The organism is Pseudomonas sp. GW704-F2 (genome assembly GCF_059423025.1).
The window spans coordinates 81798-139468 of record NZ_JBWKXO010000013.1 but is presented as its reverse complement, the minus strand read 5'-3'; the positions used below and the strand labels follow the sequence as shown (position 1 = coordinate 139468).

At 63.0% G+C, this 57671-nt stretch carries 42 protein-coding genes (1 of these 42 only partly in view); 26 read left to right on the top strand and 16 right to left on the bottom strand.

What is annotated here, in order from left to right:
• The 3 genes in view from AC07W0_RS13750 to AC07W0_RS13740 are tightly spaced (at most 28 nt apart) and all read right to left on the bottom strand, a layout consistent with a single transcriptional unit that may run on beyond the window.
• Nucleotides 1-572, bottom strand: partial view of an MmgE/PrpD family protein gene (locus AC07W0_RS13750; protein WP_102617557.1) — the beginning only. The gene continues 778 nt to the left of window position 1, outside the view; the window shows 572 of its 1350 coding nt (coding positions 1-572); the start codon lies at nt 570-572; its stop codon lies beyond the left edge, outside the window.
• 10 nt (nt 573-582) lie between these two features.
• Entirely contained in the window at nt 583-1746 is a 1164-nt protein-coding gene (locus tag AC07W0_RS13745; RefSeq protein WP_102617558.1) for an acyl-CoA dehydrogenase family protein, read from the bottom strand.
• 28 nt (nt 1747-1774) lie between these two features.
• Nucleotides 1775-2593: an HTD2 family dehydratase gene (locus AC07W0_RS13740; protein WP_046490981.1), complete on the bottom strand. Its 819-nt coding sequence runs from the start codon at nt 2591-2593 to the stop codon at nt 1775-1777.
• 229 nt (nt 2594-2822) lie between these two features.
• Between AC07W0_RS13740 and AC07W0_RS13735 the strand changes: the two genes are divergently transcribed.
• The 3 genes from AC07W0_RS13735 to AC07W0_RS13725 all read left to right on the top strand — a co-directional run bounded on the left by AC07W0_RS13735 (nt 2823) and on the right by AC07W0_RS13725 (nt 6153).
• Nucleotides 2823-3713: a LysR family transcriptional regulator gene (locus tag AC07W0_RS13735; RefSeq protein ID WP_102617559.1), complete on the top strand. Its 891-nt coding sequence runs from the start codon at nt 2823-2825 to the stop codon at nt 3711-3713.
• Nucleotides 3714-3746: 33 nt separating this feature from the next.
• Nucleotides 3747-4235: a GFA family protein gene (locus AC07W0_RS13730; RefSeq protein WP_102617560.1), complete on the top strand. Its 489-nt coding sequence runs from the start codon at nt 3747-3749 to the stop codon at nt 4233-4235.
• Between the two features lie 94 nt (nt 4236-4329).
• Entirely contained in the window at nt 4330-6153 is a 1824-nt protein-coding gene (locus tag AC07W0_RS13725; protein ID WP_102617561.1) for a serine hydrolase domain-containing protein, read from the top strand.
• Between the two features lie 212 nt (nt 6154-6365).
• On the opposite strand, the gene AC07W0_RS13720 is transcribed toward AC07W0_RS13725, so the two are convergent.
• The 3 genes from AC07W0_RS13720 to AC07W0_RS13710 all read right to left on the bottom strand — a co-directional run bounded on the left by AC07W0_RS13720 (nt 6366) and on the right by AC07W0_RS13710 (nt 9119).
• The gene (locus AC07W0_RS13720; protein WP_102617562.1) at nt 6366-7637 is read right to left on the bottom strand and encodes an ATP-binding protein; all 1272 of its coding nucleotides are present in this window, start codon (nt 7635-7637) and stop codon (nt 6366-6368) included.
• The gene (locus tag AC07W0_RS13715; RefSeq protein ID WP_017846464.1) at nt 7638-8345 is read right to left on the bottom strand and encodes a winged helix-turn-helix domain-containing protein; all 708 of its coding nucleotides are present in this window, start codon (nt 8343-8345) and stop codon (nt 7638-7640) included.
• A 171-nt stretch (nt 8346-8516) separates the two neighbouring features.
• Complete coding sequence (locus tag AC07W0_RS13710) at nt 8517-9119, bottom strand: MiaE family protein (RefSeq protein WP_017846465.1); 603 nt, start codon at nt 9117-9119, stop codon at nt 8517-8519.
• 149 nt (nt 9120-9268) lie between these two features.
• Between AC07W0_RS13710 and AC07W0_RS13705 the strand changes: the two genes are divergently transcribed.
• On the top strand, nt 9269-10132 hold the full coding sequence (locus AC07W0_RS13705) for a universal stress protein (protein WP_017846466.1): 864 nt from the start codon (nt 9269-9271) through the stop codon (nt 10130-10132).
• A gap of 3 nt (nt 10133-10135) precedes the next feature.
• Here the strand turns inward: AC07W0_RS13705 and AC07W0_RS13700 are convergent, their stop codons facing one another.
• Nucleotides 10136-10606, bottom strand: a complete 471-nt coding sequence (locus tag AC07W0_RS13700) for a DUF1289 domain-containing protein (protein WP_017846467.1) — start codon at nt 10604-10606, stop codon at nt 10136-10138.
• A 396-nt stretch (nt 10607-11002) separates the two neighbouring features.
• On the opposite strand from AC07W0_RS13700, the gene acnB reads away from it, so the two are divergent.
• Nucleotides 11003-13603, top strand: coding sequence for a bifunctional aconitate hydratase 2/2-methylisocitrate dehydratase (gene acnB, locus AC07W0_RS13695; protein WP_017846468.1), 2601 nt, complete (start codon nt 11003-11005; stop codon nt 13601-13603).
• A gap of 51 nt (nt 13604-13654) precedes the next feature.
• Here acnB and AC07W0_RS13690 read toward each other — a convergent pair whose 3' ends face one another.
• Nucleotides 13655-15307: a SulP family inorganic anion transporter gene (locus AC07W0_RS13690; protein ID WP_102617563.1), complete on the bottom strand. Its 1653-nt coding sequence runs from the start codon at nt 15305-15307 to the stop codon at nt 13655-13657.
• Nucleotides 15308-15450: 143 nt separating this feature from the next.
• On the bottom strand, nt 15451-16728 hold the full coding sequence (locus AC07W0_RS13685) for a serine/threonine transporter (protein WP_057004649.1): 1278 nt from the start codon (nt 16726-16728) through the stop codon (nt 15451-15453).
• A 488-nt stretch (nt 16729-17216) separates the two neighbouring features.
• On the opposite strand from AC07W0_RS13685, the gene AC07W0_RS13680 reads away from it, so the two are divergent.
• The 6 genes from AC07W0_RS13680 (at nt 17217) to AC07W0_RS13655 (ending at nt 22886) form a co-directional block, all read left to right on the top strand.
• On the top strand, nt 17217-17741 hold the full coding sequence (locus AC07W0_RS13680) for a cysteine hydrolase family protein (RefSeq protein ID WP_102617564.1): 525 nt from the start codon (nt 17217-17219) through the stop codon (nt 17739-17741).
• Nucleotides 17742-17882: 141 nt separating this feature from the next.
• Nucleotides 17883-18836: a 2-hydroxyacid dehydrogenase gene (locus tag AC07W0_RS13675; RefSeq protein ID WP_017846472.1), complete on the top strand. Its 954-nt coding sequence runs from the start codon at nt 17883-17885 to the stop codon at nt 18834-18836.
• Nucleotides 18837-18965: 129 nt separating this feature from the next.
• The gene (locus AC07W0_RS13670) at nt 18966-20033 is read left to right on the top strand and encodes a phosphotransferase family protein (RefSeq protein WP_046383649.1); all 1068 of its coding nucleotides are present in this window, start codon (nt 18966-18968) and stop codon (nt 20031-20033) included.
• A gap of 31 nt (nt 20034-20064) precedes the next feature.
• Nucleotides 20065-20832 (top strand): SDR family oxidoreductase, encoded by a 768-nt coding sequence (locus AC07W0_RS13665; RefSeq protein WP_017846474.1) that lies wholly within the window; start codon nt 20065-20067, stop codon nt 20830-20832.
• A 132-nt stretch (nt 20833-20964) separates the two neighbouring features.
• A complete protein-coding gene (gene pdxR / locus AC07W0_RS13660) occupies nt 20965-22398 on the top strand; it encodes a MocR-like pyridoxine biosynthesis transcription factor PdxR (RefSeq protein ID WP_102617565.1) in 1434 nt (477 codons plus the stop codon).
• Nucleotides 22399-22481: 83 nt separating this feature from the next.
• A complete protein-coding gene (locus AC07W0_RS13655; RefSeq protein ID WP_017846476.1) occupies nt 22482-22886 on the top strand; it encodes a cupin domain-containing protein in 405 nt (134 codons plus the stop codon).
• Between the two features lie 14 nt (nt 22887-22900).
• Here AC07W0_RS13655 and AC07W0_RS13650 read toward each other — a convergent pair whose 3' ends face one another.
• The gene (locus AC07W0_RS13650; protein ID WP_102617566.1) at nt 22901-23530 is read right to left on the bottom strand and encodes a DNA-3-methyladenine glycosylase I; all 630 of its coding nucleotides are present in this window, start codon (nt 23528-23530) and stop codon (nt 22901-22903) included.
• 216 nt (nt 23531-23746) lie between these two features.
• Here AC07W0_RS13650 and AC07W0_RS13645 point away from each other — a divergent pair, with 216 nt between their 5' ends.
• The 3 genes from AC07W0_RS13645 to AC07W0_RS13635 all read left to right on the top strand — a co-directional run bounded on the left by AC07W0_RS13645 (nt 23747) and on the right by AC07W0_RS13635 (nt 26595).
• Nucleotides 23747-25072 carry a C4-dicarboxylate transporter DctA gene (locus AC07W0_RS13645; protein ID WP_173677810.1) on the top strand — a complete coding sequence of 442 codons (1326 nt, stop codon included), beginning with the start codon at nt 23747-23749 and terminating at the stop codon, nt 25070-25072.
• A gap of 109 nt (nt 25073-25181) precedes the next feature.
• Nucleotides 25182-25883: a FadR/GntR family transcriptional regulator gene (locus AC07W0_RS13640; RefSeq protein WP_017846479.1), complete on the top strand. Its 702-nt coding sequence runs from the start codon at nt 25182-25184 to the stop codon at nt 25881-25883.
• Between the two features lie 16 nt (nt 25884-25899).
• Nucleotides 25900-26595, top strand: a complete 696-nt coding sequence (locus AC07W0_RS13635) for a GntR family transcriptional regulator (RefSeq protein ID WP_102617568.1) — start codon at nt 25900-25902, stop codon at nt 26593-26595.
• Nucleotides 26596-26722: 127 nt separating this feature from the next.
• On the opposite strand, the gene AC07W0_RS13630 is transcribed toward AC07W0_RS13635, so the two are convergent.
• A complete protein-coding gene (locus AC07W0_RS13630; RefSeq protein ID WP_102617569.1) occupies nt 26723-31591 on the bottom strand; it encodes an NAD-glutamate dehydrogenase in 4869 nt (1622 codons plus the stop codon).
• 826 nt (nt 31592-32417) lie between these two features.
• Here AC07W0_RS13630 and AC07W0_RS13625 point away from each other — a divergent pair.
• The 10 genes from AC07W0_RS13625 (at nt 32418) to AC07W0_RS13580 (ending at nt 45828) form a co-directional block, all read left to right on the top strand.
• Nucleotides 32418-32768, top strand: coding sequence for a hypothetical protein (locus AC07W0_RS13625; RefSeq protein ID WP_079444019.1), 351 nt, complete (start codon nt 32418-32420; stop codon nt 32766-32768).
• Nucleotides 32769-32916: 148 nt separating this feature from the next.
• Nucleotides 32917-33876: an AAA family ATPase gene (locus tag AC07W0_RS13620; RefSeq protein WP_003218556.1), complete on the top strand. Its 960-nt coding sequence runs from the start codon at nt 32917-32919 to the stop codon at nt 33874-33876.
• Between the two features lie 5 nt (nt 33877-33881).
• Nucleotides 33882-34814: a DUF58 domain-containing protein gene (locus AC07W0_RS13615; protein WP_017846483.1), complete on the top strand. Its 933-nt coding sequence runs from the start codon at nt 33882-33884 to the stop codon at nt 34812-34814.
• Nucleotides 34811-35305, top strand: a complete 495-nt coding sequence (locus AC07W0_RS13610; RefSeq protein WP_017846484.1) for a DUF4381 domain-containing protein — start codon at nt 34811-34813, stop codon at nt 35303-35305. The genes AC07W0_RS13615 and AC07W0_RS13610 overlap by 4 nt, the downstream gene beginning before the upstream one ends.
• Nucleotides 35298-36386: a vWA domain-containing protein gene (locus tag AC07W0_RS13605; RefSeq protein WP_017846485.1), complete on the top strand. Its 1089-nt coding sequence runs from the start codon at nt 35298-35300 to the stop codon at nt 36384-36386. Before AC07W0_RS13610 ends, AC07W0_RS13605 begins: the two co-directional genes overlap by 8 nt.
• Complete coding sequence (locus AC07W0_RS13600) at nt 36383-38122, top strand: tetratricopeptide repeat protein (protein ID WP_017846486.1); 1740 nt, start codon at nt 36383-36385, stop codon at nt 38120-38122. Before AC07W0_RS13605 ends, AC07W0_RS13600 begins: the two co-directional genes overlap by 4 nt.
• Nucleotides 38119-39759: a BatD family protein gene (locus AC07W0_RS13595; protein ID WP_017846487.1), complete on the top strand. Its 1641-nt coding sequence runs from the start codon at nt 38119-38121 to the stop codon at nt 39757-39759. The genes AC07W0_RS13600 and AC07W0_RS13595 overlap by 4 nt, the downstream gene beginning before the upstream one ends.
• Before the next feature lie 593 nt (nt 39760-40352).
• Nucleotides 40353-41594: an exonuclease SbcCD subunit D C-terminal domain-containing protein gene (locus AC07W0_RS13590; RefSeq protein WP_046490942.1), complete on the top strand. Its 1242-nt coding sequence runs from the start codon at nt 40353-40355 to the stop codon at nt 41592-41594.
• Nucleotides 41591-45229, top strand: coding sequence for an AAA family ATPase (locus AC07W0_RS13585; protein ID WP_102617570.1), 3639 nt, complete (start codon nt 41591-41593; stop codon nt 45227-45229). Before AC07W0_RS13590 ends, AC07W0_RS13585 begins: the two co-directional genes overlap by 4 nt.
• Nucleotides 45226-45828 (top strand): glutathione S-transferase, encoded by a 603-nt coding sequence (locus AC07W0_RS13580; protein ID WP_102617571.1) that lies wholly within the window; start codon nt 45226-45228, stop codon nt 45826-45828. Before AC07W0_RS13585 ends, AC07W0_RS13580 begins: the two co-directional genes overlap by 4 nt.
• 39 nt (nt 45829-45867) lie before the next feature.
• Here AC07W0_RS13580 and AC07W0_RS13575 read toward each other — a convergent pair whose 3' ends face one another.
• The 3 genes from AC07W0_RS13575 to AC07W0_RS13565 all read right to left on the bottom strand — a co-directional run bounded on the left by AC07W0_RS13575 (nt 45868) and on the right by AC07W0_RS13565 (nt 47652).
• Nucleotides 45868-46047 (bottom strand): hypothetical protein, encoded by a 180-nt coding sequence (locus AC07W0_RS13575; RefSeq protein ID WP_046490937.1) that lies wholly within the window; start codon nt 46045-46047, stop codon nt 45868-45870.
• A 155-nt stretch (nt 46048-46202) separates the two neighbouring features.
• A complete protein-coding gene (locus AC07W0_RS13570) occupies nt 46203-47378 on the bottom strand; it encodes a lactonase family protein (protein ID WP_102617572.1) in 1176 nt (391 codons plus the stop codon).
• Nucleotides 47365-47652, bottom strand: a complete 288-nt coding sequence (locus AC07W0_RS13565) for a DUF5629 family protein (protein ID WP_079444024.1) — start codon at nt 47650-47652, stop codon at nt 47365-47367. The genes AC07W0_RS13570 and AC07W0_RS13565 overlap by 14 nt, the downstream gene beginning before the upstream one ends.
• A gap of 141 nt (nt 47653-47793) precedes the next feature.
• Between AC07W0_RS13565 and AC07W0_RS13560 the strand changes: the two genes are divergently transcribed.
• Nucleotides 47794-52692 (top strand): DUF6543 domain-containing protein, encoded by a 4899-nt coding sequence (locus AC07W0_RS13560; RefSeq protein WP_102617573.1) that lies wholly within the window; start codon nt 47794-47796, stop codon nt 52690-52692.
• Between the two features lie 49 nt (nt 52693-52741).
• Here AC07W0_RS13560 and AC07W0_RS13555 read toward each other — a convergent pair whose 3' ends face one another.
• Together AC07W0_RS13555 and AC07W0_RS13550 are read right to left on the bottom strand one after the other, a co-directional pair.
• Nucleotides 52742-55117, bottom strand: a complete 2376-nt coding sequence (locus AC07W0_RS13555; protein ID WP_017846495.1) for an efflux RND transporter permease subunit — start codon at nt 55115-55117, stop codon at nt 52742-52744.
• 15 nt (nt 55118-55132) lie between these two features.
• Nucleotides 55133-56173 carry a WD40/YVTN/BNR-like repeat-containing protein gene (locus AC07W0_RS13550; RefSeq protein ID WP_169850576.1) on the bottom strand — a complete coding sequence of 347 codons (1041 nt, stop codon included), beginning with the start codon at nt 56171-56173 and terminating at the stop codon, nt 55133-55135.
• A 310-nt stretch (nt 56174-56483) separates the two neighbouring features.
• Between AC07W0_RS13550 and AC07W0_RS13545 the strand changes: the two genes are divergently transcribed.
• Nucleotides 56484-57599 carry a Gfo/Idh/MocA family protein gene (locus AC07W0_RS13545; protein ID WP_102617574.1) on the top strand — a complete coding sequence of 372 codons (1116 nt, stop codon included), beginning with the start codon at nt 56484-56486 and terminating at the stop codon, nt 57597-57599.
• The last annotated feature ends 72 nt before the right edge of the window (nt 57600-57671 follow it).

Below are 57671 nucleotides of genomic sequence, written 5' to 3'. Positions count from 1 at the left end.
CACAGCCCGGCAGCCTGGGTGCCGGCGCTGCCGAGCAGGTTGATGAATTGCTCCTGATCGAACCCCAGCAATTTGCCCACGGCCACCGCCGCCGCCAAGGTGCCGACGGTCGCGGTGGTGTGGAAGATGCGGTAGTGGGAACGGCCCATGAATTCGCCGATGCGAATTCCGGCTTCATAACCGGCCACCGCGGCCAGCAGCAGTTCACGGCCGGATTTGCCGAGGTCCTGGGCCGCCGCCAGGGCTGCGGGAAAGACCACCGTCGCCGGGTGCAACACCGAGCTGTTGTGCAGGTCATCCTGCTCCACCAGGTGCGACGAGGCGCCGTTGACCAACGCGGCGAAATACGCGCTGCTGCTGCGGCCATTGACGATCACCTGCGCCGGGCCGCTGCTCGGCCCCATTTTCTGCGCGTAGCGTTCAAACAGCGGGATCGGGTGCGCGCCCTGGCTGGCCAGCGCCGACGCCAGCCAATCGAGAAAAAGGTCTTCGGTGCGCGCCAGCACCGGTTCGGGCAACTGCGCATAGGTCAATTCGGCGAGGAACCGACACAGGGCTTGGGTATGGCTCATGTTCAGGCCCTCAGAAACTGCGTGGCAGCTCGAGCAAGTGCTCGGCCACGTAGGACAGGATCAGGTTGGTGGAGATCGGCGCCACCTGGTACAGGCGGGTCTCGCGGAATTTGCGTTCCACGTCGTACTCGCAGGCAAAACCAAAACCGCCGTGGGTTTGCAGGCACGCATTGGCCGCCTCCCAGGACGCCTTGGCCGCCAGGTACTTGGCCATGTTCGCGCTGGCCCCGGCAGGCGCGCCACGGTCGTATTCCTCGCAGGCACGCCAGCGCATCAGGTCGGCCGCTTCGATTTCGATATGCGCTTCGGCAATCGGAAATTGCACGCCCTGGTTCTGCCCGATGGGCCGGCCGAACACCACGCGGTCGCGGGCATAGGCACTGGCCTTTTCGATAAACCAGCGGCCATCGCCGATGCACTCGGCGGCGATCAGGGTACGCTCGGCATTCAGGCCGTCGAGGATGTACTTGAAGCCCTTGCCCTCTTCGCCGATCAGGCTGTCCAGAGGCAGTTCGAGGTTGTCGAAGAACAGCTCGTTGGTTTCGTGGTTGACCATGTTGGCGATGGGTCGCACGGTCAGGCCGTTGCCGATCGCCTCGCGCAGGTCCACGAGGAAGATCGACATGCCTTCGGACTTTTTCTTCACGTCGGCCAGCGGCGTGGTGCGCGCCAGCAGGATCATCAGGTCGGAATGCTGCACCCGCGAGATCCAGACTTTCTGGCCGTTGATCACGTACTTATCGCCGCGCTTGATCGCGGTGGTCTTGATCCTGGTGGTGTCGGTGCCGGTGCTGGGCTCGGTGACGCCCATCGATTGCAGTCGCAATTCGCCACTGGCCAGCTTGGGCAGGTAGAAGCGTTTTTGCGCGGCGCTGCCGTGGCGCAGCAGGGTGAACATGTTGTACATCTGGCCGTGGACGGTGCCGGAGTTGCCGCCGCAACGGTTGACCTCTTCAAGGATCACCGACGCTTCAGCCAGGCCGAGGCCGGAGCCGCCGTACTCTTCCGGGATCATCGCCGACAGCCAGCCGGCGGCGGTCAAGGCCTTGACGAAGGCATCGGGGAACGCTTTTTCTTCGTCGATCCGACGCCAGTACGTCGCATCGAATTCGGCGCACAAAGCGCGCACGCCTGCGCGGATGGCATTGAGTGCTTCATTGTCATTCGGGTTCATTAACGGCTCTCCGCCTGTTGTTCTGGTGTTATTCGAAATGCACACGGGCCTGCTGGGCCAAGCCATCGTGATTACCGGCCCACAGCTCTGCCACGCCGGCTTGGCTGATACGTCCGGCGACTTCAAACGGTTGCGCAGCGATCAGCGGGCGCACGCCGCGATAGTCGAAACGGCGCACCGTGGCGCGGGGATGAGCCCGACAAAAGGCGCGCAGGCTCAACGTGGCGATCAACGGCCCATGCACCACCAGGCCCGAATAGCCTTCCGTGCCGGTGACGTAGGGATAGTCGTAGTGAATGCGGTGGCCGTTGAAAGTCACGGCGCTGTAGCGGAACAGCAGGGTCGGCGTCGGCTCGATCGCTTCGCACCACTCACCCGCCGCCAGCGCAGCGCCGTTGCCCGGCTTGGGTGGGGTCGGTTCGCGGTAGACGATGTCCTGTTCTTCGCGGATCGCCAGGCGGCCGTCCTGGGTGTAGTCATGGCGCACGGTGACAAACAGCAACGCACCGGTGCGGCCGGTTTTTTCTTCGACCTGGGTGATGGTCGACACACGGCTGGCCGCCTCGCCGGCGCGCAGCGGATGCAGGAACTCGAGACGCCCACCGGCCCACATGCGATTGCGGTTATCCGCCGGCGGCAGGAAGCCGCCACGGGCCGGGTGGCCGTCGGTGCCCAGGGCCGATTCCGGCAGCGGGTCCTGGAAGAAACACCATTGCCACAACGGCGGCACCGCCGCGCCGTGTTCGGGCACGGGCTCGCCGAATGTCGCGGCGATGCGTGTGAGCAGGTTGTGGCTCAGGTGGTCGTGGGCAGTTTCGCTTCGGCCGATCCAATCAGTGGCGCTCATCGGGTGCAGGTCCTCGGGCTGTGAATGTGTGCCCCGGATCATGCAAGCGCCCGACCGTTCTGAGAATTTGCATTTCAATAAGCCAGCGTTCGGCTATGCTGAACGCCACGCATTGATGGGCAACGGGCTTGCTTCGGTTGGTTGGCATTTTCATCGCCGGCACACTGTCAGCGCAGGCAAGCCCCGCACCGCCGTTGCACCGAACAGCCCTGTCCACCCCGGAGCCGCCATGCACTTCGATCTCGCCGACCTGCGCCTGTTTATCCATATCGCCGAATCACCCAGCCTGACCCAGGGTGCCAAGCGCGCCTTCCTCTCGCCGGCGGCTGCGAGTGCGCGCATCAAGGCCCTGGAAGGCCAGTTGGAAACACGTCTGTTGTACCGCGACAGCCGCGGCGTGGAGATCACCCCGGCAGGCGAGCGGCTGTTGCACCATGCGCGGCTGATCATGCGCCAGGTGGACTACCTGAAAAGTGAGTTCACCCAATACGGCGTCGACTCTGCCGGGCATATCCGCATCTTCGCCAACACCACGGCGGTCACTGAGTTTCTTCCCGAAGTGTTGGCCGGTTTCCTCTCCCTGCGGCCCGGTGTCACTGTCGACCTGCAGGAGCGCCTGTCCCGCGATATCGTGCGCGGCGTGCTCGATGGCACCAGCGACATGGGCATCATCGCCGGCCCTGTGGAGGCCGCGGGCCTGCAGGTGCTGCACTTCAGCACCGATAAACTGGTATTGATGGTGCCCGTGGGCCACCCCTTGGCGGACCAACCCTCGGTGACGCTGGAACAGACCCTCGCCTACCAGCATATAGGCCTGCACGAAGGCAGCACCTTGCTGAGCTTCCTGCGCGAGCACGTCGAGCGGGTCGGCAAGCAGTTGTCGCTGCGCATCCAAATGTCGAGTTTCGAGGCGATCTGCCGGATGGTCGAGGCGGGCGTGGGCATTGGCATCATCCCGGAATCCGCCGCCGTGCGGCACAGCCGGACCATGCAGTTGGTGGCGGTGAAACTGAATGAGCCATGGGCGATTCGCGAGCGCAGTATCCTGGTGCGCGAGCTGGAAGCGCTGCCGGGGACCATTCGTGCCCTGATCGCGACCTTGATGCCGCAAAGCGCCTAGACTCCAGAGTCACCTTGCCAGAGGAGACTGCCCATGCAACTCGAAGGTTCCTGCCATTGCGGTGCTGTGACGTTCAGCCTGACCAGCGCCCACCCCTACCCTTACCAGCGCTGCTATTGCTCGATTTGCCGCAAGACCCAGGGTGGCGGCGGTTACGCGATCAACCTCGCGGGCGACAGCAACAGCCTGAAAGTGCGCGGGCGCAAGCTGATCTCGATCTACCACGCCAGGCTCAAGCCCGAAGGCGCCAGCCGCGCCCATGCCAGCAGCGCCGAGCGGCATTTCTGTTCACAATGCGGCAGCGCGCTATGGCTGTTCAGCCCGCAGTGGCCGGAGCTGATCCATCCGTTTGCCTCGGCCATCGACACACCGTTGCCGGTGCCGCCACAGCACACGCACCTGATGCTCGGTTCCAAGGCGCCCTGGGTCGAAGTCAGCGTGCGCAAGGGCGACCTGCAGTTCGATAAATACCCGGAAGAATCGATCGCGCAGTGGCATGAGCGGTTGGGGTTGGCGCGTTAACAGTCTTTGACAGTTTTCCGACAAAGCTTGCAAAGATTGTCGGACAGCCCTTCCCTAGCATTCGAGCATCCAAACAGCCATCCGGGTGCTCTTCATGTTTCGCACATTGCGCGGTATTCCCCTGCTGGGCTGCCTGCTCGGCAGTATCGGTTGCCATGGTCAACTGCCTGCCCCGCCGCCGATCCCCAAGGGCGACTACAACGCGATCATTCGCTATCTACAAACCCGCATTCCGTGGGAGATGGCTCGGGAGCAGGTGCCCGGGCTGTCCATCGCCCTGGTCAATGGCCAAGAGTTGATCTGGGCCAATGGTTTCGGCGTGGCCGACAAGGCCCGGGGCGTACCGGTGACGCCGAATACGGCATTTCGCGCCGGCGCGATCTCCAAGCTCCTCACCGCCACCGCCGCGCTGCAACTGGTGGAACAACAGCAACTGGCCCTTGACGCACCGATCCAGCAAACCTTGCGCGAGTTCTATGTGCGCTCGCGCTTCCATGACGACCAGGCCGACGCCGACCGCGCCATCACCCTGCGCCGCTTGCTCAGTCATCAGTCGGGCTTGCCCAGCGAACACCTGCGCGGCCTGCGCAACACCTTCGCCATGGGCCAGATGCCAATGCGTATGTCGGGCGTGTGGCTGAGCACCCCGCCGGGTTCGCAGGTGGCGTACTCGAATCTCGGCTATGCGCTGGTGGGCGCGGCTATCGAACGCAGCAGCGGCAAGGCATTCGAGACCCAGTTGCAAAACAGCCTGTTCAAGCCGTTGAAGATGAACCAATCGAGTTTTGTCGGCGTCAGCGCGCACGTGCCCCACCGCGCGCTCGGCTATCAGGACGGCAGCGCGAGCACCGATGCCCAGGTGCGCGACCTCGCCGCCAGCGGCTTGTGGACCAGCCCCAAGGACCTCAGCCGCTACGTACAGATGCTGTTCGCCCAAGGCCTCTACAACGACACCCGCGTAATGGACCGCGCTTCCATCGAGCAGATGTTTACCCAACAAAATATCGGCAACGTGCTGGACTTCGATTGCCAGATGGGCCTGGGCTGGTTTCTCTCGCCCTGTGGCGACAAGCCGGTCAGCCCAGGCATACGCACGTTCCAGCACAGCGGCGGGGGCGACGATTTTGCCGCGCAGGTGACGGTGCTGCCGGACCAGCAGTTGGCAGTGATCATCATGGCCAACGACAGCAACGCCGAAGACATGGTGGTCGCGCTGAGCACCGACACCCTGCGCCTGATGCTCCAGGCGCAAACCGGCGCGCCGGTATGCGCCGACGACTGCCAGGCGCCCAAGCACGGGGGCAAGTTGCGCCAGGTGCCCGCCGCCATCGACCGTAAGCGCCTGGCCGGGTTCTACGCCACGGCCTGGGGCGTATTCCGGATCAGGGATACCCCTACGCGATTGTCCGGCGAGTTGGCCGGATACACCTTCGAACTGCTGCGCGATGAAGACGGCTGGTTGCGCGCGCAGCAAAAAGTCCTGGGGTTCTGGCTCAAGGATCTCGACGGGCTGGGCCGCGTGCAACTGGACGTGGTGACGGTGCAAGGCCGGCAGATACTCACCGCGCGCAGTCACGGCCAGCGGGTGGCCGTGGGCGAACGCATCGACCCGCCGCCCCTGCCACTGGCCTGGGCCGACACCGTCGGCACCTATCAAGTGCTCAGCACCCACGAACCCGACGCGCCACTCAGCGGCATCAGCGTGCGTCTGGAAGAAGGCTTCCTGGTGATTCGCGGCCAACTGCACGACAAGCCGCTGACCGATTACATCCTGCTGCCCGTGGACCACGCCCATGCCGTGCTTGCCGGCAACGGCTATGGCCTGGGCGACACCGTCAGCCGCCAGGTCAACGGCCTCAGCGCCTCGGGCTACGCCTTCAAACGCACGCAGTCGCCCCATAAGCCCTTGATTTTCTAACCATGGATGCACCTGCTTATGCGTTCGAAACACCTTTGCCTGTCCATCAGCTCAGTGTGCCTGTCGAGGGCGCCGACAAGGCCCTGGGAAAAATCAAATCGCGCACGCAATTGGGCGTGAGTGCCAGCTATGACTTGGGCGGTGTGACTGTCGGCACAGCAGTCTGCGGCTTTTTGCAATCGCCCCCCCGTACCTGCCCCCCCCCCAAAACCTTATTCGGTATACGCCCAACTCATCCGAAACGACGCCCCGCCCCACTCCGAATCGACTACCTGGACCTGCCCGCCATGCCATTGGCAAACCCGCTGCACCAGCGCCAGGCCGAGGCCGCCGGTGCGGCGGTCGCGGCTGGCGTCGAGGCGGATGAACGGCTGGAAGATCTTCGCCCGGCCTTCCTCGGGGATGCCGGGGCCGTCATCGCAGACCCGCACTTCATAACCACTGCCGAACTTGACCAGCGACACTTCCACGCGGCGGTCGGCGTAACGAATGGCGTTGCGCAGCAGGTTGATCACCGCACGCGCCATGAAGCGCGGTTCGATCTGGATAACGTCGACTTCACAGGTACGCAAGGACAACTGCACGCCTTCCGCCTCGGCCTCCAGGGCCACGCTGCCGATCACACTGTCGAGCCAGCTGTGGGCCTCGATATTTTCCTGCGTGACCTGGGTGGCGCCGCGCTCCAGGCTGGCGTAGGTCAACAATTCAGAGACCATTTCCTCCAACTCGCCAAGGTCGGCATACATGTCGGTGATCAGTGCGAGGCTCTGCCGGGGATCGGCCTGTTGTTTGAGCTGGTCGAGCTCGAACGACAGGCGCGCGATGGGCGTGCGCAGTTCGTGGGAGACCGCGTTGGTCAACTCACGCTGGTTGGCGATCAGGCTCTCGATGCGTTCGGCCATCTGGTTGAAGTGCCCGGCCAGTTCGCGCACGGTGGAGCGACGCGGCAACAGGATGCGTGAGCCGAGGTCGTTATCGCCGAAGCGCTGGGCGGCCAGGCGGATATGTTCCAGGTCGCGCCAATGCGGGCGCACCCAAAAATACAGCACGATAGCCAGGCACAGTCCGAGAAAGCCGTAGACCCACATGTACATCCATTTGGGTTCTTCCGGCAGTTTGATTTCCAGCAACTGCATGCCACTGTCGATGCGGGAGAGGAACTCCTTGAAGTCCCCGCGCACCACCAGCAAGCCGTCGTCCAGCAGCTTTTTTTCACGCTCGGACAGCCCCAGGGCTTCGCTTTCAACCAGCTTCAGGTGCAGCCCGTAATGGGGTTGCAATTCGGCCAAGCGGGCTTGCCGCGCTTCGCCGACATGCGGTCGCAGTTGTTCGACCAGGCCATAGGCCGGGCCGCGCACGGCCTCGCGGCTATAGGTTTCGTCGGTTTCGGGCAGCAACTCGTCGAACGTGTAGTTGACCAGCCAGATCGCTCCCGCCAGGCCCAGGGCCAGAATCACATACAGGCGTAGAAACAGGCGCAGCATCTAGACCTCCCACGCAAACGGATTGAACAGATAACCCTTGCCCCAGATGGTCTTGATGCACACCGGCTCACGGGGGTTATCGTTGAGCTTGCCGCGCAGTTTGCTGATGTACACGTCGACGCTGCGGTTCAGGCCATCAAAGGCGATGCCGCGCATGCGGTTGAGGATGTCATCGCGCGAGAGGATCTTGCCGGCGCTGCTGGCCAGCAACCACAACAGTTCGAACTCCATGGTGGTGAGGTCGATCTTCTCGCCGCCCAGGCTGACCACCCGGCAACTGCGGTCAATGACCAGGCGCCCGAACTCGATGGCGCCGCGCACCGTCGGCTCCGGCGCCTGGCGCCGTTGCAACGCTCGCAGGCGGGCCAGCAGCACCGGCGGTTTGATCGGTTTGATCACATAGTCGTCGGCGCCGGACTCCAGGCCGAGAATGTGGTCCAGGTCGTCTTCCTTGGCGGTGAGGATCACGATCGGCGTGTCGGACACCGCGCGAATCGCGCGACACACATGCAAGCCGCTCTGGCCCGGCAGCATCAGGTCGAGCACGACAATCTTGGGCTTGAAGTCAAGAAAGGCCGCCAAGGCCGCATCACCGCGATGCACCGCCCGTACCTCAAAACCGTGCTGTGCCAGAAAGTGCGCGATCAGCCCTGCCAGCTTCTCATCGTCCTCAACGAGCAATACCTTGCCCAGCCCCAGGTTTTCCATAAGTTCTCAGTGCACAACGCGGATTGAAGTGCGCGCATTATAGGTGGCAAGTTGCCCGCCGGCAGCGCTTGGCCGGCCACACGCGATGAAGCTTCATGCTTTTAAGAGTTTTTAACAAATAGCCTGCAATTTTTAACGCCGTCACCGAGCGTTGTATGCGCAGCCGTCGCCTCAGGCTGGCACGCCACTGTGAAAGCGGAACTCGACGTCAGGGGACTCGATCAGTTCCTGCTCGGCCGCCCTCACCCGCTCGATCACCTGGGCAATATCCTTGGCCTCGCCATACTGATAAGCCAGTTTCAAGTAACCCTGGTAGTGCCGCGCCTCGCTTTTGAGCAGGCCGAAGTAGAACTTGCCGAGTTCTTCGTCCAAATGTGGCACCAGCGCCTCGAAACGCTCGCAACTGCGCGCCTCGATAAAGGCGCCGACCACCAGGGTGTCCACCAGCTTGACCGGCTCGTGGCTGCGCACCACCTTGCGCAAGCCCGAGGCATAACGCCCGGCGTGCAACTGACGCAGCGCGACCTTGCGCTTCTTCATCAGGCGCATGACCTGTTCGTGATGGACCAGCTCTTCCCGGGCCAGGCGCGACATCATATTGATCAAGTCGACATGGCTGTGATACTTAGCGATCAGGCTCAAGGCAGTGCTGGCGGCCTTGAATTCGCAGTTCTTGTGGTCGATCAGCAGGGTTTCCTGATCGGCCAACGCGGCCTGGACCCAGGCGTCAGGGGTGGGGCAACCGAGGAATTCGTGGATTTCGGGCAGGTTCATCGGGCTCACGGGCAAAGGATCACAAAAGGTCGCCGATTATACCGACCGCGCCGCAGACCACCAGCCGCTGGCCTTGATGTGCATCAACATGACGTCTGGCGGGCAGCAACTATAGTTGTTCAACGCCCCCTTTCTGGAGAGTCCCGACCATGCAAGCCATCCGCAGCATTCTGGTGGTCCTTGAGCCCGAGCATTCGGAAAGCCTGGCCCTCAAACGCGCCAAACTGATCGCCGGGACTACCGGCGCGCGCCTGCACCTGCTGGTGTGCGACAAGAAACATGAGCATTCGGCGCTGTTGAGCCTGCTCAAGTCCGGCCTGACCGAAGACGGCTACAGCGTCACCACCGAACAGGCGTGGAATACCAGCCTGCATGAAACCATCATCGAGGTGCAGCAGGCCGAAGGCTGTGGCCTGGTGATCAAGCAGCACTACCCCGACAGCCCGCTGAAAAAGGCGCTGCTGACCCCGGCCGACTGGAAGCTGTTGCGCTACTGCCCGGTGCCGGTGCTGCTGGTCAAGACAGCAACGCCATGGAACGACGGCGTCATTCTCGCCGCCATCGATGTAGGCAATACCGACACCGAGCATCGCGCGCTGCACCACATGATCATCGACTACGGCTTCGACATCGCCAGCCTGGCCAAGGCGTCACTGCATGTCATCAGCGCCCATCCATCGCCAATGCTCTCGGCCGGCGACCCGGTGTTTCAGCTCAAGGAAACCATCGAGGCGCGTTATCGCGAGCAGTGCAAGGCATTCCAGGCCACGTTCGATATCGACGACGCCCACCTGCATATCGAAGAAGGCCCGGCGGATGTGCTGATTCCCCATGCCGCCTACACCTTGAAAGCCGCAGTGACGATCATCGGCACCGTGGCGCGCACCGGGCTGACCGGCGCGCTGATCGGCAATACGGCGGAAGTGGTGCTCGATGCGCTGGAAAGCGACGTGCTGGTGCTCAAGCCCCAGGCACTGACGGATCAACTGGAAAAGCTGGCCAACAAAGCCTGATCGTCAGGCGCCCAACACATCCTTGAGAAACCCCGGCGCGATATAGCGCTGGTAGTGCGCCTCGGACAGGATGAAAAACTCACGGTCGATGGCATCGCGCAGCTGCGGCAGGTTCCACTCGCGGAACTCCGGCAGCAGCACCATGCCATAGGCCTCCAGGTTGGAAATCACCCGTGCCCCGCGGGCGATCAACTGGTAGGCCCAGCAGTACTCGGACTGGTGCGGCACAAAGCGGATCTTGCGTTGCTCCAGCTGGCTGCGCAGAGTCTTGGGGTCGAAAACCTCCAGCTTGCCGGCCATGACCTGCACCAACAGTTGCTCGAGCCGCAGCCACACCGCACGTTTTTCTTCTTCGTTATAGCCGTTCCACTGGATCACTTCGTGGTGGAAACGCTTGCAGCCGCGACACACGAGGTCACCGTAAACCGTGGAGCACAGGCCTACGCAGGGGGTCTTGATGGCTTGGTTGGACATGGGCGGCAACACGCAAATCAGCGAAACAGGGCGCCATGTTAGCCCTTTGTCTAAGGTTGATCACCCAGCAAACTTGGCTTGGCAACTTACGTTTAGAATTTTTTTGCCGTAGAATCATCCGGCCTTATAAGGCGCCAATAATCCGCTGGAAGCTGTTTTCAAAGCGTCACGAGCACAGTCGTTCCTTCAGAACGGTGTTGGCGATGGTCAATGACCCGGCAGGTCAAGCCAGCGCCAACCCTCATCAGCTCCGTTCTGCAGGCGTAAAACTTTGAAAGCAGCTTCTGTGAGGAATGTCGGCAGCGCTGGCTTTGCGGCCCAAAAAGCCCCCGAGCGCATGCGTGCCGTTCATTTCTGGATGAGCGTCCCGTGGGACCACTGATGAGGGTAATAACTGTGCTTGAAGCCTACCGCAAACATATCGAAGAGCGTGCAGCCCTGGGTATTGTTCCCCAGCCGCTTAATGCCGAACAAACCGCAGGCCTGGTCGAGCTGCTGAAAAATCCCCCGGCTGGCGAAGAAGAATTCCTCGTTGACCTGATCACCAACCGCATTCCACCAGGCGTTGACGAAGCTGCCTACGTCAAAGCCGGTTTCCTGTCTGCCCTGGCCAAGGGCGAAGCCACTTCTCCCCTGATCGACAAGAAACGCGCCGTTGAACTGCTTGGCACCATGCAAGGCGGCTACAACATCGTGACCCTGGTCGAGCTGCTCGACAACGCCGAACTGGCGCCTGTTGCCGCCGCTCAACTCAAGCACACCCTGCTGATGTTCGATGCGTTCCACGACGTGGCTGAAAAAGCCAAGGCCGGCAACGCACACGCCAAGGCCGTGATCCAGTCCTGGGCCGACGGCGAGTGGTTCAAGAACCGTCCGACCCTGGCCGACAAGATCAGCCTGCGCGTGTTCAAGGTCTCCGGCGAAACCAACACCGACGACCTGTCGCCTGCGCCGGACGCCTGGTCCCGCCCTGACATCCCGCTGCACGCCCTGGCCATGCTGAAAATGGCTCGCGACGGCATCGTGCCGGACGAGCAAGGCAAGACCGGCCCGATGAAGCAGATCGAAGAAATGCGCGGTCAAGGCTTCCCGATCGCCTACGTCGGTGACGTGGTCGGTACCGGTTCGTCGCGTAAGTCGGCAACCAACTCCGTACTGTGGTTCTTCGGCGACGACGTTCCTTACGTGCCGAACAAGCGTGCTGGCGGTTTCTGCTTCGGCAGCAAGATCGCTCCGATCTTCTACAACACCATGGAAGATGCTGGCGCACTGCCGATCGAATTCGACGTCACCAACATGAACATGGGCGACGTGATCGACCTGTACCCGCATGCTGGCAAAGTCTGCAAGCACGGTACCGATGAAGTCCTGACCACCTTCGAAATGAAGACCCCGGTGCTGTTGGACGAAGTCCGTGCCGGCGGCCGTATCCCGCTGATCATCGGCCGTGGCCTGACCGAGAAGGCGCGTGCCGAACTGGGTCTGCCACCGTCCGACCTGTTCAAGAAGCCGGAAGCTCCGGCCGAAAGCACCAAGGGTTTCACCCTGGCGCAGAAGATGGTCGGCAAGGCATGCGGCGTGACTGGCGTTCGTCCAGGCACCTACTGCGAGCCTAAGATGACCACCGTGGGTTCCCAGGACACCACCGGTCCTATGACCCGTGACGAACTGAAAGACCTGGCGTGCCTGGGCTTCTCGACCGATCTGGTGATGCAGTCTTTCTGCCACACCGCGGCGTATCCTAAGCCGATCGACGTGACCACCCACCACACCCTGCCTGACTTCATCATGACTCGTGGCGGCGTGTCGCTGCGCCCAGGCGACGGCATCATCCACAGCTGGCTGAACCGCATGCTGCTGCCGGACACCGTCGGCACCGGTGGTGACTCCCACACCCGTTTCCCAATGGGCATTTCGTTCCCGGCCGGTTCCGGCCTGGTAGCGTTCGCCGCAGCCACTGGCGTGATGCCACTGGACATGCCGGAATCGATCCTGGTGCGCTTCAAAGGCAAAATGCAACCTGGCATCACCCTGCGTGACCTGGTTCATGCCATTCCTTACTACGCGATCCAGGCTGGCCTGCTGACCGTAGAGAAGAAAGGCAAGAAGAACGCCTTCTCCGGCCGCATCCTGGAAATCGAAGGCCTGGACAACCTGAGCATCGAACAAGCCTTCGAGCTGTCCGACGCCTCGGCTGAACGTTCGGCTGCCGGTTGCACCATCAAGCTGTCGAAAGAGTCGATCACCGAGTACCTGAACTCCAACATCACCCTGCTGCGCTGGATGATCGGCGAAGGCTACGGCGATGCACGTACCCTGGAACGTCGCGCCCAAGCGATGGAAGCCTGGGTTGCCAACCCGGAGCTGATGGTGGCCGATGCCGACGCGGAATACGCCGAAATCATCGAGATCGACCTGGCCGACATCAAGGAGCCTGTGCTCTGCGCGCCAAACGACCCGGACGACGCCCGTCTGCTGTCCAGCGTTGCTGGCGAGAAGATCGACGAAGTGTTCATCGGTTCGTGCATGACCAACATCGGTCACTTCCGCGCTGCCGGTAAACTGCTGGATCAAGTCAAGGGTCAGCTGCCAACCCGTCTGTGGCTGTCGCCGCCGACCAAGATGGACGCTCACCAACTGACCGAAGAAGGCTACTACGGCATCTACGGCAAGGCTGGCGCGCGCATGGAAATGCCGGGCTGCTCGCTGTGCATGGGTAACCAGGCACGTGTAGAACCGAATTCGACCGTCGTGTCGACTTCGACCCGTAACTTCCCGAACCGTCTGGGCGATGGCGCCAACGTCTACCTGGCTTCGGCCGAGCTGGCGTCGGTGGCTTCGATCCTGGGTCGCCTGCCGACCGTCGAGGAGTACATGGAATACGCCGCGAAGATCAACACCATGGCCAGCGATGTGTATCGCTACCTGAGTTTCGATCAGATCGCCGAGTTCCGTGAAAGCGCTGCAAACGCCAACATCCCGGTGCTGCAAGCCTAAGGGTGTGTTGATGTAAAGGACGCCGCGTATCGCAAGATACGCGGCGTTTTTTTATGCCTGGGGATGGCTGTGCAACGCCAGTTGCACCGCACCATCAACGCTCAAGCCGCTGAGCAACACCTCGGGCGCCTGGGCCTCGGGCAGCGCCTGCAAGACTTCATGGGCGTCATGGCGCACCCGTGCCAGCACCAGTTGCTTGCCCTCCCCGCGCACCTGGGCAAAAAAAGCGGCCAGCGCTTCGACGCTGGTGCCGTCGAGGTCGGGGGACTCTTCCAGGCTCAACACCACCGTCTGCGCGGATGACTGACGCATCAGGCGCAGAGCGGCGCCGAGGATGCGCTCGGCATTCGCAAAAAACAGCGCCTCGCTTGGCCGTATGATCAACACGCCGGGAACGGTCAGTGCATCGGCATGGTGTTGACGGTCCACGAAGTCATGAGTGTCGCCCAGGCGCCCAAGCACCTGGATATCCGCCGCCGACATCTGGCGCAACATCAACACCACGCTGATCCCGACCGACAACAACAAGCCATCCAGCACGCCGAGCACCAGCACCGCCGCCACCGCACACACCACCAGCAAACGGTCGCGTCGCCACAGGAAGTAACGCCCCAGGGGCTGCAGGCTCAAACCCCGGCCCAGGGCATAGATGACCACCGCCGCCAACACCGGCTCCGGCGTGAGCGCAACATACGGCAGCACCGTCAACACAATCGCCAGGATCACCAGCGCCGCGACGATCCCCGCCAAACGCGAATAGGCGCCAGCCGCCTCATTCGCCGAGGTCGCCGAATACCCGGCGCCCGTCGGCATGCCGTGGAACAACCCAGACACCAGGTTGGCCGCGCCCAGCGCCAGCAAGTCGCGGTTGGACGACACCCGGTCGCCGTGCTTGAGAGCGAACGAACTGATGGAACCGTAGGACTCTGCGTACAAAATCATGACCAACGCAAACGCCAACTCGCCCAGGCGCAACCAATCGGCAAACGGCAGTACCGGCAAATGCCCCAGCTCCAGGCGCAGGTCGATCAGGCCGATCAGCGCGACGCCGTGGGCCTGCAGGTTCAGGCCCTGGCCGGCAATAACGCCGAGCACGATCACCACCAGCCCGCCGGGCAGGCGCGGAACGCGGGCGCATAACCACAACACCAGCAAGGCCACCGCAGCCACCAGCGCGGCGGGCCAGTTCCAGTTCGGCAACTGCTCCAGCAACTGCGGCAGGAAGCGGATCAGGTTGTTATCGGTCAGGTGGACGCCCACCACACTGGCCAGTTGCTTGAGGATGATGGTCAACGCCAGGCCGAAGGCAAACCCACGCAACACTGGCTTGGCGATAAACGAAGTGACGCCACCGAGTTTAAACAGCCCGGCCAGCAGAAAAAACACGCCAATGATCAGCACCAGCCCGAAGGCCAGGGACAGCCTCAGCGCCGGGTCATCCCCCGCCAGGCTGGCCGTTGCCGCCGCCAACACCGCTGCCGACGACGAAGTCGCCGAGACGATCGCGAAACGGCTGGTGCCGAACAGGCCGTAGCACACCAGCCCGGCAAACAAGGCAATCACACCGGCCTGGGGCGGGAGCGCGGCAATGCTGGAATAGGCCACCGCCTCCGGCAACAGCAAACCGGCAATCGATAAGCCGGCAATTATGTCCTGGGTTCGCTTCGACGCAGCGACAACGGGCGTATCGGTTTCAGTGTTCAATCGGCCCCATCCATCCTGGCTAAAAATGTGTTCCAGCTTAGCGCCCATTGCCGTGCGGCGGTTGCGCCGTGTCAGGTTTTCCGAGCGAAAAAAAGGCCGACTCGCCACGCGTGCGAATCGGCCCTGTTCGGTGCAGCGTGCGGTCAGGAGAGCAGCGAGTAAATCAGCGCAGTAATCGCCACCAGGCCGACCGCCGTGACAAACACGTTGGACGCCTGCCCGCGGTACTTGGCCATCGCCGGCACCTTGCGGATCGCGTACATCGGCATCAGGAACAGGATCGACGCAATGATCGGCCCGCCCAATGTCTCGATCATGCGAAGGATGCTCGGATTGAGCGTGGCGACGATCCAGCACACCACCAACATGAAGGCGGCGGTCATGCGGTCCAGGGTCTTCGGTGCCGGACGCCGGCCGGTTTTCGCGACCAGACCCTTGAGGCCTTCACTGGCGCCGATGTAATGGCCCAGGAACGACTTGGCAATCGCCACGAACGCAATCAGCGGCGCGGCGAAGGCGATGGTCCGGTTGTCGAAGTGGTTGGCCAGGTACGACAGGATCGACAGGTTCTGTGCTTTCGCTTCAGCCAGTTGCGCCGGCGACAGGGTCAGCACGCAACTGAACACGAAGAACAGCACCATCGCCACCATCAACAGGTGCGCGCGCGACAGGATCTGCGAACTGCGCTCATCGGCATGCGCGCCATACTGACGCTTCTGGTCCACCGCAAAGGCCGAGATGATCGGCGAATGGTTGAACGAGAACACCATCACCGGAATCGCCAGCCACAAGGTGTTGAGCAACGCCGAAGGCGCCGGGACCACGTTGGCGGTGCTGAGAATGCCGCCGTTCCAGTGCGGGATCAGGTACACCGCCAGGAACAGCAAGGCGACGATGAACGGGTACACCATCAGGCTCATGGCCTTGACGATCGCCTGCTCACCGCAACGCACCACGGCCAGCAGGCCGAGGATCAGCACAAACGCCAGGATCGCCCGTGGCGGCGGCATGATGTGCAACTGGTGCTCCATGAAGCTGCCGACGGTATTGGTCAGCGCCACGCTGTAGATCAGCAGGATCGGGAAAATCGCCAGGAAGTACAGCAAGGTGATCAGCGCGCCGGCCTTGACGCCGAAATGCTCTTCGACCACGTCGGTGATGTCGGAACCTTCACGGCCGGACAGCACGAAACGCGTCAGGCCACGGTGGGCAAAGAACGTCATCGGGAAGGCCAGCAGCGCCAGGATCACCAGCGGCCAGAAGCCGCCGAGGCCGGCGTTGATAGGTAGAAACAAAGTGCCGGCACCAATCGCCGTGCCAAACAAGCCAAGCATCCAGGTGGTGTCCTGACGGCTCCAGCTTGTAAGGATTACAGGTGTCGTGACATAGCGTTCGTCGACGCTATTGGCCTGATCATTCATCCAGTCGGATCTCCGCATTTCCACAGCCGGCACGAGTCAGAAAAACCTGACAGGCAGCGCCCCGGCTATAACAGGGGCGCGATTGTCCGGGATTCTTTTAAATAAGCAAAGGCTTAGCTGAGGAATGGTTAAGCGGTGCAGAGGCTCAAGGACGAGGTTGTCGGCTATTTTTTTGCGCGCTTGGCGTGAAGAGCCCCCTGGGTAGTCACGTGTCAGACGAGTCCCTTGTGGATGCCCGAAATATCGTCACGCCTTATAAGAAGTTGCCTGCGACGCTTGACAGCCAAACTTATGCCCCAGCATGATCGGCCATGAACCTTTTTCAGCAGCACCTCACCCGCACCACCACCACGACCGCTTCCGGCGGGTCGTGCGGTTGCTGTGGGTGCTTGAACTAGACACCTCACGGATTCAACCCAAGGCCCCGCCAGCAATGGACGGGGCCTTTTTTATTGCGCCGCCATCCGGCACGCGAAAGGAGCAACACCATGGCTGACGCCCTGCTGATCATCGATATGCAAACCGGCCTGTACGATGGCCCGGAGCACCCCTTCGAACGCGAACGGGTGCTGCAGACCATCAACCAACTGATCGGGCGCGCGCGCCACGCCGGCGCACCGATCTTCGTCGCTCGCCACACAGGCCCGGCGGGCTCCGCGATTGCCGCGGGCAGCCCGTATTGGCAGGTGTGGCATGAGCTGGATGTCGATGAAGCGCGTGACCAGTTCTTCAATAAAACCCGGCCCAGTTGTTTCCTCGGCACCGATCTGGCGCAGCGACTGCGCGCGATGCAGCTCAATAAGCTGGTGATTGTCGGGATGAAAACCCAGTTCTGCATCGATACCACTTGCCGCGTCGCAGTCGAACTGGGGTTCTCGGTGATACTGCCCGAAGACGGCCACACCTGCATGGACACTGCAACGCTGTCGGCGGCGGCGATCATCGAACATCACAATGCCACGTTGGCCGGGGCGTTTGTGCAACGCGTGAGCGCCGCCGCGATCAGTTTCTGACAACGCAATACCGTAGGGGGCACGCGTCGCCCCCAACACCTGCAAGCTCGGCCCTACGACGATTTTTCTGCCACGGCAAAGCGATTTTGCTGACAAATCCCGCATACTCTTGCTCTCAAAACCTTCAGGAAGAGCCGTCCGATGACAACCACTGTTCTGGTCCTGGTCGAAACCATCAACGAATACCTGCCCATCATCGAAAGCAATGACTTTCATGTGATCCTGGCACCGACGCCCGCCGAACGCGCCCAGGCCATCAAGGCCCACGGCGGGCAGATCAAGGCCGTACTGACGCGTGGCCCGCTGGGCCTGTATGCCGAAGAAATCGCCGCGCTGCCGTTGCTGGAGATCATCTGCGTGATCGGTGCCGGCTATGAGCATGTCGACCTGCAGGCAGCAAGCAACCGCGGGATCGTGGTGACCAACGGCGCCGGGGTGAACGCGCCTTCGGTGGCGGACCACGCCATGGCCTTGCTGCTGTCATTGGTGCGCGGCATTCCGCAAACGGACGCGGCAGTGCGCCACGGCGAGTGGCCCAAAGTGATGCGCCCTTCCCTGGGCGGCAAGCAACTGGGGATTCTCGGCCTCGGCGCGGTGGGCCTGGAGATCGCCAAGCGCGCCGCCCTCGGGTTCGGCATGCAGGTGAGTTACCACAACCGCCAGCCGCGCGATGACGTGGACTACATCTATTGCTCGACCGCCGTGGAGCTGGCACACACCTCGGACTTCCTGATCCTGGCCACGCCCGGCGGCCCGGGCACGCGCCACCTGATCGATCGGCATGCCCTGGATGCATTGGGGCCGAACGGCTACCTGGTGAATATCGGCCGTGGCAGCGTGGTGGTGACCGCCGACCTGGTCGCCGCCCTGGAACAGCGCCGTATCGGCGGCGCGGCACTGGATGTGTTCGACGACGAGCCCAAGGTGCCCGATGCCCTCAAGCGCCTGAGCAATACCGTGCTGACCTCCCATGTGGCCGGGCTGTCGCCGGAAGCCGCCCACGATACGGTGCAACGGGTGGCCGACAACCTGCTGGAGTACTTCGCCGGCCGGCCGGTGCTGACGCCGGTCGCCTTGCCCCCGCCCGAAAAATGACCGATCAGGCACGCTGATCATCATCCAACACGCGAACCTATTAAGCCGCCCCGACCTTGTGGCCGGGCGGCTGGGCGCATTAGATTAGCCAATAGTCCGAGGCCTTTAGAATAAGCAGAAGGGATAAGCATGGCGCTGAACGACCAATCGACCCAGATCCGCCCAGGCGAAGAACTTGATGCCAGCCTGATCGATCCCTACCTCAAGGCCCATATCCCGGGCCTGAGCGGCACGCTCAAGATCAGCCAATTCCCCGGCGGTGCGTCCAACCTGACCTACCTGCTGGAATACCCGGGCCAGGAATTCGTGCTGCGCCGCCCGCCGTTCGGGCACAAGGCCAAATCGGCCCATGACATGGGTCGCGAGTTCCGCATTCTCAATCAGCTGAAAGACGGCTTTCCCTACTGCCCCAAGGCCTACGTGCATTGCACCGATGAATCGGTGATCGGCGCCGAGTTCTATGTGATGGAGCGCGTCAACGGCATCATCCTGCGCTCCGACCTGCCGGCCGAACTGGGCCTGGACGCGAGCAGGACCGAAGCGCTGTGCAAAAGCTTTATCGACAAGTTCGTCGAACTGCACCAAGTGGACTACAACGCCTGCGGCCTGGCCGACCTGGGCAAGCCCGAGGGGTACGTGGAACGCCAGATCCGCGGCTGGAGCGACCGCTACGAAAAAGCCCTGACCCCCGACGCACCTCGCTGGGAGGCCGTGCGCGCCTGGCTCAACGACAAGATGCCAGCCGACCATCCCACTTCCAGCATCGTGCATAACGACTACCGCTTCGACAACGTGATCCTCGACCCGCACAACCCGATGCAGATCATCGGCGTGCTGGACTGGGAGCTGACCACCCTCGGCGACCCGCTGATGGACCTGGGCAACACCCTCGCCTACTGGATCGAAGCCGCCGACCCGGCGCCCGTGCAACTGATGCGCCGCCAGCCGAGCAACGCACCGGGCATGCTCACGCGTCGCCAGTTCGTCGACTATTACGCCGAGCGCGCCGGCCTTGAGATCGACAATTTCGACTTCTACTACACCTACGGCCTGTTCCGCCTGGCCGGCATCGTGCAGCAGATCTACTACCGTTTTTTCCATGGACAGACCCAGGACAAACGCTTTGCGCAGTTCATTCAGATGAACAAGCTGCTGGAGCAGATGAGCCTGAATGTCATCGGCAAATCCGCCCTCTGATCGACCGAGCCAAGACCCACAAGGAACCCCCATGTCCAAGACCAACCTGTTCGACCTCGACGGCAAGATCGCTTTTGTCTCCGGCGCCAGCCGTGGCATCGGTGAGGCCATCGCCAAATTGCTGGCCCAGCAAGGCGCCCACGTGATCGTGTCCAGCCGTAAGCTGGAAGGCTGCCAGCACGTAGCGGATGCGATCATCGCCGACGGCGGCAAGGCCACTGCGGTTGCCTGCCATATCGGTGAAATGGAGCAGATCAGCCAGGTCTTCGCCGGCATCCGCGAGCAGTTCGGCCGCCTGGACATCCTGGTCAACAACGCCGCGACCAACCCGCAATTCTGCAACGTGCTGGACACCGACCTGGGCGCCTTCCAGAAAACCGTGGACGTGAATATTCGCGGCTACTTCTTCATGTCGGTGGAAGCCGGCAAGCTGATGCGCGAAAACGGCGGCGGCAGCATCATCAACGTGGCCTCGATCAACGGCATCTCGCCGGGCGTGTTCCAGGGCATCTACTCGGTGACCAAGGCCGCGGTGATCAACATGACCAAGGTGTTCGCCAAGGAGTGCGCCGAATTCGGCATCCGCTGCAACGCCCTGCTGCCAGGCCTGACCGACACCAAGTTCGCCTCGGCGCTGGTGAAGAACGACGCGATCCTGAAAATGGCCCTGGCGCAGATCCCGCTCAAGCGCGTAGCGGACCCGAGTGAGATGGCCGGCGCGGTGCTGTACCTGGCCAGCGATGCATCCAGCTACACCACCGGGGTGTCGCTGAACGTGGACGGTGGTTTCCTGTCCTGACCACATAAGCAGCACAATCCGCAGGTGGGAGCAGGCCCGCTCCCACTTTTTTTATCGCGTTGTCATACAGCCCCTTTGGAGCAAACGTCGCCAGCGAGTAGTCTTGGACCGACTCAGCCCCTCAGGAAAAACATGGAACTGCACGTGATCATCAACGGCCGCAAGGACCTGGCCGAACAGCTTTACCAGCAACTGCGCGAAGCCATCGACTCCGGCCGCCTGGCCGCCGGGGCGCAACTGCCGCCCAGCCGCCTGCTGGCCGCGCAACTGGGCGTGTCACGCAAGACCGTGTCCGACACCTACGCCACCCTGACCTACGAAGGCCTGCTGGTGGGCAAGATCGGACACGGCACCTTCGTCAACAGCCGCACTCCGCCGACCGAACGCCTGCAAACCGCCACCGACCTGGCCTGCGCCGCCAACCTGGCGAAGTGGCAGGCACTGCCCTCACCCATGCATCACCCCACGCGCGACAGTGCCCTGCGCTACGAATTCCTCGGCGGCGCCACCAGCCGCCACCAATTCCCCCAGGACGAATGGCGACGCTGCACCCAGGACGCCCTGCGCCGTATTGCCCAGAACAGTGGCCTCTACAGCCAGACCGAAGGCCTGCCGGCGTTGCGCAGCGCCATCGCCGGGCACATTGCGTTTTCCCGTGGGGTCAAATGCAGCGCCGACGACATCGTGGTCACCAACGGCGCGCAGCAGGCTCTCGACCTGATCGCCCGCGTCGTGCTGGAGCCGGGCAGCATCGTCGCCATGGAAGACCCCGGCTACACCCCCGCGCGCCAGTTGTTCATGGCGATGGGGGCAAACGTCATCGGCGTGCCCGTCGACGATCAGGGCATTCAGGTCGAGCGGATCCCCGACGGTGCGCGGCTGATCTATGTGACACCGTCCCACCAGTTCCCCCTCGGCATGCCCATGAGCCAGGCACGCCGTGAAGCCCTGCTGGCCCGTGCGTTCGAGCTGGGGGCGATGGTTATCGAAGACGACTACGACAGCGAATTCCGCTACGAAGGCCGTCCCACCGACTCCCTGCAAAACATGGACACCCGAGGCGTGGTGACTTACGTCGGCACCTTCTCCAAAACCCTGCTGCCGGAGTTGCGCCTGGGCTATGCGGTACTGCCGCCAGCCCTTTATGGCGCGGTGCTCAAGGCCAAGCAATTGACCGATCAACACAGCTCCACCTTGCCGCAATGGGCGTTGGCCAAGTTCATCAGCGAAGGCTATCTGCTCAAGCATATTCGCCGCTGCCACAGCGTGTATGCCGGGCGCCGCGAGCGCATCCTGCAGCGCCTGGCGGGCGACCTGGCGCCGTGGTTCGAAGCGGTGCCCACCGTGGCCGGTTTTCATATGGCGGCCCTGTGCAAGGTGCCGGTGAATATTGCGTTGTTGATGCAGCTGGCACGCCAGGTCGACGTGGGCCTGTACCCGCTCGACGTGTTTTTTCACGACACGCCAGTACGCCCGGGCCTGATCATCGGTTTCGGCGCGATCGAAACCCTGGACATCGACCCGGCCCTGGACAAGGTGCGCGACATTCTCCAGCAGATTGGCTAGAGGTTTTTCGGCTGGATTGGTCATTGGTCGGCGGGAGCACGCGGCGTAGGGTGAAGACCTCTCGAACGACTCGGAAACTCGCCATGAAACGCTCACTCGCAACCGCCCTGATACTGGCCTCGTTCAGTGCCTTCGCCCATGAACCGGTGTACAACCAGGAGTCGATCAAGGTTCTGCAAGAGCACGCCCTGAGCAACGTGCCCGGCAAGAAAACCATCATGCTGAGCGTCGATTACGCCGCGGGCCAGGCCACCGTGCCCCACAGCCATACCGGCACTGCCGTGGCTTACGTGCTGGAGGGCGCGATCACGTCGCGGGTCAACGATGAACCGGCGATCACCTACACGGCCGGCCAGTCATTCTACGAACCGGCGGGCTCGCGGCACTTCGAGTCGAGCAATGCCAGCCAGACCCGACCGGCGAAACTGCTGGTGGTGATGGTGCTGGATGACAAGGCTGAGGTGCTCACCCCTCTGGCGCACGAATAGCACCGCTGCGAGACTCAAGGGCGATTGAATCGACGGCGCAGTGCTTCGATCGGCTCGCGGCAGGCACAGCCTTCAAGATGGTCATTGACCATCCCCGTCGCCTGCATCAACGCATACATCGTGGTCGGCCCCACGTAGGTCCACCCGCGTTTCTTCAAGGCCTTCGACAAGCGCACCGAAGCCGGTGACGTCGGGTTGGCGCTCCAATACGCCAGATCCACCCGCGCCGGGCGTTCGTCTGGCGTCGGTTCGAACGACCATAGCCATTTCGCCAACGAACCGCTTTCCGCCACCAACTCGCACGCCCTGCGCGCATTGTTGAGGGTCGAGACGATCTTCGCGCGGTTGCGCACAATGCCAGGGTCAGCCATCAGGCGTTCGATATCCGCTTCGCCGTACTGCGCCACACGGCGGAAATCAAAACCGTCGAACGCCCGCCGAAAATGCTCGCGCTTGCGCAGGATGGTGATCCACGCCATCCCTGCCTGAAACCCCTCCAGGCAAATCTTCTCGTACAACTGAATGTCATCCGCCACCGGCACGCCCCATTCATGGTCGTGGTAATGCGGATATTCCGGCGCAGCGGTACGCCAACTGCAATGGGTCAGCCCTGCGTCGTTGGTGGTCAGTCCTGGTTTGTCCATCCGTCACCTCGCGTACTCAGCGGCGGATGATAAGCGAAAAAATTTGCGCCCCGTCAACCGCTCAAGCACCGCCCTCGCAGAGCAACTGGTCAGACCGCAACCGGACAAGCCGCGAAAATCACTTGTGACCTGGAAAAAACCCAGCGTAGACTGGCCACGCACTGGACTTACCGGTATGACCACAACAATTAAGCCCTGGACCCACCAGGGCACCGAATAGAGATCCCTCCCATGTTCAGATGGTGCTCGCGTTCGATTTTCCTGCAAGTCGTGATCGGTCTGATGCTCGGCATCCTCTGCGGCCTGGCCCTTCCCGAATTCTCCTCGCAACTCAAACCCCTGGGTGACGGTTTCATCAAATTGATCAAGATGTTGATTGGCCTGATCGTGTTCTGCGTGGTGGTCAGCGGTATCTCCGGCGCCGGCGACTTGAAAAAGGTCGGGCGCATCGGCCTCAAGTCGGTGATCTATTTCGAAGTGCTGACCACCGTCGCCCTGGTGATCGGCCTGCTCATGGCCTTCAGCACCGGCATCGGCAGCGGTGCGAATATCCACCTGGAGCAATTGTCCTCCGCCGGCTTGCATGAACTGGCCGACAAGGGCCAACACATCAAGGGCACCAGCCAGTTCCTGATGGACCTGATCCCCAACTCGGTGATCGGTGCGTTTGCCGACAACAACGTGCTGCAAGTGCTGCTGTTCTCGGTGCTGTTCGGCAGCGCCTTGAACCTGGTGGGTGAAGCGGCGTCGGGCATTTCGCGGCTGATCAACGAGCTGAGTCACGTGATCTTCCGCATCATGGGCATGATCGTGCGCCTGGCGCCGATCGGCGTGTTCGGCGCGATCGCCTTTACCACCAGCACCTACGGCCTGGACTCACTGCAGCACCTGGGCAGCCTGGTAGGCCTGTTCTACCTGACCTGCTTTATGTTTGTCGGGGTGATCCTCGGCCTGGTGATGCGCCTGTCCGGCCTGCGCATGCTGCCGCTGCTCAAGTACCTGCGCGAAGAGCTGCTGATCGTGATGGGCACCGCCTCATCCGACGCGGTGCTGCCACAGATCATGCGTAAACTGGAACACTTGGGCATCGGCAGTTCCACCGTGGGCCTGGTGATTCCGACAGGCTATTCGTTCAACCTCGACGGTTTCTCGATCTATCTGACCCTGGCCATCGTGTTTATCGCCAACGCTACCGGCACACCGCTGTCGATGACCGACTTGCTGACCATCCTGCTGGTATCGTTGATCACCTCCAAGGGCGCCCATGGCATTCCGGGGTCGGCGCTGGTGATTCTGGCGGCGACACTCACGGCCATCCCGGCGATTCCGGTGGTCGGCCTGGTGCTGGTATTGGCGGTGGATTGGTTCATGGGCATCGGCCGTGCATTGACCAACCTGATCGGCAACTGCGTCGCCACCGTGGCCATTGCGCGCTGGGAAAAAGACATCGATATCCAGCGCGCCAACAAGGTACTCGCCGGCCAGCAGGGCTATGCGTTCCAGGCTAAAAAGCCGGTAGTGCCCGCGCACCAGGAGTTCTGACCCATTGGCATCAGCGACACAGATCACCAGTGGGAAGGAGCTTGCTCTCTCCCACACTCAATCGTCGCCTTTGTGGCAATTGTATTCGCAACATCAAGGAGCAATCGACGTGGTCACCCCCTCAACCGTCGTCAATTCAGTCGTAGAAAAACTCCGCGCCTCCCTAGCGCGGGGCCAGTGGCGGCGCGGTGAAATGCTGCCCGGTCAGCGTGAACTGGCCGAACAGCTGGGCATCAGCCGCCCCAGCCTGCGTGAAGCCGTGATCGTGCTGGAAACCCTCGGCCTGGTGCGCTCGATGCCCGGCAAAGGCGTGGTGGTGCTCGAAACCCACGTCAACGAGGCGCAATCGAGCGACGCCGTGGCCGACGCCAGCCTCGAAGATATCCTGCAACTGCGCTACACCCTCGAACCGTTTATTGTCGGCCTGGTGGCCCAATCCATCAGCAGCAAAGAGGTTGGCCAACTGCGCCTGACCCTGATGGACATGCGCGAAGCCCTCGACGCTGGCGACGCCGAAGCCGGGATGAATGCCTACATTGCCTTCCACGAAGAACTGTTCGCCCTCACCTCCAACCCGATCTTCCAGAACGTGGTGCAACAAACCAGCAACGCTCTCAAGCAGAGCGCACAGGTGCTGCGCAACTCCCCGGAACACCTGGCAGAACGCCTGCAGGAAAACGATGCCGTGGTGCGCGCCATCCGCAACAAGAACAGCGCCCTGGCCAGTGCCGAAATGCGCAAGCACATCCTCCAGGAAGGCCTGCGCATGGGCATTCGCTTGACCATCCCGGACGACCATCTGGGCAGTTGATTTTTGGAGACCGGCCATGACCGCCCACGCCTTGCCACGCGACCTGCCCATCACCGGCCTGCCCGCCATGTGCCTGGTGGCCGGTAAAAAGCCCTCGGTGAATGACATCTACCCACGGCTGTTCGACGCCATTCTCGAACAGCGCATCGCCCCGTCCACCCGGTTGACCGAGGAAAGCATGGGCCAAACCTTCGGAGTGAGCCGCAGCGTGATTCGCCGGGTGTTGGCCAAGTTGTCGCACCAGCACGTGATCATCCTGCGCCCCAACCAGCGCGCCCAGGTAGCCGCACCGGATGCCCAGCAGACGCGGCAGATTCTGGAAGCGCGGCGGTTGACGGAGATCACGGTGGTACAACTGGCCTGCGCCCAGGCCACACCGATGCAGATCCGCCAGTTGCGCGAGCTGATTGCCCGCGAGCGTGATTGTATTGAACGCGACCAGCGTGGGCCGGCGATTCGCTTGTCGGGGGAGTTTCATCTGCAATTGGCGGCGATGGCGGGGAATGCGCCGTTGGCGCAGTTTCTCAACAGCCTGGTGCCGTTGACGTCGCTGATCATTGCCCAGTACGAGGCGCAAGCCAGCAGCTATTGTGCGTGGCAGGAGCATGTGGCGATTGTCGATGCCATCGAGCAACGGGCCTCTGGCATTGCGGTGAACTTGATGACCCGGCACCTGGATCACCTGGAGACCCGACTACTCAAGCACCACTGATCCCAAGTCGATGGTGCTCACAATGAAGAAGGGGGATTGCCCCCGATAGTGGTGGATCAGTCATACAGGTGTTGACTGATCCATCGCTATCGGGGCAAGCCCCCTCCCACAGTTGTTTACCGCTCGATCAAACCGATGCCAGCACCGACTGACCGCTCAATGCCAGGTCAAGCAACTCACGGTTGGCCACCGCGTACATGGCGTAGTCCGTGCCGACCGCAGCACGGATTTCCACCATCATTGCGCGCCAGCGATCGGCCATGTCCTGGTGCTGCTCAAGCCACAGGGCCACGCGGGCTTCCATGTCTTGTGGCGCTTCGGCCATTTGCAGTACGGAAATGGTGATCGCCCGTTGCTGCCAGTCCACGTCGTCGCGGAAGGCTTCGCGAGCCTGGGCCTGCCAGTTGTTGGCGACCGGCAGATCGCTGATCTGCTGCAGGTACCATGGCAAGTCCAGGGCGCTGCCGACGGCGAAGTAGGCCTTGGCCACTTCGGCGGCGTCATGCCCGGTCACGTCGGCGGCTTCGATGATCGGCAGCAAGGTGTACAGGTGCGTCGTGCCTGCAACCATGCGTGCCAACAACTCCGGTACGCCGGCTTCGGTGTAGGCCTGGTAACGGGTCTGCCAGCCTTCGCGGGTCGGGCCTTCGAGCAGTTCGTCGAGTTTGAGACCCAGTGCGGCCAGGTGCGGACCGAAGTGCGCGGTGTCACGCCCGGCATCCTGCTCGTTGCGACGGCTGCGCAGGAACCAGCGCGTGGCACGACGGCCCAGGCGCATCAGCTCGTCCATCAGCTCCAGTTGCACGTCGGCGGAGACCTGGTGGTCCAGGGCTTCGATCTGACGGAACCAGTGCGGGAGATGGAAAATGTCGCGCACGATCACATAGGCGCCCGCCACGTTGGCCGGGCTCATGCCGGTCGACTCTTTGAGCCGCTGCACGAAGGTGATGCCCATGTGGTTGACCAGGTCGTTGGCGATCTGGGTGCTGACGATCTCGCGCTTCAGACGGTGGCGACGCATCGCCTCGCCGAACTTGGCCACCAGGCTCGGTGGGAACGCGGTCTCCATGTCACGGGTCAGGTACTCGTCATCCGGCACCTGCGACTTGAGCAGGGCTTCCTTGAGGTCGATCTTGCTGTACGAGATCAGCACCGACAGCTCCGGACGGGTCAGGCCCTTGCCGGTGGCGGCGCGTTCGGTGAGCTGCTCCTCGGTCGGCAGATACTCGATGGCGCGGTCCAGCTTGCCACGGCTTTCCAGGTCGCTCATCAGGCGTTTGTACTCGGCCGCACGCTCGTAGGCACGGCGGGCGGCCAGGGACAGGGCCTGGGTCTGCTTGTAGTTGTTGCCCAACACCAGGCTGCCGACTTCGTCGGTCATGCTCGCCAGCAACTGGTTGCGTTGCTTGTCGGTCATGTCGCCGGCCTGCACCACTTCGTTGAGCAGGATCTTGATGTTCACTTCGTGGTCGGAGCAGTCCACGCCGCCGGCGTTGTCGATGAAGTCGGTGTTCGAACCGCCGCCATTGAGGCCGAATTCCACACGCCCCAGTTGGGTCATGCCGAGGTTACCGCCCTCGCCCACCACCTTGCAGCGCAGCTCGTTGCCGTTGACGCGCAGGGCGTCGTTGGCCTTGTCGCCCACATCGGCATGGCTTTCGGTGCTGGCCTTGACGTAAGTGCCGATACCGCCGTTCCACAACAGGTCCACCGGCGCCTTGAGCAAGGCGTTCAGCAGTTCGGTCGGGGTCAGTTTGTCAGCCTGGATGTCGAAGCGTTCTTTCATCTGTGGCGAGATGGCAATGCTCTTCGCGCTGCGCGAGAAGATACCGCCGCCTTCGGACATGATGCTGGTGTCGTAGTCGCTCCACGCCGAACGCGGCAGCTCGAACATGCGCTGACGCTCGACGAAGCTGGTCGCCGGGTTCGGGTTCGGGTCGATGAAGATATGCAGGTGGTTGAAGGCCGCGACCAGTTGCAGCTTGTCGGACATCAACAGGCCGTTACCGAACACGTCGCCGGCCATGTCGCCGACGCCGACCACGGTGATGCTGTCTTCCTGCACGTTGATGCCGCGCTCACGGAAGTGACGCTGCACACCGACCCACGCGCCCTTGGCGGTGATGCCCATTTTCTTGTGGTCGTAACCGGCCGAACCGCCGGAGGCGAATGCATCGCCGAGCCAGAAGCCGTAGTCGATGGCGATACCGTTGGCGATGTCGGAGAACGTCGCGGTGCCTTTGTCGGCCGCGACCACCAGGTACGGGTCATCGCCGTCATGCCGCACGACGTTGACCGGCGGCACCAGGGCGCCATCCTTGAGGTTGTCGGTGATGTCCAACAGGCCGGAAATGAAGATGCGGTAGCAGGCGATGCCCTCGGCCGCGATCTCGTCGCGACTACCGCCCAGTGGCAAGCGGCGCGGCAGGAAGCCGCCCTTGGCGCCCACCGGCACGATCACCGAGTTCTTCACTTGCTGGGCTTTTACCAGGCCGAGCACTTCGGTGCGGAAGTCTTCTTCACGGTCGGACCAGCGCAGGCCGCCGCGCGCGACATTACCGAAGCGCAGGTGGACACCCTCGACCCGTGGCGAGTAGACGAAGATTTCAAACTTCGGTACTGGCTTGGGCAGCTCGGGAATGGCCCGCGGGTCGAACTTGAAGCTGAAGTACGCCTTGTTCTGGCCGTTGGCGTCGGTCTGGTAGAAGTTGGTGCGCAGGGTCGCTTTGATGAGGTCCAGGTAGCGACGCAGGATGCGGTCTTCGTTGAGCACCTGAACCTCGTCCAGGGCACTGAGGATCGCGTGTTCCAGGCGTTGCTGCTTGTCTTCCAGGTCGTCGGCGGTGAGCTTGCGCGCCAGGTAGAAGCGCGTCTTGAACAACCGGGTCAACTCGCGGGCGATGTCGGTGTGGTTGTTCAGGGTGCTGGCGATGTAACCCAGGTCGAAGCCCAGGCGGATCTGTTTCATGTAACGCGCGTAGGCACGCAGCAGCGCCACGTCGCGCCACGGCAGGCCAGCGGTGAGTACCAGGCGGTTGAACGCATCGTTCTCGGCATCGCCGTGGACGATATGCACGAACGCGTCCTGCAGGGTGTCGTTGAGCTGCTGGATATCCAGGTTCACGCCTTCGGCGGCGATGAACGCGAAATCATGGATCCAGAACTCACGGCCATTGGCATGACGCAGGCGGTACGGGAATTCGCCCAGCACGCGCAGGCCGAGGTTTTCCAGGATCGGCAATACGTCGGACAGCGCCAGCGGGGTGTCGGCATGGTAGAGCTTGCAATGCAGCTCACGCTGGCCGGACGCCTGGCCCAGCGGCTGATAGAAGCTCATCACCAACGGGTTGGCTTCGGTGAGGCTGAGCAAGTGCTGCATGTCGACCACCGCCGAATGCGCAGCAAAACGCTCGCGGTAGCCGGCCGGGAAACCTTTCGGGAAATCCGCCAGCACGTTGGTGCCGTGGGCTTCGCCGAAGCTTTCGACCACCAGGCTGGAATAGTCGTCCTGCCAGCTGCGGCAGGCCTGCACCACTTCTTTTTCCAGTTGCAGCGGGTCGATGTCCAGGCGGTTCTTCGGGTCGACCCGCAGAATCAGTTGCACACGGGCCAGCACGGACTCGGAGAAGAACGTCCAGAATTCGCAGTCCGAGGCTTTCAGGCGATCCATCAGCACTTGCTGGATCTTCTGGCGCACTTCGGTGGAATAGATATCTCGCGGCACGTAGGCCAGGCAGTAGCAGAAACGCCCGTAGGGGTCTTTGCGCAGGAACACGCGGATCTTGTTGCGTTCCTGGATCTGCACGATCGACATCACGGTGCTGAACAGCTCGTCGACCGGGGTCTGGAACAGGTCGTCACGCGGCAGTACTTCGACCACCTGCGCCAGTTCCTTGCCCAGGTGCGCCTTGGCCTGGAAGCCCGAGCGGCGTTCGATTTCCGCGACCTTGCGGCGGATATAAGGAATCACCCGCACGCTTTCACCGTACACCGACGAGGTGTACAGGCCCATGAAGCGGCATTCCTTGATGACCTTGCCGTCGGCGTCGATCTCGCGGATCGACACGTAGTCCGGATAAGCCGGACGATGCACGCGGCTCGGGTGTGCGGCCTTGGCGAACGACAACACGGTCGGCTCGCGCAGGTAGGACACAGCGTAGTCTTCGATGCGCAGGTCGTCGGCGGTGAGGCCAGCGCGCAGCAGCTTGGTCAGACCGAGGAAGGAGCCAGCGTCATATTCGATATGACCACCGTCCGCCTCGTCACGTACCACGAACTCTTCATAGCCGAGGAAGGTGAAGTGGTTGCCCACCAACCATTCCAGGAAGTTCTTGATCTCGGCTTGTTCTTCGCCGTCGATGCTGAACCGGCTGGCGTCGATACCGACCAGCAGTTCCTGGACCTTGGCTTTCATCGGCTCGAAATCGGCCACGGCCACGCGCACTTCGCCCAGTACCTGCTCCAGCTCTTTGCTCAGCACGTTCAGTTCGGCGGCGTTGGCGCAGCGGTCGATTTCCAGGTACATCAGCGATTCTTGCTGGATGCCTTCGCCCTGGGTGCCCTTGGCCAGAATTTCCAGCAATTCGCCCTTGCTGCCACGGCGCGTGCTGAGCACGGTGGTTTGCAGGGTGTGGATGCTGTAGCCGCGGCGGTTCAGCTCGGTACGCACCGAGTCCACCAGAAATGGCAGGTCATGGTGCAGCACTTCGACCGCGGTGTGGGTCGACTGCCAACCATGACGTTCGTAATCGGGGTTGTAGACCCGCACCTGGGGTTCGGTGTGGTCGAAGCGCTCAAGCAGGCGCCAGGCAGACAGGGTGCAACCGGCCAGGTCGGAAAGGCGACGTTGGGTCAGTTCGTCCAGGGAAATGATGCCGAAAAATTGTTCAGCGAACAGCGCCACTTGTGGCAGTGCCTGTTCACTGATGTGCTGCGCCAGTGCCGCTTGCAGTTGATGCTGGAAGTCGGCCTTGCTGGCTGCGGTGAAGAACGCCATCTGTGGTACTCCGCTTGGGCTTGTTATTGATGGAAGCGTCGCGTGTTATCCCCTTGCGGGGAGACCGTCAGCCCTGTTCGCAGGTAACGATACAAGCACCATAAACGAATCAGGGTGACAGGTGGGTGAAGCTGGACAAGACGATCAGGTCACATACAACTTCCATTGGACATACACCTTGCCAGGCGACGGTGTGACGGGCAGGTCAGGCTCCCAGCAGTGAGCACATCCGTTGCGCAGCTTAACGAGTGTAGGAAGACAGCTGCTTGCGGCGCTGCGACATATTCGGTCATCGGCTGGCAACGAAGGGTTGCACAAAGGGCAACCACACACACCGAACTACAAAAAAGCCGGTCACCGGCGCTGATTTCAAGCCAATGATAGCTAACACACGCGAAGCCCGTCGGCACATACCTACGGCACATCAAGCAAGGGACCTCAAACATCAGGGAACTTTTCCTGCGCCAACCGCCAATCAAAAAAACACAGGGAGCGTGGTTTACCGACCGCCATCTATCGCAGGCCCGTCATGATTACGCCAACAGCACCCTCGCCCATCATTTCGCAACCCACCTCGTCACCGGATAACATCAATCCGCCGATTTCGTTCGCCGACAGCGGCGTATATTCTGCGCAATGGGATAAATATAATCAGGCGGCCCCCAGGCCACAGCCGACAGGCGTACCGCCGTTTAGATAGTCAACCTATAAAAAAGGCAAAATCGTTGTGCTCAAGCCATGACGCACTGATGAAATTCACACCGACATAAATATGGCGGCAGTGGCAAAATCCCCCTTTTGCGGCCAATAAACCCATAGGACTGCCATGCAATTGATCACTACCAACCTGATCGCCAACCCATGTGACGAAGAAGAAGACAACATGGCCATGCTCTGCTGCCATAGCGCTAAGGGCGAGATGTTCATACTGGCCCGTTACCCGGATGAAGACGAGGTGGAGCTGACCTGGGACGACGAACCATCGACCCTCGAGGGCCTGAAGGTCACGCTGAGTGACAGCACGTTGCTGATTGAGCTGGCGGCAGGCGATGCCGATGCGCTGGGCGGCAAGGATCACTTGGAGATTCTGCACAGCACCGCCCCTGAGGATATGGCTGAAGTTGAAGAAACCCTGCAGAACATTCTCAGGGGCACAGGCACTTATATCCGTGCCTGAGGCTACTGACACACAAAATTCCTACACGTTTTGCGAAAAATACCCCGCGCGCCGTTAGTCGCCGCCCCCCCCGATGCATTAAAGTAAGCCCCCCAGGCCCGGCGTTTTTTCTCGACGCTCGGGCTCATCTCTCCAGGAACCGTCATCGATGGAACATCGTGAAGCGCTGCTTGCGCTGCGAACCTTTCTTTCTACGCAGATTCTCGGCCAGGAAAAACTCATCGAGCGCCTGCTGATCGCCTTGCTTGCCGACGGCCATATGCTGGTGGAAGGCGCGCCGGGCCTGGCCAAGACCAAGGCCATCAAGGAGTTGGCCGAAGGCATCGAAGCGCAGTTCCATCGTATCCAGTTCACCCCCGACCTGTTGCCCGCCGACATCACTGGCACTGAAATCTATCGCCCCGAAACCGGCAGCTTCGTGTTCCAGCAGGGGCCGATCTTCCACAACCTGGTGCTGGCGGACGAAATCAACCGCGCCCCGGCCAAGGTGCAGTCGGCCTTGCTCGAAGCCATGGCCGAGCGCCAGGTCAGTGTGGGTCGCAGTACTTACGAGCTGTCGCCGCTGTTTCTGGTGATGGCCACGCAAAACCCCATCGAGCAGGAAGGCACCTACCCACTGCCCGAAGCCCAGCTCGACCGTTTCCTGATGCACGTCAAGATCGGTTTCCCGGACGCGGCCGTCGAGCGGCGCATCCTGCAGCAGGCCCGTGGCGAGGCGCTCAACGGTGAAACCAAGCCTGAACGCCGCGTCAGCCAACAGGCGATCTTTGCCGCGCGCAAGGAAATCCTCGGGTTGTACATGGCCGATGCGGTGGAGGAATACCTGGTGCAATTGGTCATGGCCACGCGCACCCCGGCCAAATTCGACCCGGAAATGGCCGAGTGGATTGCCTATGGCGCCAGCCCCCGTGGCTCGATCGCCCTCGACCGTTGCGCCCGCGCCCACGCCTGGCTGGCCGGGCGAGACTTTGTCAGCCCGGAAGACATCCAGGCGGTGCTGTTCGACGTGCTGCGCCATCGCATCATTCTGTCGTTCGAAGCCGAAGCCGCCGGGATCGACCAGGACCGCGTGGTGCAACGCATTCTCGACGTCGTAGCCGTCGCTTGAAATCGATGAACGCCAGCGATGGAGTGCGCGTCACGCTCAGTGAATTGATTGAGATGCGCCACCGCGTGCGTGAAGTGCAGCTGTTTTCCACGCCGAGCCAGCGCAGCCCGCTGATCGGCCTGCACCACTCCAAGCTGCGCGGGCGCGGGGTCGACTTCGACCAGGTGCGCGTCTACCAGGCCGGCGACGATGTACGCACCATCGACTGGCGCGTGACCGCGCGCACCCAGGAACCGCACACCAAGCTGTTCCACGAAGAGCGCGAACGCCCGATTTTCATCATGGTGGAGCAAAGCTGCCGGCTGTTTTTCGGTTCGGGGCAGATGTTCAAGTCGGTGCTCGCGGCCCAGGCGGCCAGCCTGATCGGCTGGGCGGCGCTGGGGCATAACGACCGCGTCGGCGGGCTGGTCTTCGGCGACAACGAGCACTACGAAATCAAACCGCGGCGCAGCAAACAGAGCCTGCTGCAACTGCTCAACCGCCTGGTGCGGGTCAACCAGAGCCTGAGCACCGAGAGCGGCCCCGAAACCGACGCCCTGGGCCTGGCCCTGCGCCGTGGCCGTGAAGTGCTGCGCCCGGGCAGCCTGGTGATCGTGATCTGCGACGAGCGCGCACTGACCGAAGGTGCCGAACAACAGCTGAGCCTGTTGTCACGCCATTGCGACCTGTTGCTGTTGCCGATCTCCGACCCGCTCGACCACGCCCTGCCCGCCGCGGGGCTGCTGCGCTTTGCCGAACGCGGTGCGCAACTGGAACTGGACACGCTGAACTTCGATTTGCGCCAGGCCTACAAGGCCCAGGCCGAAGCGCGCAGCGCCCGCTGGGAACTGCTCGCGCAGAAACTGCGGGTATTGCTGATGCCCTTGAGCACCCAGAGCGAAATGGTCGAGCAACTGCGCGAATACCTCAACCCGCAACGCCCGGTTAAAAAGCAATGAGCAGCCTCGACCAACTCCAACCGCTGATCGCCCCACCGGCGATCGGTTTCTGGCCGCCTGCGCCAGGCTGGTGGCTGTTGCTGCTGGTGATCCCGCTGCTGGGCTGGGGCGTGTGGTGGCTGCGCCGTTTCCTGCCCACGCGGCGCCCCGTGTCCCGCGCCGAACAACCGCTCGACCCGCTGCGCATCGCCGCCCTGGCCGAACTGGCGCTGATGCCCAGACCCTACGACGGCGCGCCCGCCGGGGCCTGGCTGCAGCAACTCAACGGCCTGCTCAAGCGCCTGTGCCGCAACGACTACCCCTATAGCCAGAGCCACACCCTCAACGGCCGCAAATGGCTGGCGTTTCTCGATAACCGCTGCCCCGCCGCCGGCCTCACACGCTGGATGGTGCTGGTGGAAGGCGCCTATAAGCCCGAATGCAAACTCGACGACAAAGCCATCGCCGGCCTGACCCAGGCCGTCGACACCTGGATTCGCAAACATGTTTGAGTTCGCTTGGCCGTGGATCTTCGCCCTGCTGCCGTTGCCCTGGTTGATGCGCCTGGTGCTGCCGGCGGCCGACAGCGGCGAGCCCGCGCTGAAAGTCAGCTACCTCAGCGACCTCGAAGGCCTGGCGGGCCGCCGCGCACGCTCGAACCTGCCCGGCTGGCGGCAACAGGCGCCTTTCGTCGTGCTGTGGCTGCTGCTGTTGACCGCCGCCGCCCGCCCGGAATGGCTCGGCGAACCGCTGCCGATTGCCGCCAGCGGCCGCGATCTGCTGGTGGCGGTGGACGTGTCCGGCTCCATGGATTTCCCCGATATGCACTGGGAGGACGAAGACGTCAGCCGCCTGACCTTGGTCAAGCACCTGCTCGGCGACTTCCTTGAAGGGCGCGAAGGCGATCGCGTCGGCCTGATCCTGTTCGGCAGCCAAGCCTACCTGCAAGCGCCGCTGACCTTCGACCGCCACACGGTACGCACCTGGCTGGATGAAGCGCGCATCGGCATCGCCGGCAAGAACACCGCCATCGGTGACGCCATCGGCCTGGCCTTGAAGCGCCTGCGCCAGCGCCCGGCGCAAAGCCGCGTGCTGATCCTGGTGACTGACGGCGCCAACAACGGCGGCCGGATCGACCCGCTGACCGCCGCGCGCCTGGCCGCCGAAGAAGGCGTGAAGATCTATCCGATCGGTATCGGCGCCGATCCTGAACAAACCGGTTCCCTTGGCGTGCTGGGCGTCAACCCGAGCCTGGACCTAGACGAACCGGCGCTCAAGGCCATCGCCGAGGCCACCGGCGGCCGCTACTTCCGTGCCCGCGATGGCGCAGAGTTGCAAGCGGTCAAGGAAACCCTCGACCAACTCGAACCGGTCGAACAGCAACCGACCCAGGCGCGCCCGGCCCAGGCGCTGTACAGCGGCCCCCTGGCATTGGCGCTGATCCTCAGCCTGTTGCTGGTGGTGCAGGAGCGCTGGCCGAACAACACGCTGCAACGGCTGTTCAACAAACTGTCGACCAAGGGGCATTTTCTGCAACAGCACCCAGAATGGCGCCAGCGCCTCAAACGCCTGCGTTTGCGGAGGCGTCGATGATCGATCTGTGGCCGCACTGGTTCCGTCCCTGGTGGCTGTTGCTGCTGCCGCTGCTCGGCTGGTTGCTGTGGCAGCTGTGGCACCGGCAAAAGCGCGCCGGGCGCTGGCAGATGATCCTGCCGCCGGCGTTCCATGCCGTGCTGCTCAGCGGTGGCAATGGCCGTGAAAGCAAATCGCCGTGGGTGCTCCTCGGTATCGCCTGGCTGCTGGCAGTACTGGCCTTGCTCGGCCCCAGTTGGCAACGGGTGGAACAGACCAGCCAGAAGCCTTCCGACCCCTTGGTGGTGCTGCTCGAACTGACCCCGGAAATGCTCGCCACCGACAGCCCGCCCAGCCGCCTGGAGCAGGCACGGCGCAAGCTGTATGACTTACTGCAAGCGCGCAGCGACGCACAAACCGCCATCGTCGTGTATGCCGGCAGCGCCCACACCCTGGTGCCGCTGTCGGACGACCTGGCCACCAGCCGCAACCTGCTCGAAGCGCTACGCCCCTCGTTGATGCCCGAGCCCGGGCACCGCGCCGACCTGGCCGTGGAGAAAGCCCTCGGCCTGCTCAAGCAAGGCGGCCTCGGCCAGGGGCGCCTGTTGCTGATCGGCTCATCGCTGTCCAAGCAGGAACGCCAGGGCATCCGCTTGCTGCTGCAAGGCGGCCAGGCGCCAAGCCTGTCGATCCTCGGCATCGGTAGCCGCGAGGGCACGCCGGTGACCCTGGAGAGCGGCGAATTTCTCAAGGACGACCAAGGCGCCATCCTCGTGCCGCGCCTCGACAGCCCGACGCTCAAAGCCTTCGCCAGCGAAATGGGCGGCCGCTACCGTGCCGCGCGCCTGGACGACAAGGACCTGCGCCAACTGGGCATGCTCGACGCGCCGCAAGCCCTGCGCAACGACGGCCAACTGCTGCACCTCGACACCTGGGCCGACCAGGGTTACTGGCTGCTGCTGCCGTTGTTGCTGCTGGCCGCGTGCGCCGGGCGACGTGGCTGGTTGTTCTGCTTGCCGTTGCTGCTGCTTGGCGCACCGCAGCCCAGTTATGCCTTCGAACTCCAGGACCTGTGGCTGCGCCCCGACCAGCAAGGCCAGTACCTGCTGAAGAAAAAACGCCCCGCCGAAGCCGCCGAACGCTTCCAAGACCCGCAATGGCAAGGCGTGGCGCTGTACGAAGCGGGTAACTACGCCGAAGCCATCAAGCGTTTTGCCGAGGGCAGTGACGCCTACTCTCACTACAATCGCGGCAATGCACTGGCCAGGTCCGGTGAGCTGGAAGCAGCCATCGATGCCTACGAACAGGCGCTGGAAGCCCAGCCCGATCTGCTGCCGGCCCTGAAAAACAAGGCCCTGGTGGAAAGCCTGATACAACAACAGGCGCAGCCCGAGCCGGCCCCGCCCGCAAAAAACGAAGATGACGAAACCACCCAACCCGGCCAAACTGCGCAACCGGGCGCCAGCGCGCAAAGTGCCACGGGTGGCGAGCAATCGCCGCAAAACCCGGGCGAAGCCGGCACCGCCGAGACCCAGGCCGGCGCCACGCCACAAGCGGGCGGCAATGACGTGCCGGGCAGCGAGCTGGAGGACGAGCAAACCACCACCCCGCCGTTGCGCCCCAGCGGCGCCAGCCTGGACGACGAACATCGCCAGGCCCTGGAACAATGGCTACAGGAGATCCCGGACAACCCCGGCGAACTGCTGCGGCGCAAATTCTGGTACGAACAGCAACAGCATCAGGACAAGACTCGATGAGCCGCCGCACCACCCTTCTGCTTCTGCTCGCGTTGTCGGCAAGCCACGCCCAGGCGGCGAACCTGGTCGCCAGCGTCGACCGCAGCCGCCTCAATTCCGGGGAAACGGTGGAGCTGACGGTGGAATCCGGCGACGTCACGCAGTTCGGCAAACCCGACCTGTCGCCGCTGGAGGCGCAGTTCGAAGTCAGCGGCACGCGCCAGATCAACCAACTCACCACCCTCGGCGGCGATAACCACGCCACCACGCGCTGGATCATTACCCTGCTGCCCAAGCAGAACGGCACCGTGGTGATCCCGCCGCTGCAAGTGGGCGAATACACGACCCAGCCGATCAGCCTGCAAGTACTGGAAACCACCAGCCAGGACACCAACGCCGAACTCGCGCCGGTGTTCGTCGAGTCCAACCTCGACCAGAACACCGTGTACGTGCAGGCCCAGGCCCTGTTGACAGTACGCGTGTATCACTCGGTGTCGCTGTACGACGACAGCAGCCTCACACCGCTGCAGATTCCCGATGCGCGCATCGAGCAACTGGGCGAATCACGCACCTACGAGAAGGTCATCAACAGCATTCGCCACGGCGTGATCGAAACCCGCTACGCGATCTACCCGCAGCACAGCGGCAGCCTGACGATTGCCGCCCAGACCTTCAGCGCGACCCTGGTGGAATCGCGCCCGCCGCAGGAGAACACGCTGCAGGGCACCAAGCCGGGTAAGCTGATCCACGTCAGCTCCGCGCCCCTCGAGCTGACGGTCAAGCCCAAGCCCGAGCTGTACCCCGCCGAGGCGCCGTGGCTGCCGGCACGCAGCCTGACCCTGAGCGAAAACTGGAACCCCGAGCCGGACCACGTGCAGGTCGGCGATTCCCTGACCCGCAGCCTGACGGTCAAGGCCGAGGGCCTCTCCAGCGCACAACTGCCGGCACTGCCGAGCACCGAGATCAATGGCCTGCGCCGCTATCCGGACCAGCCGGTAGTCGGCAACCAGAACAACGACCGTGGCCTGATCGGCAGCCGAGAAGACCGCGAAGCCCTGGTGCCCACCCGCGCCGGCGCGCTGGACTTGCCAGCGGTGGAAGTGGTGTGGTGGAACACCCATGAGGACCACCTCGAACGCACCCGCCTGCCCGCCCGCACGCTGCAAGTAGCGAATAACCCGAGCCTGGTGGTGGACACGCCCGCGACACCGACCGTGATCACCGCCCCCGACGATAGCCGCCTGTGGCTGTGGCAACTGAGCACCCTGCTCCTTGCCTGCACCACGTTGCTGGGTTTTGGCCTGTGGTGGCGCGCACGCCGCCAGCCGGCGGTGCAACGCGCGGCACAAACCGGCCCGAGCCCGCGCACCCTGCTCGACGACCTCAAGCGCGCGACCCAGGCCAACGACCCCCAGGCCACCCGCCAGGCCCTCGACGCCTGGGCCCGGCAACAACCGGAAACCCTGGCCGACATGGCGGCGCGCTTCGTGCCGCTGTCCGACGCGCTGGATGGGTTGAACGGCGCGCTGTACAGCGAAAGCGGCCATTATTGGCTGGGCGAAGAACTGTGGCGTGCGGTAAAAGCCATTCCAATGGCCGACCGCGAGCAAGACCCGACGACCGACACCACCAGCTTGCCGCCGTTGTATCCCAAATAGCCCCCCTGATACGTCACGAATCGAAAGTCGGGACGGGTGGTGGGCCAGTCAACACCGAGCAAGCGGACCCACCACGCCGATAGCGGTGTATCAGTCAATTATGATGTCGGCTGACACGCCGCCATCGGGGGCAAGCCCCCTCCCACACTGGACCTGCGTCGTCTGGTCGACATATCCCGAACCTGTCCGACCGCGCCCTGGATTGCCTGCCAGCCAAGGCATAACGCACACCGCATACCCCTGTGGGAGGGGGCTTGCCCCCGATAGCGATGGGCCAGACAACACTGAGCAAGCGGACCACCACCATCGCAGGCAAACCACCTCCCACACTGGATCTGCGTCGTCTGATCTACATGGCCCGAACCCTGTCCTTCCGCGCCCTGGATTGCCTGCCCGCCAAGACATAACGCACACCGCATACCCCTGTGGGAGGGGGCTTGCCCCCGATGGCGATGGGCCAGACAACACTCAGCAAGCGGCCCCACCACCATCGCAGGCAAGCCGCCTCCCACACTGGATCTGCGTCGTCTGGAGCAGCGTGTGCGCAATACAGGTAAACTCCCCTCCTTTTCATCTTCTCCACGGAGCTCGCCTTGCGTCTGTTTCACACCTCCGACTGGCACCTTGGGCAAAACCTGCATGGCCAGGAGCGCGACTTCGAACACGCCTGTTTCCTCGAGTGGCTGCTGCGCCAGCTCGGCGCGCACGCGCCGGACGTGCTGTTGATCGCCGGCGATATCTTCGACACGGTCAACCCGCCGCTCAAGGCCCAGGAGCGGCTGTACGATTTCATCATCAGCGCCCACGAACAAAACCCCAACCTCACGATTGTGATGATCGCCGGCAACCACGACTCCGGCTCGCGCATCGAACTGCCCGCGCCGTTGATGCGCCGTTTGCGCACCCATGCCCTGGGCCGGGTGTTGTGGCTCGATGACGGGCAACTGGATACCGAGCGCTTGCTGATCCCGCTGCCCGGCGCCGACGGCAAGATCGCCGCCTGGTGCCTGGCGCTGCCGTTCCTGCGCCCGGCGGAAGTCACCGGGGCGCAACTGGGGGACGATTACCTGCGCGGTATCGGCCAGGTGCATGAGTGGCTGATTGCCGCAGCCAACGCCAAACGCGAGCCCGGCCAGGCACTGGTTGCCATCAGCCATGCACATATGGCCGGCGGTTCGGTGTCGGAAGACTCCGAGCGCAGCCTGATCATCGGCAACGCCGAAGCGCTGCCCGCCAGCCTGTTCGACGCCAGCGTCAGCTATGTCGCCCTCGGCCATCTGCACAAGCCGCAGCGGGTCAACGGCGAGGAGCGCATTCGCTACAGCGGTTCGCCGATTCCGTTGTCGTTTTCCGAAATCGGCTACCAACACCAGATTCTCGACGTGACGTTCGACGGCGCAACCCTGCTCAGCGTCGAACCGCGCCTGATCCCGCGCGCGGTCAACCTGCAACGCCTGGAAGCGGCGCCACTGGCCGATATCCTCAAGCAGCTCGGCGACTTGCCGGACATCGACCTGCTCGCCGAAACCCAACGCCAGCCGTGGCTGGAAGTGCGCGTGCGCCTCGACGAGCCGCAACCCGACCTGCGCCAGCAAATCGAAACCGCCCTGCAAGGCAAGGCCGTGCGCCTGGTGCGTATCGCTGCCGAGTACGCCGGCAAACGCGGCAGCGACGACACCGACAACGAGCGCTTGATCGAACTCGACCAGCTCACCCCCCAGGAGCTGTTCAGCCGCGCCTGGCAGGACAACTACGGCAGTGAAGTGGATGAACAGACCTTGAAGGACTTCGCGGTGCTGCTCCAGGAAGTGCAACAGGAGGGCGAACAGCCATGAAGATCCTCGCCATCCGCCTGAAAAACCTCGCCTCCCTCGCGGGCCCGTTTGAGATCGACTTTACCGCCGAGCCCCTGGCCAGCGCCGGGTTGTTCGCGATTACCGGGCCGACCGGCGCCGGCAAAAGTACCCTGCTCGACGCGCTGTGCCTGGCGCTGTTCGGTGCCGTGCCGCGCCTGGGCGATACCGGCCAGGCCAAGATGCCCGACGCCGACAGCGATATTTCCATCGGCGACCCGCGCACGTTGCTGCGACGCGGCACCGGCGGCGGGTATGCCGAGGTCGACTTTGTCGGCGTCAACGGCCGCCGCTACCGTGCGCGCTGGGAAGCCAACCGCGCCCGCGACAAAGCCAGCGGCAAGTTGCAGAACAGCCGGCAAAGCCTGATCGACCTGGACAGCGACCAGTTGCTGGCGAGCCAGAAAACCGAATACAAGACCCAGCTGGAGTTGGCCCTGGGCCTGAACTTCGAACAGTTCACCCGCGCGGTGCTGCTGGCGCAGAGCGAGTTCAGCGCCTTCCTCAAGGCCAACGACAACGAGCGCAGCGAACTGCTGGAAAAGCTCACCGACACCGCGCTCTACACCCAACTCGGCCGTCGCGCCTTCGACAAGGCCAAGGACGCCAAGGACGCCCACAAACAGCTGCAGGACCAGGCCACCGGCGTGGAACCCCTGGCCGAGCAAGCTCGCGCCGAACTGGACCAACAATTGGCCAACGCGCAGCAACAGCTCAAGACCGAGCAAGCCCAGCTCAAGCAACTGGAGCTGCAGCACACCTGGCTCAAGGAACTGCGCGAATGGCAGGAGCGCAAGCTCAGTGCCGTCGAACAGTTGCAGCAAGCCCAGCAGCACTGGGACAGCCAAGGCCCGCAGCGCGAGGACTTGAGCCGCTTGGAACAGTTGGCGCCGCAGCGTCATCACTTCGCGCGCCAGGCTGAGCTCGACACCTTGCTCACGCCGCTGGCCGCGCACATTCAAGCGCAGATCGAGCAGCAAACCGATCTGCATGGCCGCCAGGAGCAAGCCCTACAACAGCAGGCATCGGCCCAAACAGCGCTGGCCGCGGCCCTGCAAGCTCAGGCCGACGCCGGGCCTTTGCTGCGCCAGGCCTTCGAGGAACAGAACACCCTCGCCCACCTGACCAAGGAACTGGCCAAGCGCGACGAGGACCAGCAACAGCACGAAACGGCCTGCGCCGAAGGTCAGGCCTTGCTCAAGGGCTTGCAGGAAAAACACACCCTCGTCGCCGAGCGCCTGCAACGCCTGGCCGCCGGCCTGGAACGCAGCGCCGCCCTCGCGCCGTTGAGCGAGGCCTGGAATGCCTACCGCGACCGCCTGCAACAACTGATGCTGATCGGCAATCGCCTGAACAAAGGTCAGGCCGAACTGCCCCAGCTTGAACAGCGCGCCACCGCCGCCGCCGAGAAGTTCGCCCAACAACGCGATGCCCTCGACCTGCTGTACCAGGAGGCCGGCGCCGAACCTCACGCCGTCGCCGAGCAGATCCAGTTACTCGCCAGCCTGCTGCAAGACAATCGCAAGCAGCAACGCGCCTTCGAAGACCTGACCCGGCTGTGGGACAACCAGCAACAGCTGGACCAGCAAGCCAGCGTGTTGACGCAGAAACTCGCAGACGCGCAACAACAACGCGATCAGTTGAACCAGACCGGCCTGCACACCAAAGCCGAACTTACGCGCGCCGAACAGACCCTGACGGTGACCAAGCAACTGCTGGAGCGCCAGCGCCTGGCCCGCAGTGCCAGCGTCGAGGAGTTGCGCGGGCAATTGCAGGATGACCAGCCCTGCCCGGTGTGCGGCAGCCAAGCGCATCCGTATCACCAACCCGAAGCGTTGCTGCACAGCCTCGGTCGCCACGACGAAAACGAAGAGGCGATGGCGCAGAAAGCCGTCGACAGCCTCAAGGAAAAACTCACCGAGCTGCGCGGTGAAGTCGGCGGTTTGATCGCCCAGCAAAAGGAATTCCTGCAGCAACAGGAGCAACTGGCAATCCAACAGCAAGCCCTGGCGCCGAGCCTGGACGCGCACCCGCTGGCGGCCGCGCTGTTCAATCAGGACGCTGCCCGGCGCAGCACCTGGCTGGCCCAGCAGCTCAGTCAACTGACGCAAAACATCACCCAGGACGAGCAACGCCAAGGCGCCCTGCTCAACCTGCAACAAAACGCCGGGCGCCTGCAGCAACAGCTGCAAGCCGCGCAGGACGCCAGCCAGCAGGCCCGCCAGTTGCTGATCGACCAGCAACGCGAACTGGCCAACGACCGCGAACGCCTCGACGAAGAACTCCAGGCGTTCGCCAGCCTGTTGCCGACCGAGACACTCGAGGGCCTGCGCAGCGAACCGGCGGCGACCTTCATGCAGTTGGACCAACAGGTCGGTCAGCGCCTCGAACAGTTGGCCCATCAGCGCGATGAACTGGCCGAGCAACAAGCGCGTCAGCAGGCGATCGAGAAAGAACACACCCATCAGCAACATCGCCAGCAGCAACTCGACGCATTGCGCCAGCAGGTCAACGAACTGGCCGCCCAGCAACACGCGGCCCAGGAAAAACTCACCCGCCTGCTCGGTGAACACCCACGCGCCGAAGACTGGCAACAGCAACTCGAACAGGCCGTGGCGCAGTCTCGCCAAAGCGAAGCCGACGCCAATCAACAGCTGCAGGACATCCGCAACGCCTTGATCCAACTGGCCGCCGACCTCAAGGCCCAGCAAGACCGCCAGCACACGCTGCACGCCGAACAACACGCGCTCGCGACGCGCTTGGCCGAGTGGCGCGCCCTGCACCCCGACCTGGACGACGCCGGGCTCAAGCGCCTGCTGGCCTTGGACGAGGCCCATGCCAGCGCGCTGCGCCAGCAACTGCACAACAGCGAAAAAGCTGTCGAGCAAGCCCGGGTTCTGCTGCAAGAGCGCGAACAACGCCTGGCCGAGCACCAGGCGCTGCACAACGGCAACCTCGACGCCGAACAGCTGGACACCCAACTGGCCACGCTCAACCAGCAACTGACCGAGGGCGAAAAACACTGCGCCGAACTGCGCGCGCGGCAATCCGAAGACCAGCGCCGCCAGGACGCCAACCACGCCCTGGCCGAACAGATCACCAAGGCTTATGAAGAATGGCAACGCTGGGCGCGCCTCAACGCGCTGATCGGCTCGGCCACCGGCGACACCTTCCGCAAGATCGCCCAGGCCTACAACCTCGATTTGCTGGTACACCACGCCAACGTGCAACTGCGCCAACTGGTGCGCCGCTACCGCCTCAAACGCGGCGGCAGCATGCTCGGCCTGCTGGTGATGGACACGGAAATGGGCGACGAACTGCGCTCAGTGCATTCGTTGTCCGGCGGCGAGACGTTCCTCGTCTCCCTGGCGCTGGCGCTGGGCCTGGCGTCGATGGCCTCGAGTACCTTGAAGATCGAGTCGCTGTTTATCGACGAAGGTTTCGGCAGCCTCGACCCGGAATCCCTGCAATTGGCCATGGACGCGCTGGACGGCCTGCAAGCCCAGGGCCGCAAGGTGGCGGTGATTTCCCACGTACAGGAAATGCACGAGCGCATTCCGGTGCAGATCCAGGTCAAGCGTCAGGGCAATGGTTTGAGCACCGTGGAGGTGAAGTGAGCGAGGCGCTGCTGTACTCGTTTCGCCGTTGCCCCTACGCGATGCGCGCCCGCCTGGCCCTGCGCTATTGCGGCGTGCCGCTGCGGATTGTCGAAGTCAACCTCAAGGCCAAGCCGGCCGAGATGCTCGCGCTGTCGTCCAAAGGCACGGTGCCGGTGTTGAGCGTCGACGGTCGGGTGATCGACGAAAGCCTGGACATCATGCGCTGGGCCCTCGCGCAAAACGATCCGCAAGACTGGTTGCTGCAGGGTGATCCCGCGGTGCTGGCGCTGATTGCCGAGAATGACCTGGGCTTCAAACATCACTTGAATCACTACAAGTATGCCGAGCGCTACCCGGAGCGGCCGATGGAAGCGTATCGGGCCGACGGTGAGGTGTTTTTGCAGAAGCTGGAGGCGTTGCTGGCTGACCGTGCGTATTTGCTCGCCGAGCATCCAAGCCTTGCGGATATGGCTGTGGCGCCGTTTGTGCGGCAGTTTGCCCATGTCGATCGGGAGTGGTTTGCGCGCACCTCATATCGACGGGTGCAGGCGTGGTTGCAGTGGTTTCTGGACTCGCCGCTGTTTATCGCGGTGATGGCCAAGCCTGAATCTGCCTGAATCGATGTGGGAGCGGGCGCGCCGGCTCCCACAGGGCGCTCAGTACTGGGTTTTGTGATCCAGTGCGGCGTAGAAGTTGGCACTCTGTTGCAGGTATTTCTGGGTGTAGGCGCTGGTGCTGGATTGTTTGCCGATGATGTTCACGCTGGCCGCAGCTGGCAGTACAACAGTGGCGGAAACAGCGGAGGCGGCGATGATCGAGAAGAGATTGAAGTTCATGTCGGTAACCCTTGTGTTCGTTTGGTTGAGTGGCCGGGGAGGCCTTGGAACTCAACTTACGCCCGAGGGTTGGGCCTTAGAAATGCTTTGAAACAGTAGCTGTTATTAATCGAATTAATAAAGAGGATCAGGCCCCGACGTGCGGGGCCTGTGGCTTATTGACGCACCAGGAACTTGAGGTCGCTGGGCGCATCGATCGGTAGTTTTTGCACGGTTTTGCCGAGCAGGCCGGTGTGTGGGTCGCGTTCGACCACCACGATTTCATTGCTTTTCTGGTTGGCGATCAGCAGGAACTTGCCGCTCGGGTCCAGGCTGAACTCGCGCGGGTGGTCGCCGTCCACGGAACGGCGCTGCAGTTCCTTGAGATGCGCGGTCGCCGGATCGATGCTGAACACCAGCAACTGATTGGCCGTGCCGCGATTGCTCACGTACAGGAACTTGCCATCGCTGGAAGCATGCAGCGCCGCGCCGGCCTTGTCGGACACCGGTTGCCCGGCGGCGAAGTCCACCAGCTGGGTTTGGTTGAGCGTGCCGTCGTGGTAATCAAACACCGCGACCTGAGCGCTCATCTCGGTGGTCAGCCAGGCATGCTTGCCGTCCGCGCTGAACAGCAAATGACGCGGGCCGCTGCCCGGCGGCAAGGGCACCGACGCCGGGTTGGCCGGGGTCAGGGGCTGTTCAGGGTTGGCCTTGGGATCGTAGCGGTAGGCAAACACCTTGTCCGCGCCGAGGTCCTGCACAAACACATACTTGCCATCCGGCGACGGCACCACCGAATGCACATGGTTGGACGCCTGGCGTTGCGGGTTGACCCGGCTCGCCGGGTGCCCGCTCAACTGCACTGGCGCCGCCAGTTTGCCTTGGGCGTCCAGCGGCAGAATCGCCAGGCTGCCGCCCGGGTCTTCAAGCACCGAATAGTTGGCGACGAACAGGTAGCGGCCATCGGCGGCTACGCTGGAATGCGTCGGCTCGCTGCCCAGGCTTTGTACCTGGTTGATCAGCGTGAGCTGATGGTTCTGCGGGTCGATGCGGTAGCTGCTGACGCGACCGACCGCGTCCTGTTGGCCGGGGCCGTTTTCATTGACGACAAACAGATGCTGCTGATCCTTGGAGACGGTCAGCCAGGACGGGTTGGCCGTTTTCGCCGCCAATACCGGCTGGCCCTGGAACCGCCCGGTGCGGCTGTCGAATTGCAGGCGATAGATCCCTTCGCTGCTGCCGGCGGTGTAGCTGCCGACCAGCAGTTCATGGGTGTCGGCCGGTGCAGCCTGTACCGACATCGCCCCGACGCTGCCCGCGATCAACAAGGGCCAGAATTTACGCATCAGCATCCGCTTCATCCTCGTCATTGTTATTGCCGGTGAAGGCATTCACGCAGACCAGGCGGTGCTCGCCCACATCACCGGTCAGCGTCCAGCTTTGCAGAGTCTCATCGAAGACCGCGGCCTGCAGTTGTTCCAGACTGAAACTCCAGCGTTTTTGCGCACGGCCATCCATGGCGATGATCAGCAGCTTTTCTTCATCCAGTGCGAACTCGAAGGCATGCAGCCCGTCGATTTCAAGCATGTCGCTGGTGGCAAGGACGGCCGTCAAAGTAGTAGTCATCACAGTCTTTCATCAGGTTCAAAGGGCTAATGATAGGCCACTTTGCCGCCAGGACCTAAAACCATAACCGGCTACCGCATCGGCGCCACACCGCGGATTACCGTGCAAGGGCACGTCTTTATTCAACGTAAAGGAATACCCATGCCAGACCGCAATCCCCCCCTCGCCGCCGACCCGCTGCGGGAAGCGCTTGAAGCCCAGTTTCTCAAGCGCCCGACACTGCGCGCAGTCACCGCGCAGATGCTGGCGCGCAACCTGGCGGAGAAATATCCGCCGTTGACACACCCACTCGCCGACCTGCGACTGGCCGTACCCCGTGACGGTGGCGGGCGGGCGTTGCTGCCGTTGCTGGAGGTCGCGCTGAGCCATCTCGCCGACGGCAGCTTTCCCGATGTGTCGACGCGCCACGGCCTGGATAGCTACTTGAGCGATGCCAGCGGCACGCGGCTCGGTTATCCGGCCAATGGCGCCCACGCCTATGATCTTGACGTCATCGAAGCCGTCATTCGCGAACTGCCGTCGCTGCTGTTTATCGGCTTCCAAGACGCCATGGCCACCTATTGGGGCGAAGACAGCGACGCCGGCGGCAGCCGCTGGAAATGGCTGGCCGACGTGCTGCAAGGCACGCTGCTCGACGCCGCCGCACGCCACGCCCAACCGCTGGACATCCTCAATACGCTGGCGCGCTACCCAGACCGTGCCACCCGCGCACGCCGCCCGGCCCCCGACAACGCGATTCATGCCTATACGCTAGAGGCGCACCTGACGCGCGCAGGCAGCCTGCTCACGCTGCAAGCGAGCGACCTGCTGGTGGTGTGCCGCGAGCAGGTGTTGCTGTGCCGTCTATCCGGCGCAATCGAGACCTACCCTGACCTGGACGCCTTCGGCCAGGCCTGGGCCGACCACCTGCAACAGCGCTTCAGCGTCGACAGCATCACCTGGCAGCAGTACGAACCCGACGGCAATATTTTCGAGGTCCAGGCCGCGCTGATCCTCAACCAGCAATTGGAGGACCTGGCCGCCCTGCAACTCCCGGCCAACAGCACGGTGCAGGCCTTGGAACAACAGTTTGCCGCCATCACCCAACCGGCGCGGTTTTTCGCCCGCGCCCGCGCCAGCGGCACGGCGCTGGCCACGCTGGCATCCCTCCAGGCCGCCCTGCCCGACTGGCTGCAACGCGCCAGCGCCGCCGACCGCCTGGCTTACCGCGAATGCCTGCTTGAACAGGCCGGGATCAAGCGCCAGACCCTCGGCGATTCCGACTTCGATGGCCTGGAAAGCCTGCATAGCTATGCCGCCGAGCACTTGAACCACCAACTGTGCCTGGATCGCGCTGTCGCCCTAGGCGGCCAACGTACCTGCAACGACGCGGCACGCGCCGCCGGCTACCAGGCCGACGAGTTGACCCTGACCTTTCATGTCGCGGTGGGCAGCCTTGCAGGTGGTTACCTCGCGCCGGTATCCATGAGCCTGGTGGACCTGGCGCTGAAGAACCTGTCGGGAAGCCCCAGAGGCCGCATGACGCTCAGCCATCGCAGCGGCCGGGCGCTCGAAGCGTGGTTGACGCCCGCCTACGTGCTGCAACTGGTCCAGCGTGTCGACATCGGCAACAACTATCCCGCCTACCTGCGCCGGGAACTGATGGGCGACACCGCCGCCGCGCGCAAACGCCAGCGGCTGTTCAACCAACAGCGGCCCCTGCACCTGAAAACCCAGGCGCTGGAGCACGCGTTCCGCGGCGAAGCCGGCCTGACCACGCGCGGCGCGCGCTGTGTGCGGGCACTGCTCGCAACCAACCCGCTGGCACGCCGGGTCGATGGCGACGAAATTGTCATCCGCCTCCTGGCCTTTCTGCGCACGCCGGCAGCCACAGCGGACGTGGCGCAGAACATGTTCATCATCGAACCGCTCGACACCCAGCGGGGGCCGCACCTGCTGTACCGTCCGGCCTATCGCGACGCGCTGCTCGAGTTCAGCAGCCGCGAACACCTGCTGGCGGCCATTGTGCAACCCGGTGCGCTACAAGAAAGCGTGCTGACCTGGCTGCCCGACCCGGCCAGGGCGATCTACAGCAACGGCGGGTTCAGCCAGCCGCACATCCTGCGCATCGGCATCGGCTCGGAGTTCGACCGGCTGCCCGAGGTGCCCAAACCCGCCGAATTGGCGCCGGCCGGCGATGCGAGCGGCGACGAAATCCTGCAAGCGCTCAACCACGGCAGCCTGATGGACTATCTGTTCGGCTGCGAAACCCGCCAGTTGCTGGACCAGGCCGAGCGCGAGTCGACCTCGAACGCGCAAAGCCGCTGGGCGTTGATCCTCGAAGGCATGCAACTGGGCTTCAACACCTTGTTGATGGCCGTGCGCGGCCCCCTGGCGACGATCGGCTGGCTGATCCAGGCGACGCAAAGCCTGACCCAGGACCTGCCGGCACTGGAGAGCCCTGACCCTACGGCGAAAGAGCTGGCGTGGGTCGACCTGCTGCTCAACATCGGCATGCTGCTGGTGCATCAAGGCCCCCTCAGCGCGCACAGCGCCAGCCTGCCGCTCGACGAACAGCCGGTCACGCGCGCGCCCTTCCGACGCCCGCCCGGCCTGGCAACCCGCCATGCAGCAGCGGTCGAACGCGGCGTCATCGGCCTGCCCAGCGAACCACCCGGCGGTGGCCGCACGCCGTTGGACTTCGACCATTCGTTGGCCGGCGACACCGCCGCGGCCGCGCTGCTGGAGAAACTGCGCGCCGTCAACGTGCCGTGGCCCGTGCCCGCTCCCGCGCCACTCGACACCGGGCCTCACCAAGGCTTGTACCGCATCAACGGCCTGTGGCATGCCTCGGTGGCCGGGCTGTTATTCAGGGTCAGCATCGTCCCGGGTTTTGCTGATGTGTTCATCGTTCATCCGCAAAAACCCGAACATCCCGGGATTTTGCTGAGAACCGATGGCAACGGCCATTGGTCGCTGGACCGCGGGCTCAAACTGCTGGGTGGCGGGCCCAAGCGCCTGGCCGCCTTGCGCGAAGAAAACCTGCGCAAGAAACAAGAAGTGCTCGCCCGGGTGCAAGTGCTCAGTGAAGACATGCAGCACCTGATGGCGCCATTCCAGGCAGCGAGCACGCAGATATCACCCGCCCTGGACGCCTTGGTCAAACAACGCAAAACCGCGCAGTTGGTGTGGAACCTGCTGCAAAAAGCTAGCGACCAGCAAAGGCCCGCCCTGGAAACACGGCACCAGCGCGAAACCCTCAAGCATCAGCAATTGCGCACCGAATTCCAGATTCTGCTGGAGAACCTGGAATTGCTGTTTGCCCAATCACTCGCCCCGCGCCTGGAGATGGTCAAGCTCGGCGTAGAACTGGAAAAAGTCGGCGGCGCCGGCGTGCATGTGCATGACCGCGCGAAAATCCTCAAGACGGTCTGGGACCAACAACTGTTTATCCACGAGATGCTCCTGGGCCGGTTGAACGCCATGCGCTTTTCCGGCGCGGGCGAACCCATGGCGCGAATGGCGCGCCTCATGTTCGTGAATAACTTGCTCGGCGACTCGACGGTCTACGACGAATACGTGCGCAACGCCACCGAGTCAGCAAACATCCGCCAGCACATGGCCGAGGTTTCCGTTGCCATGGAAACCACCCTGGAACAGCTGGAAAACGATTCGCTGGCGGGGCGCACGATACGCCAGGAGTTGCTGGCACAGATCGAATACCCGCAGAACTTTTTCCCCGACAACCTGCGGCTCAATGCCCTCGACTACCTGGCCGTCAGCAGCGTGGAGATGACCGATGTACGCCTGCCGCCGCAGGAAGAGCTGTACGTCAAACGCCTGGAGCAAACCGACCTGAGCGCGGCGCTGCTGTCTCACGTCGAAGTGCGCAGCAGCACCGAATACACCCTGGTCGAACAACGGCAGGTGTACGAGAGCGTGCTGAAAAAGTACCGCCGTTATGAAGAGGCGATCCGCGTACTCAAGGCGCTCAACCCGAGCCGCCTGCGCCCGCAGGCCGAACGTCTGCTGGCGGGCCTCGAATACGCCCAGGCGCTGGCGAACAGCGAGCTGGAATCGGTGGTGCGCAAGCAGGAAGCGTTGGAGGTGGTGCTGCCGCTGTCGAAAACCCTGCGCGCCAAGGCGCCGACAAAGCGCGTGTTCAAGACCCGCAAAAAAGAGTATTTGATCGGCGAACTCAAGCCGGCCGATGCGCAGAACGCCGAGGAGCACTTCACCCTCACCGATACGCTGACCGGTGAAGCCGTTGCCTCTTTCAACAAGCACGCGGACGGCTGGGCGACCACCGCCGAACCGCCTTCCCAAGCCCCCACGCAGCCCACGCGAGGCCGCACGCTGGCGACCCTCAAAGGTTTGGCCCAGACGCTGATCGAACAGCGCCGCGACATTGAACGCGTCATTACCGCCGACCGGCAAAAACTCGACTCGCCGCGCACACGCCAACAGGTCAACCCGGGCGACTGGGATGAGCTGCTCAGCGGGCACGCGGACAAGCTCACCGCGCTGGCCGAGGAAATCCAGCGCGACCACCTCGACAAACCCTCGGCCCAGGACCTGATCGATGAGTACCAGGCCCAGGCCCGCGATATGCTGCGGCTGGCGGAACGGGTGTGCAGCGAGGGCTACAAGCGTCAATGGCCGACCCAGGAGAGCCTCGAGTATCTGTGGCAACACCAGCAGATCGATATCAACCTGACCAGCCTGGCCGACCCGCAACGGCCGACCCTCAGTGGCGATTTCTTCACCGAATACGCGGTGTATGACAAAGCGAAAAAACCGCCGACGGTGCTGTGGTATGCCCACTTCCATTACGCCAGCGCCGACGCCCCGCCCGCGCGCTATACCCGCGCCCATCTGAAACTGGCGGAGCAGCGCAAATACACGCAGAAGGATTTGCTCAAGCAACACGTCCAGAGCAGCTTGCGCAACCCCCAGGAGCCGGGCGCCGAGCCGATCAGGCGGATTGTCTACGTATTGATCACGCCGCCGGTGGATCAGTTGTTCCTGGCGATCGCGCCCACACCGCGCGCAAGCCGGTGAGCGCAGCGTGACGTTGCCGGTGGGGGCGCAACCGCCCCCACCGCCGCACTCAGTGGGCGAACAGCGAGTTGCCTTTCTGCCCGGCCAACTTCTCCGGTTTGATCAGGAACCGCGCCAGCGCCGGCAGCAGCCACAGCGCACCGAACATGTTCCACAGCAGCATGAAGGTCAGCATCAGGCCCATGTCGGCCTGGAACTTGATCGCCGAGAAGATCCAGGTACACACGCCGATCGCCAGGCACAACCCGGTGAACAGCACCGCCTTGCCTGTGGACTTGAGCGTCTGGTAGTACGCCTCTTGCAACGGCAGGCCAGCGCGCAGGAAACTTTCCAGACGGCTGTAGATGTAAATGCCGTAGTCCACGCCGATGCCCACACCAAGGGCCACCACCGGCAAGGTCGCGACCTTGACGCCGATGCCCATGAACGCCATCAGCGCGTTGCCCAGCACCGAGGTCAGCACCAGCGGCAGCACGATGCACAGGGTCGCCGCCCAGGAGCGGAAGGTGATCATGCACATGGTCGCCACGCACAGGTACACCAGGATCAGGATGGTCAGCTCCGACTCCTTGATCACCTCGTTGGTAGCGGCCTCGATCCCGGCGTTACCGGCGGCGAGGATGAACTCCAGGCCGTCCTTGTTGTTTTCCTTGGCGAAGTCCTGCACCGCATGCACGGCGCGGTCGAGGGTTTCGGCCTTGTGGTCGTTGAGGAACACCAGCACCGGCGCCAGGGAGCAGTTGTTGTTGTACAGGCCATCGGCGCGGGCGATGGAGTTGTTCAGCACATCCGGGTTGCGCGACAGGGTTTCCCATTTCAGGTTGCCCTCGTTCATGCCCTTGATCATCTGCTTGGACACGGTCACCAGCGAGATCGCCGACTGCACGCCCTCGGTGTTCTGCATCTTCCACATCAACTGGTCGATGGGCGCCATGGCTTCATAGCGCGAGCAGCCTTCGGCCTTGGTCTTGACCATCACCACCAGCACGTCGGAACTGGTGGAGTAGTTGCTGATGATGAAGTTGTTGTCCTTGTTGTAGCGCGAGTCCGGGCGTAGCTCCGGCGCGCCCTGGTCCAAGTCGCCGATCTTGAGGTGCTGGCTGTACCAGAGGCCGCCGCTGAACGCGACCAGCGCCAGGGCGACGGAAATCGGCGCGACCTTCGGGTTGGCGAAATTCGACAGCAGGCGCCAGAACGGGTGTTCGCGATTCGCGTCTTTCTTGCTCCTGGCCACGGCGCGCTTGCTGATGCCCGCGTAGGAAATCGCCACCGGCAGCAGGATCAGGTTGGTAAACACGATCACCGCCACGCCGATGGACGCGCCGATGGCCAGTTCCCGGATCACCCCGATGTCGATGATCAGCAGGGTAATGAAACCCACCGCATCCGCCAGAATCGCGATCATCCCCGGCAGGAACAGTTGCCGGAAGGTCCGCCGTGCGGCAGTCAGCGCATTGTCCGCGTCGCTCGATTGCAGGGCGATACCGTTGATCTTCTGCACGCCGTGGGAAATACCGATGGCGAAGATCAGGAACGGCACCAGCATCGAATACGGATCGAGCCCGAAGCCGAAGAAGTGCATCAAGCCGAGTTGCCAGACCACCGCCACCAGCGTCGTGCTCAACACCGCGACGGTGCTGCGCAGGCAGTTGGTGAACCACAGCAACAGCACCAGCGTGATGACGAAGGCAACGCCGAAGAACAGCACGACCATCACCAGCCCGTCGATCAGGTCGCCGACCTTCTTGGCGAAACCGACGATGTGGATCTTGACGTTGGGGTTCTGCGCTTCGAACTTGGTGCGGATCTTGTCTTCCAGTTCATGGGAGAACTGCCGATAGTCCAGCGCCAGCAACTTGCCCTGGTCCTGCGGGTCCGGGTAGGACTCCAGCAGCGGGATGTCGACAATGCTCGACTTGAAGTCGTTGGACACCAGGCGCCCGACCTGGCCGGACTTGAGCACGTTGTTGCGCAGTTGATCGAGGCTTTGCGGCGAGCCGTTGTAGCTCTGCGGGATCACTTCACCGCCGGCGAAGCCTTCCTCGGTGACTTCGGTCCAGCGCACGCTGGGGCTCCACAGCGACTTGAGGCCCGAGCGGTCGACGCCAGAGATGTAGAACACCTCGTCGTTGATCTGCCGCAGGGTCTCCATGTAGTCCTTGGTGAAGATGTCACCGTCCTTGGCCTCCACCGAGATACGCACCGTGTTGCCCAGGTTGGCCAGGTCGTTGCGGTGTTCCATCATCTTTTCGATGAAGGGGTGCTTGAGCGGGATCATCTTTTCGAAGCTGGTGGAGGGGCGAATCAACGTCGCCTGCCAGAATAGGAAAATACTCACCAGCAGGCAGATGACGATCACTGCCGGGCGGTTGTTGAAGATCAGGCGCTCAAGAAAGGTCGCTTTATCGTTGTGATGACTGCTCATTCTTTCCCCGCCTTCTTATTGTTTTGTGGGTTCGGCGCCGGTTGGCGTAGCAACACGAACACCACCCTGCCCGACCAGAATCAAGTTGCCATTGCCCGCCGCCGTCACCGCCGAGAGTGAAATACGGTCCGGGCGATTGAATACGCTGAAGGTCTGGCCGTCGTCATGGCTGACCACCACGCTGCCGCCGTTACCGACCACCACCAGCGCGCCGTCATCGAGCAAGGTCGCCCCGGACAAGCCGAACTCCAGGGCGCCGCGCGCCGCATTCAGTTCGACCTGCTCCCAGGTGCTGCCGAAATCCGTGGAGCGGTACAGGTTGCCACGCAAGCCGTAGGCCAACAGGGTGTGCGGCTGGGCGGTGCCGATCACGCCGAACAGTGAACCCTCGTAGGGGCCTTCGAGTTTTTCCCAGGTCTGGCCGTCGTCGCTGGAGCGGAACATGCTGCCCTGCTCACCGACGATAAACAGGCCGGCGTCCTTGATCTGGGCGATGGCGTTGAGGTGGAACTGGTCTTCGTTGTCGAGGCGCTCGCTGACGTCTTCCCAGGTTTTGCCACCGTCGGTGGTTTCGATCAGCGCCCCGTAGGCGCCGACGGCCAGGCCGTGGTTGGCGTCGTTGAACCAGACGTCGAGCAACGGCGCTTCGCGCTTGAGGTCCTGGTATTGCTGGACCCAGGTGGCGCCGCCGTCGACGCTGGCGAGGATCTGCGCATCGTGGCCGACGGCCCAGCCGTGTTTGTCATCGACAAAAAACACCGCCGTGAGCAGTTGGCGGGTGGGGACTTTGGCTTGGGTCCAGGTGCTGCCCTGGTCATCGGAATAGAGGATGTGCCCGCGATCACCGACCGCCACCAGGCGCGAGCCCGCGTGGACCACGTCGATCATCAGGCCCTTGGCGGCCTTGGGGGATTCAATTGCAAACACCGGCTGTGCGGCGGTATCGCTGGCTGCCAACAGCGGTGGCGACAACGCGGCACCGGCCAGCAACGAGAGCGCTGTGGCCAACAACGCAACCCTGCGTGCGGCGCGTGGGCGGCAAACAACCCAACCCATGACAGGCTCACTCATAGACCTTTCTCCCATTTATTATTGTTAGGTCGTCTTACCTTCCCGGGCTCTGAAACCTGCAATCTAGAGCGCCTGGAGGAAGTAGGGGCCATCCTATCGGGCTTTCGAATCGTCTGACAATCGGCGCTACGTTATCTTTTGTTAACTGGCGGCTTTTAACCCTGCGCTGAATATAACCACATCAACTGCAATGATATAGCCTCAGAAATGAATTATTTTTTCCACATATTGAATTATGAGAATTTATATTCCATTAATAGCCTCCCTGAAAACAATAATCCAAAGGACCACGGCTATGCGCAAACTCGGAATCGGCCTGATCGGCACGGGCTTCATGGGCCGCGCCCATGCCCTGGCGTTCAATAACGCCCGCACGGTATTCGAGCTGCCGGTCAGCCTCAAGCTGGCCGCCCTGGCCGATGCCGACACCGAACGCGCCCAGCGCTGCGCCGATGCCTGGGGATTTGCCCAGGCCCATGGTGACTGGCAAGCGCTGGTCAACGACCCCACGGTCGATGTGGTGGCGATCACCACACCGAACCATTTGCACTACCCCATGGCCATGGCCGCGCTCGCGGCGGGCAAGGCGGTGTACTGCGAAAAACCGCTGGCGGTCAGCCTGGCGCAGGCCGACGCCATGCGCCACGCCGCGAGTGCGGCGGGCGTGGTGACGCGGGTCGGCTACAACTACCAGCACAACCCGATGATCGGGTGGGCAAAGCAGATCATCGCCAACGGCGAATTGGGCGAAATCATCAGTTTCCAGGGTGAGTTCAGCGAAGACTTCATGGCCGACCCGGCTTCACCCTGGTCGTGGCGCTGTGAGGTGGAACATGCCGGTGGCGCCCTGGCGGACCTGGGCAGCCACTTGCTGTCGATGGCACGCTATCTGGTGGGCGATGTGGTCAGCGTGTGCGCCGATACGCAGACCGTGCATGCGCAGCGCCCCGCCGTCAAAGGCGGCGACACACTCAAGTCGATTGCCGTGGACGACCAGGTACACGCCCTGCTGCGTTTCGCCAACGGCGCGCGCGGCACGGTGAGCAGCAGTTGGCTCAAGCACGGTTACAAAAACCACCTGGCGTTTGAGATCAGCGGGACGCAAGGCACGTTGGCCTTCGATCAGGAGCGCTTGAACGAACTGCGCCTATGCCGCAAGGGCCAGGACGGCTTCCAACGCCTGCTGGCCGGCCCCGCCCTGCCCGGCTACGCGGCGTTCAGCCCGGCCGCCGGCCATCAGTTGGGCTACAACGAATTGAAGACGCTGGAAGTGCGCGAGTTGATTCTGGCAGTGGCCGGCCAGGGCGCGGACGGCAGCGACTTCGAGGCGGCGTGGGCGGCCGAGCGGCTGGCGACGGCGATTCGCGTGGCGGCTCGAGAACAGCGCTGGGTCAATGTGAACTCGGTCTGAAATGTGGGAGGGGGCTTGCCCCCGATGGCGGTGGATCAGTCGATAGGCTCGGTGACTTCAACTCCGCTATCG

Excerpts from the sequence above, each read along its gene's own strand:
- AC07W0_RS13620 (WP_003218556.1), top strand. The coding sequence starts at position 32,917 with ATGGAACATCGTGAAGCGCTGCTTGCGCTGCGAACCTTTCTTTCTACG.
- AC07W0_RS13560 (WP_102617573.1), top strand. The coding sequence starts at position 47,794 with ATGCCAGACCGCAATCCCCCCCTCGCCGCCGACCCGCTGCGGGAAGCG.
- AC07W0_RS13625 (WP_079444019.1), top strand. The coding sequence starts at position 32,418 with ATGCAATTGATCACTACCAACCTGATCGCCAACCCATGTGACGAAGAA.
- AC07W0_RS13725 (WP_102617561.1), top strand. The coding sequence starts at position 4,330 with ATGTTTCGCACATTGCGCGGTATTCCCCTGCTGGGCTGCCTGCTCGGC.
- AC07W0_RS13700 (WP_017846467.1), bottom strand. The coding sequence starts at position 10,606 with ATGTCCAACCAAGCCATCAAGACCCCCTGCGTAGGCCTGTGCTCCACG.
- AC07W0_RS13705 (WP_017846466.1), top strand. The coding sequence starts at position 9,269 with ATGCAAGCCATCCGCAGCATTCTGGTGGTCCTTGAGCCCGAGCATTCG.
- AC07W0_RS13610 (WP_017846484.1), top strand. The coding sequence starts at position 34,811 with ATGAGCAGCCTCGACCAACTCCAACCGCTGATCGCCCCACCGGCGATC.
- AC07W0_RS13655 (WP_017846476.1), top strand. The coding sequence starts at position 22,482 with ATGAAACGCTCACTCGCAACCGCCCTGATACTGGCCTCGTTCAGTGCC.
- AC07W0_RS13715 (WP_017846464.1), bottom strand. The coding sequence starts at position 8,345 with ATGGAAAACCTGGGGCTGGGCAAGGTATTGCTCGTTGAGGACGATGAG.
- AC07W0_RS13680 (WP_102617564.1), top strand. The coding sequence starts at position 17,217 with ATGGCTGACGCCCTGCTGATCATCGATATGCAAACCGGCCTGTACGAT.
- AC07W0_RS13710 (WP_017846465.1), bottom strand. The coding sequence starts at position 9,119 with ATGAACCTGCCCGAAATCCACGAATTCCTCGGTTGCCCCACCCCTGAC.
- AC07W0_RS13565 (WP_079444024.1), bottom strand. The coding sequence starts at position 47,652 with ATGACTACTACTTTGACGGCCGTCCTTGCCACCAGCGACATGCTTGAA.
- AC07W0_RS13735 (WP_102617559.1), top strand. The coding sequence starts at position 2,823 with ATGCACTTCGATCTCGCCGACCTGCGCCTGTTTATCCATATCGCCGAA.
- AC07W0_RS13635 (WP_102617568.1), top strand. The coding sequence starts at position 25,900 with ATGACCGCCCACGCCTTGCCACGCGACCTGCCCATCACCGGCCTGCCC.
- AC07W0_RS13685 (WP_057004649.1), bottom strand. The coding sequence starts at position 16,728 with ATGAATGATCAGGCCAATAGCGTCGACGAACGCTATGTCACGACACCT.
- AC07W0_RS13670 (WP_046383649.1), top strand. The coding sequence starts at position 18,966 with ATGGCGCTGAACGACCAATCGACCCAGATCCGCCCAGGCGAAGAACTT.
- AC07W0_RS13615 (WP_017846483.1), top strand. The coding sequence starts at position 33,882 with ATGAACGCCAGCGATGGAGTGCGCGTCACGCTCAGTGAATTGATTGAG.
- AC07W0_RS13630 (WP_102617569.1), bottom strand. The coding sequence starts at position 31,591 with ATGGCGTTCTTCACCGCAGCCAGCAAGGCCGACTTCCAGCATCAACTG.
- AC07W0_RS13605 (WP_017846485.1), top strand. The coding sequence starts at position 35,298 with ATGTTTGAGTTCGCTTGGCCGTGGATCTTCGCCCTGCTGCCGTTGCCC.
- AC07W0_RS13665 (WP_017846474.1), top strand. The coding sequence starts at position 20,065 with ATGTCCAAGACCAACCTGTTCGACCTCGACGGCAAGATCGCTTTTGTC.
- AC07W0_RS13595 (WP_017846487.1), top strand. The coding sequence starts at position 38,119 with ATGAGCCGCCGCACCACCCTTCTGCTTCTGCTCGCGTTGTCGGCAAGC.
- AC07W0_RS13730 (WP_102617560.1), top strand. The coding sequence starts at position 3,747 with ATGCAACTCGAAGGTTCCTGCCATTGCGGTGCTGTGACGTTCAGCCTG.
- AC07W0_RS13600 (WP_017846486.1), top strand. The coding sequence starts at position 36,383 with ATGATCGATCTGTGGCCGCACTGGTTCCGTCCCTGGTGGCTGTTGCTG.
- AC07W0_RS13575 (WP_046490937.1), bottom strand. The coding sequence starts at position 46,047 with ATGAACTTCAATCTCTTCTCGATCATCGCCGCCTCCGCTGTTTCCGCC.
- AC07W0_RS13650 (WP_102617566.1), bottom strand. The coding sequence starts at position 23,530 with ATGGACAAACCAGGACTGACCACCAACGACGCAGGGCTGACCCATTGC.
- AC07W0_RS13745 (WP_102617558.1), bottom strand. The coding sequence starts at position 1,746 with ATGAACCCGAATGACAATGAAGCACTCAATGCCATCCGCGCAGGCGTG.
- AC07W0_RS13570 (WP_102617572.1), bottom strand. The coding sequence starts at position 47,378 with ATGCTGATGCGTAAATTCTGGCCCTTGTTGATCGCGGGCAGCGTCGGG.
- AC07W0_RS13675 (WP_017846472.1), top strand. The coding sequence starts at position 17,883 with ATGACAACCACTGTTCTGGTCCTGGTCGAAACCATCAACGAATACCTG.
- AC07W0_RS13545 (WP_102617574.1), top strand. The coding sequence starts at position 56,484 with ATGCGCAAACTCGGAATCGGCCTGATCGGCACGGGCTTCATGGGCCGC.
- AC07W0_RS13740 (WP_046490981.1), bottom strand. The coding sequence starts at position 2,593 with ATGAGCGCCACTGATTGGATCGGCCGAAGCGAAACTGCCCACGACCAC.
- AC07W0_RS13550 (WP_169850576.1), bottom strand. The coding sequence starts at position 56,173 with ATGGGTTGGGTTGTTTGCCGCCCACGCGCCGCACGCAGGGTTGCGTTG.
- AC07W0_RS13555 (WP_017846495.1), bottom strand. The coding sequence starts at position 55,117 with ATGAGCAGTCATCACAACGATAAAGCGACCTTTCTTGAGCGCCTGATC.
- AC07W0_RS13720 (WP_102617562.1), bottom strand. The coding sequence starts at position 7,637 with ATGCTGCGCCTGTTTCTACGCCTGTATGTGATTCTGGCCCTGGGCCTG.
- pdxR (WP_102617565.1), top strand. The coding sequence starts at position 20,965 with ATGGAACTGCACGTGATCATCAACGGCCGCAAGGACCTGGCCGAACAG.
- AC07W0_RS13585 (WP_102617570.1), top strand. The coding sequence starts at position 41,591 with ATGAAGATCCTCGCCATCCGCCTGAAAAACCTCGCCTCCCTCGCGGGC.